Origin of the sequence: Mesorhizobium prunaredense (genome assembly GCF_900156895.1) — a bacterium.
GTDB classification, from domain to species: domain Bacteria; phylum Pseudomonadota; class Alphaproteobacteria; order Rhizobiales; family Rhizobiaceae; genus Mesorhizobium; species Mesorhizobium prunaredense.
In genome coordinates this window covers 169,950-222,172 of the sequence record NZ_FTPD01000015.1, presented here as the reverse complement: position 1 = coordinate 222,172, position 52,223 = coordinate 169,950, and the positions used below count along the sequence as shown (strand labels likewise).

Here is a 52,223-nt window from a genome sequence, read left to right as displayed (position 1 = left end):
GCCCGCATCGAAAAACCTTCACCGATTGCGACGTAGAACGCTCCATCGCGGTATAATCCGAGCCGATGCCCGGCCGGCTCCGTTGCGCCAGAACTGGCCATTCAGTTGACACCCGCCAACGGCGGGAGTTGACCTCTTAGCGGAAGTTAGAACCACTGCCCCTCAAGAATGCGCAAGCAGCCTTCTAGCCGTCAAAATTGACATGGCAACGCAACTCACCACGCTGGAGGAGCTGTCGGCGTTAGATGGGGTTGGTCAATCGAACCTTGTTCACTCGCCCATCGTCATTACAGCCTGGGCGTGATTTTATTCAAAGCGCGTGTCGATCCGCCGGGGGCTGGTTCGTCGACTTAATTAGCGAGACTGTTCAGCGGCCATCACGTCCGCGGCTCGCCTCAGGAGGAGTTCTCAAATGCGCTTCATGTCGTTCGTCACTTCCGCCCACGCTGGACCGCCGACGGCGGAACTCATCGAGGCGATGAACAAGCTCGCCGACCGAGAAATCAAGGCCGGCCGCATGGTCGACATGGGCGGGCTCACGCCGGTCGCGATGGGCGCACAAGTGCGCATCGCCGAGGGGAAGCTCAGCGTCATCGACGGTCCGTTCGTCGAGGCGAAGGAGGTCATCGGCGGCTACGCGATCATGGAGTTCCGGAACAAGGAAGAGGCCGTGGCGTCGGCGGTCGAGTTCATGCAGCTCCACAAGGATTTCATGCCGGATTGGGAGGGCACGTGCGAGGTCCGCGCGTTTGCCGGCCCTTGAGGCGACGTTCCTGCAGACGGCGTCGGCGGCCATGACGGTCGCCGACGCCCATCGCACGATCCTCGCCGTGTGGCGGATCGAGCAGCCCCGCCTGATCACCAGTCTGGCGAGGATGCTGCGCGATGTGCCGTTGGCCGAGGATTTGACGCAGGAAGCCCTGCTGGCCGCCCTTGAGCGGTGGCCCGCCACAGGCGTTCCGGAAAAACCCGGCGCCTGGCTGATGGCGACCGCCAAGCGCCGGGCCCTGGATCATCTGCGCCGCAGCCGGATGCTCGAGCGCAAGCACGACATTATCGCCTGGGACATGGAGGAGGAGCAGCAGGCCATGCCCGACCTCGACTCGGCCCTGGACGACGACATAGGCGATGAACTACTTCGACTCATCTTCACCGCCTGTCACCCGCGACTGTCGCGCGAGGCGCGCGCGGCGCTGGAACTGCGGATGATCTGCGGCCTGACAACCGAGGAGATCGCCAGGGCCTTCCTGTTGCCGGAGGCGACGATCGCCCAGCGCATCGTGCGCGCGAAGCGGACTCTTTCGGAATCGGGGCTGGCCTACGAGACCCCAAGCGGCGAGGAGCTCTCAAAGCGGCTCTCCTCGGTGCTGGAGGTCGTCTACCTCATCTTCAACGAAGGCTACACCGCGGCGCGCGGCGAGGACTGGCTGCGCCCCCAGCTCTGCAATGAAGCGCTTCGCATGGGCCGCGTGCTCACCTCCATCGTGCCGCACGAGCCCGAAGCCCATGGACTGCTCGCTCTGATGGAGCTGAACGCCTCGCGCACGGCGGCTCGTACTGACGCCGAGGGCGAGCCAATCCTCATGCTGGACCAGAACCGCGCACTCTGGGACCAGCTCCAGATCCGGCGCGGGATGCAGGCGCTCGGGCGAGCGCGCGATCTAGGCGGAGCGGGCGGCATTTACGCCCTACAGGCGGCGATTATCGCCTGCCACGCCCAGGCGAGGACGGCAAGTGATACCGACTGGTCGCGCATCGCCGGACTTTATGCGGAGCTGGCGGCTGTCGTGCGCTCGCCAATCATCGACCTCAACCGCGCGGTTGCCGTCGGCATGGCCGAGGGCCCAGAAGTGGCGCTGGTGATCGTGGACCGCCTTTCGCGCGAGCCGGCGCTCAAAGGCTATCACCTGCTGCCGAGCGTTCGCGGCGACCTGCTCCGCAAACTCGGCCGCTACGAGGAGGCGCGCGCCGCGTTCGAAGCAGCCGCGGCGCTGGCGGGCAACAGGCGGGAACATGCCCTGTTGAGGCGGCGCGCCGCCGAGGCGGCCGACGCAGCGATGTCATCATAATCCCTGATCAGACAAGGACATGATCGACCCCGGATCGACCGCTTCCGGGCTTTTGTCATTTTCCTGTGTAAGGTCTGACTTGGATATCGCGGAACGTCCGCTGTCCCACCCGGCCCGAACTTCCAAGGTGGAACGGCAGCCTAGGGTCAGAACCGCTGGTTGCGCTCAATGTCCGGTTTTTGGGAACGGATATAGGCTCCCGAAAGCTTCTGACATTCCGAGCCTCTAAGCCGCAAGTCCGCCCCCACGGCCCCATTGCAGTCATCCGCGAGTATGCATCTGGCTGACTGGTATTGGCGCTTAGCGGACCTTTTGGGCCGCGATCATGGCGCGCCGTTTAATTAGCCGGAATGTTAGGAAAATGTGAGCGCCTGGCGCGATCGCGGGACGGTTTCGGTCAAGCCGGCAAGGATCGCAGTCCGGTCGGAGGGCTCGTCTCAGGCACAGGCGCCGGGGCAAGCTGCTTGGCCATGTCGATCAGCGGCAGCCTGATGACCGCGCGAAGGCCGTTACTCCGGTTTTCCAGCACGATGTCGCCGCCATGATGGCGGGCGATGGCGCGGGCAATTGACAGGCCGAGCCCGACGCCACCGGTCTCCCGGTTGCGCGACTGCTCCAGGCGGAAGAAGGGCGCGAACACCTGTTCCATGTCGCCTGGCGGAATGCCGGGTCCGGCGTCCTCGACCACGATGTCCAGGCTGTCGTGACTCCTGACCAGGCTTACCTTGGCCCGCTCGCCGTAGCGGACGGCATTTTCGACGAGGTTGCGGATAGCCCGGCGCAGCGAGTCCGGCCGGCAGCGGTACAGCACCTTGGGCCCGTCGCTGACGGTGACGTTTTGGCCCAGCTCCTCGAGGTCGTCGCAGAGGCTGCCGACCAGCGCCGAAAGATCGACGGTTCGCGTCTCCTCCACCGCGGCGTCCTCGCGCGCGAAGGCGAGCGCTGCTTCCGTCATCGTCTGGATTTCCTCGATGGTCTTCAGCATCTTCTCCTGGAGATCGTGATCCTGGACGAACTCGGCGCGCAGCCGGAGCGAGGTCAGCGGCGTGCGCAGGTCGTGGCTGATCGCCGCCAGCATGCGCGTGCGATCCTCGACGAAGCGCTGCAGGCGCTCCTGCATGCGGTTGAACGCCTCGGCGGTCTGGCGGATGTCGTCCGGCCCTGATTCCGGCAGCCGCGGCACGGCCTCGCCGCGGCCGAACAGTTCTGCGGCATTGGCGAGCCGTCGCAGCGGACGCGCGATTGCCTGTGCCCCGAAAAGCGCTATGGCGGACAGGATGAGCGCGGTGAGCGCCAGCGATATCGCCGATTGCGCGGTCCAGAAGGCGCTCGGCATCACCTTGGCGTAGGCGGCATTCAGCCAGGTGCTGTCGTCAAGGCGGACGGAAAGCCCCATGCCGTTTGGGGCGCCGTCCAGATAAAGAAACTTGGCAGGTCGGGTGAACGGGCTGCCACTGCCGGACAGGTCCAGCATGCGCGGCGGCACCGAAGGATCGGCGGCAGCGACCGCGTTCGAGGCCTGCCCGTTCATGTAGGCGGCATATTTGGCGGCAATCCCGGGCAGCGGCTTGGCGAGTTGCGCGAGCGCCTCCTGTTGCCAGGCGAGGGGATTGCCCGGCCCGTCGTGCGAGGTCCAGAAGCGCGTATAGGCCGTGCCGCTGACGGTGAGGATGTCGGGTCGAAGCGAGGGCGGCGTCGTGTCCAGCAAGATGGCAAGCGAGGACGTGCGGCTGACGAACTCGCCCTTGGCTGCCGCCTGCAGGGCCTGTCCGCGCTCGTCCCACGAGATCAGGAAGGTGATCGCCTGCGACAGGGCGAGCGCAAGCAGCACCAGCATGAGGAAGCGGGCCGCCAGGCTGCGTCTCCACAACAGCATCATGCCTGGGCCACCTCGGCGGTGAAGCAGTAGCCGCCGCCCCAGTGCGTCTTGATCAGCATCGGATTCTTTGGGTCCGCCTCGATCTTCTTGCGCAGCCGGCTCACCTGGTTGTCGACGGCCCGGTCGAAACCGTCGGTCGAGCGCCCGGCGGTGAGGTCGAGCAACTGATCCCGGCTGAGCACGATCCCGACATGCTCGATAAAAGCGGTGAGAAGGCGGAATTCGGCCGTGCTGAGCGCGACCGCCACGCCGTCGAGCCCGACCAACTCGCGGCGGCCGACATTCAGGGTCCAGCGGTCGAAGCGCAGAGCGTTCGCCTTGAGCCGACCGCGCTGCGGCGGCAGGCTGTGAACGCGCCTGAGCACAGCCTTGATCCGCGCCAGCAATTCCCGCGGATTGAACGGCTTCGTCACGTAGTCGTCCGCCCCGATCTCGAGACCGACGATCCGGTCGACCTCCTCGGCCATGGCGGTAAGGAAGATGATTGGAACGTCGACCGTTCCGCGCACGTGCCGGCAGGCGGCAATGCCGTCCTCGCCAGGCATCATGACGTCGAGGACGATAAGATCGGGCAGGCTGCGGTCGAGCAGCCGCTTGAGCGCGGCCGTGCTGTCGGCGACGCTGACGCGATAACCCTGCTGGGTGAGGTATTTCCCCACGAGATCGCGGATGTCCCTGTGGTCGTCGACGACCGCGATGTGCTGCGCCACTTCCATGCAATGCTCCAAGTCGCCGCTGAATAGTCGGTCAGTATCGACGATATCTAGTTTGCGTCTACACGGATGATCACCTTCCGCGCCATGGCGGCAATCTCGCCCGACATCAACAAAGCGTGAGAAGTGTAACGAAATGTATCAGAGCGCGGTGCCCGCGACAACTTGCGATGAACTGCGGGTGTTCGGGACAAGGTTCTGCGACAGCTCCCGCCTAACTTGGCCTCGTCGCTAGCCGGGACGTCCGGTCTTTGTCGCCAGGGGCGGCATCCAGACTTCGGTCCTCGCCAGCCTTTGATCGAAAGGATTGCACAATGGCCAGATTGATCATCAACGGCACGCCACGTGACATCGAGGTCGATCCGGACACGCCGCTGCTGTGGGTGATCCGCGAGCAGATCGGGCTTACCGGAACGAAGTACGGTTGCGGCGTTGCCGCCTGCGGCGCCTGCACCATCCATATAGACGGCGTCGCCACGCGCTCCTGCGTGCTTCCGGTGAGCGCGGTCGAGCCCGACCAGCAAATCACCACCATCGAGGGGCTTTCGCCGGACAGCTCGCATCCGGTCCAGCAGGCCTGGCTGGCGCTCGATGTGCCGCAATGCGGTTACTGCCAGGCCGGCATGATCATGGCTGCGGCGGGTCTGCTCATGCAGAACCCGAACCCCGCGGACGAGGACATCAACGCCGAGATCACCAACATCTGCCGCTGCGGCACCTACAACCGGGTGCGCGCCGCGATCAAGCTGGCCGCCAAAGCCGGCGAAGCCACGCAACGCGGTTGAGGAGAACAGTCATGAACGCCATAATTTCCCTCTCCCGCCGCAGCTTCATCATCGGCGTGGCCGCCTCGGCCGGCGGCTTGTCCCTCGGATTCAACGTGCCGTTCATCAAGCCGGCACGTGCCGAGGGCAGCGAGGCAGCGCCGGAGATCAATGCCTGGGTGGTGATCAGGCCCGACGATACGGTGGTCATCCGCATCGCCCGCTCCGAGATGGGGCAGGGGACACTGACCGGCCTGGCGCAACTCGTCGCCGAGGAGCTGAATTGCGACTGGGCCAAGGTCACGACGGAATATCCGTCGCCGGCCCAGAACCTGGCGCGCGACCGCGTGTGGGGCAATTTCTCGACCGGCGGCAGCCGCGGCATCCGCGAGTCGCACGAGTATGTGCGCATTGGCGGCGCCGTTGCGCGCGAGATGCTGATTGCCGCCGCGGCCGCCGAATGGGGCGTGCCGGCCAGCGAATGCACCGCAAGGATGGGCATGGTCACGCATGCAGCATCAGATCGCGCCACCTTTTATGGACAGTTGGCTGCCGCCGCCGCGCGAATGACGCCGCCGGCCAATGTCACGCTCAAGGACCCGAAGGACTGGACCATAGCCGGCAAGCCGCTGCCACGGCTCGACACGGCCGACAAGCTCAACGGCAGCCAAGTCTACGGCGCCGATCTCAAGCTGCCGAACATGCTCAATGCGGCGATCCGGGCCTGCCCGTATTTCGGCGGCAAGGTGGAGAGTTTCGACGCGGCGGCGGTCGCGGCCATGCCGGGCGTGCGCACTGTCGTTCAGGTCGACGAGACCGCCGTTGCGATTGTCGCCGACACCTGGTGGCGGGCGAAGACCGCTCTCGATGCCTTGCCGATCGTCTGGGACGAAGGTCCCAACAGGCAGGTCACCAGCGCCTCGATCGCGGCGATGCTCGAAGAGGGGCTCGCCGCAAACGATGCCTTCATCGGCGCCAAGCAAGGTGACGCCGGTGCTGCCCTGTCCGCCGCCGGCCGGACGATCACGGCGACCTATGCCTTCCCCTACCAGAACCACGCGACCATGGAGCCGATGAACGCGACGGCGCTCTACACGCCGGAGCGCTGCGAGGTATGGGTGCCGACCCAGAATGGCGAGGCGAGCCTTGCTGCAGCGGCCGAGGCCGCCGGCCTGCCGGTGCAGCAATGCGAGGTGCACAAGATCCATCTCGGCGGCGGCTTCGGCCGGCGCGGCAACTTCCAGGACTATGTGCGCCAGGCGGTCAGCATTGCCAAGCAGGTGCCGGGAACGCCGGTAAAGCTCATGTGGTCGCGCGAAGAGGATATGCTGCACGGCGCCTATCACCCGACCACCCGATGCCGGCTGACGGGCGCGCTCGATGCGGACGGCAACCTGACCGCTCTGCACATGCGCATATCCGGCCAGTCGATCCTTGCTGCGGTGCGGCCGCAAGGCATGCAGAACGGCATGGACCCGGTGGTCTTCCAGGGCCTCGTCCTCAGCGGCACCGAAGGCACGCTGGGATATACGGTGGACAATCTGCTTGTCGACCATGCCATGCGCAACCCGCCGATCCCGCCAGGCTTCTGGCGCGGCGTCAACCTCAACCAGAACGCGCTCTACGTCGAGTGTTTCATGGACGAACTCGCCCATGCGGCCGGCGTCGACCCGCTCGCCTTCCGCCGCAAGCTGATGGCCAAACATCCGAAGCATCTCGCCGTGCTGGAGGCGGTTGCCGAACGGATCGGCTGGGACACCCCGCCCGCGGCCGGCGTTCACCGCGGCCTGGCGCAGATCATGGGTTTTGGCAGTTATGTGGCGGCGGCAGCGGAGGTTTCGGTCACCGATGGGCAGCTCAGGATCCATCGCATCGTGGCGGCCACCGATCCGGGTCATGTCGTCAACCCCGCACAGGTGGAGCGGCAGGTCGAGGGCTCCTTCGTCTATGGCCTTTCCGCCTGCATCTACGGCGAATGCACCGTCAACGGCGGCCGCATGGAGCAGGAAAACTTCGACAGCTACGAGGTCCTGCGCATGGCAGAAATGCCTGATGTGGAGACGATCATCCTGCCGTCCGGCGGCTTCTGGGGTGGGGTCGGCGAGCCGACCATCGCGGTCGCCGCGCCGGCCGTCCTCAATGCGATCTTCGCCGCCACCGGAAAACGCATCCGCACGCTGCCGCTGAAGAACCATGACCTCGCATGATATGAGGCGCGCGAAGAACAGGCGCGGCGGACGATCGCTCGCGCCTGTCCTGCTTGCGGCGCCTGGCCTGCTTGCGGCGCTTTTGGCCAGCGCGCCGGCATGGGCCGACGCGGCGCCCGGCGCCACGGCATGCACCGGCTGTCACGGGCCGGCGGCGCTCGGCTCAGCCATCCCCTCGCTCGACGGCCATGCGGCGGATGAGATCGTCACCCAGATGCACGCCTTCCGTTCCGGTGAGCGCAAGGCGACGGTCATGGATCGCATTGCCAGGGGATTTACCGAGGAGGAGACACGCGCCATCGCCGAATGGCTCGCCAAGCCGGAGGCGGCACGCCATGCCCAGCCGTAGAGCCCTGATCGGCGGCGTGGCGGCCAGCGTCGCCGTGGCCGTCCTTGCCGCGCCGCAGGTGCGCGCACAGACGCAGCCCGGCGTGATCGTCGTCGGCGGCGGCTTTGCCGGGGCAAGCTGCGCCCGCGCGCTGAAACGGCTGGATCGCGATCTTGCCGTGACGCTGATCGAGCCAGAGGCCGCCTATCTGGCCTGCCCGTTCAGCAATGCCGTGATTGCCGGGCTGCGCGGCATCGAGGCGCAGGCCTTCCGTTATGACAAGTTTGGCCGCTATGACCAGTTCGGCGACATCGCGCTGATCCGCAAGCGGGCTGTCGCCGTCGATGCCGAGCGCCGGCGCGTTCGGCTGGAGGATGGTACGGACATCGGCTACACCAGGCTGGTGCTGGCGCCCGGCGTCGACCTGCGCTTCGACGCCTTGCCGGGCTACGACGAGGCATCGGCGGCGACGATGCCGCATGCCTGGAAGGCGGGGGCGCAGACGCTGCTGCTGCGCGACCAGCTCGCGGCGATGCCGGACGGTGGGATCGTCATCCTCGCCGCGCCAGCTAATCCGTTCCGCTGCCCGCCCGGTCCCTACGAGCGGGCGAGCCTGATCGCGCATTATCTCAAGGCCAGCAAGCCCAGATCCAAGCTGATCATCCTCGACGCCAAGGACGCCTTTTCGAAGCAGCGGCTGTTCGAAGCGGCCTGGCAAGAGCTCTATCCCGGCTTGATCGAATGGGTGCCGCTGTCGTCGGGGGGCAGGGTGACGGAAGTCGACCCCGCGACAAGGACGCTGGTGACCGAGTTCGGCAATCACAAGGCCGATGTCGCCAACGTGATCCCGCCGCAGCGTGCGGGCGCGATTGCGCAGTCGGCCGGCGTTGCCGACCAGACGGGCTGGTGCCCGATCGACCCGGTCACCTTCGAGTCCCGCCTGCAGCCGGCGATCCACGTCATCGGCGACGCGGCGATCGGCGGGGCGATGCCGAAATCCGCCTTCAGCGCCAACGCCCAGGCAAAAGCTTGCGCCGCGGCGGTCGCCGCCCTGGTCAGGGAGCGGCCGCTGGCGCAGCCGAAACTCATCAACACCTGCTACAGCCTGGTCGCGCCCGGTTATGGCATTTCGATCGCCGGCGTCTACCAGCCGCGTGACGGGCTGCTTGCCGAGGTGGAGGGTGCGGGCGGCACCAGCCCGCTCGAAGCGCCGCTTTCGGTCCGCGAACTGGAAGCGGCCTATGCGCAGGACTGGTTCCGGACGATCACCAGTGAAGTGTTCGGATGATGAGGGTGGCATTTCTGGCTCTGATGGGATTGCAGCTTGGGGCCTCGCCCGGTGCCGGCGAGGAGAGGCGGTCTTATGTCGTGACCGGCGATGCGATCATGCAGCCCCTGGTCGGCGGCAAGGGTGATCCGGCGCGCGGCGCCGCGCTGATCGCGGACCGGCAGCGCAGCCTCTGCACGCTCTGCCACAGCGGGCCGTTTCCCGACGCGCATCTGCACGGCACGCTGGCGCCCGACCTGACCGGTGTCGGGGCAAGACTTTCGGAAGGCCAGATCCGGCTGCGCGTGGTCGACATGAAGTGGCTCGTGCCGAACACGATCATGCCTTCCTACTATCGGGTCGCGGATGAGCAAGGCCGGCGTGTCGCCACCGTCTGGCGCAGCAAGCCGATCCTGGGCGGCGCCGATATCGAGGATATCGTCGCCTATCTCACGACGCTGAAGGGGTGATCATGCACGAAGACCCGCTTCGAATTTATGCAGGCCTGGTCGGACGGCGGCAGTTTCTTCGGGCCGGCATGACCGCCCTGCTGGCGATCAGCCTGCCGCGCTGGGCCGTTGCCCGTCCGAGCCTCGAGGAAGCGATCCGGACCTTCACCGGGGGAGCCAACGTTCTCGACGGCCGCGTCCGGCTCGACCTGCCGCCTCTGGTCGAGAACGGCAACGCCGTCGGGATCGCAGTCGTCGCCGAGAGCCCAATGACCGAAGACGACCATGTCCGGCGCATCGCGGTCTTCAACGAGAAAAACCCGGAGGCGAATGTCGCGGTTTTCCACCTCGGGCCGCGCTCCGGCCGCGCCATGGTCTCGACGCGGATCAGGCTCGCGACCTCGCAGGTCGTTGTCGCCGTCGCCGAGATGAGCGACGGCAGCTTCTGGTCGAGCCGGGCGAGCGCCATCGTCACGCTGGCCGCCTGTATCGAGGACCTTTCATAATGGCGCGCGCGCTCGTCAATGTGCCGAAAGTGGCCCAGCAGGGCGAAGTCGTCGAGATCAAGGCGATGATCGCCCATCCCATGGAAACCGGCTATCGTATCGGCCCGAACGGCTCCAACATCCCCCGCGACATCATCCGCCGTTTCGCCTGCACCTACAACGGCGAGGCGGTGTTTTCGGCCGATCTCTTTCCAGCGGTGTCGGCCAACCCGTTCATTGCCTTTTCGCTGGTTGCCACGACGAGCGGCACGATCGACTTCACCTGGACCGACGATGCGGGGAAGACCCAAACGGCGTCGGCGACGATCACAGTGAACTGATGCATGCACTCTGGTGGCTTGCAGCCGTCGCTGTCGCCGCTATTTGCGGCATTGTCTCTGCCGCCGGCATCGAAGACGGCGAGAAGCGCTCCGGCTTCGACTTCATGACGCCGGAGACGCAGGCGCTGCAGGCCGACGACATGAGCAATCCCGGCATGCTGTGGGTGCTGCAGGGCGAGCAGCTCTGGCAGCAGGCGCAGGGCAGGGCGGATGTCGCCTGCTCCGGCTGCCATGACGATGCGCGCCAGACGATGCGCGGCGTTGCCGCGCGCTACCCAGCCTTTGATGCGGCGACGGGCCGGCCGATCGACCTTGCCGGGCGTATCAACTCCTGTCGAGCGGAGCGGCAGCAGGCCGAGCCGCTGGCGCCGGAGTCTGACGCTTTGCTCGCCCTGACGGCCTATGTGACGCATCAGTCGCGCGGCATGCCAATCACACCGGCGACCGACGCCCGGCTCGCGCGGTTTCGCGACAACGGCCGGGGTCTGTTCCAGAGCCGCATCGGACAGCTCGAGCTCTCCTGCGCCTCCTGCCACGACGACAATTGGGGCAAACGGCTCGGCGGCAGTGTCATCCCGCAGGCGCATCCGAGCGGCTATCCGCTCTACCGACTGGAGTGGCAGACGGTCGGTTCGCTGCAGCGGCGCCTGCGCAACTGCATGATCGGGGTCAGAGCCGAGCCGTTCGCATTCGGCGCGCCCGAACTCGTCGACCTGGAGCTCCATCTGACGGAGCAGGCCCGCGGCCTTCTGGTCGAGACGCCGGCCGTGCGGCCGTGATGCCGGGCTGTGGCCGGTCGTTTCCTGCCTAGAACAAAGCGGCTATCACCGCGATCAGGGCGACTGCAAGCGCGACAAGGCTTGGAACCATCACCGCAACGCCGGACACAGTCGCCAGCCCCGCAATCCAGTCAAATTTCCTGTCGGCAGTTTCGCCCATTGTCGCTTCCCTTCAAGATCAACGCCTATTCGGCGATGGCTGTTCCAGATCCGGCAACGGTGTGTCGGCCGCCTCGTTGAGAAGCACCCGCTCCGCTGCTCCGTCCAGGTCCTCGAGCTGGCCGCTTTTCATCGACCAAAGGAAGGCGAGAAGCCCAACCAGGCCCATGCCGAGTGCTACGGGGACCAGCCAAGCGAGCAGGCTCATGCAGCCTCCGCGAGACAGGTGGACGTCACGTCACCTTGTATTCCTTGCGGATCTTGGCTCGGACCCGAAAGACGAAGCGCATTGGCAACCACCAGGATGGATGATGTGGACATCGCCACAGCCGCGACCAGCGGCGTAACGTGGCCTGTAACCGCGAGCGGGAGGGCGAGCGCATTGTAAAGGATGGAGAGCCCAATGTTCTGGCTGATGAGCTGCCTGGCTTTGCGTGCAATGGTGATCGCTTTCGGAACGCTGTCCAGGCTGGAGCCCAGGAACACGAGATCGGCCGCGTTGCGCCCGACGTCCGCAGCTGAGGAGGGCGCCATCGACACGTGAGCTGTTCCCAATGCGGGCGCGTCGTTGAGGCCGTCACCGACCATCAGCACCTTGCGTCCCTCCGCGCGCAGGACTTCCAACCGCGCGACTTTGTCGCGAGGAAGCATCCCGGCAGTGGCTGCTGCTACGCCGAGCATGCCTCCCACCTTCCTTACCTCCGTTTCCACGTCTCCGGACAGGATCTCGACGCCGAGACCGAGACTGCGCAGGCGCTTTGTAGCGGCGGCGGCTCCGAGACGGAGGCTGTCGGAAATCCGGAACGCGCCGAGGACGCGGCCGTCAGCCGACAACCAGGCTTCGGCCGAGGCGGAACCGGCAGTGGAGCGGGCGTCGACCCAGGATCTGCGGCCGAGCCTGTAAACGCGGCCGCCGACCGTGCCTTCGATGCCGTTTCCGGGCTCCTCCCGAAGATGCTCGACGGCAGCCTGCCCGGCCGGACGCAGCGCGGCCACCGCTCGCGAGGCAGGATGCCGAGAGAACCGAGCAAGCGCGGAGGCCGCTTCGATCTCGTCGTCCGGCACGGTGTAAGACGCCACTTTTGTCAGACCTGAGGTGAGCGTACCCGTCTTGTCCAGTGCGACGTGATCGACTTCGGCCAACCGTTCCAAAGCCGCGCCGTCCTTGAGGGTCACACCGAGAGCGAAGAGACGCCGCGCAGCGACGGCCTGGACCATCGGCACGGCCAGGCCCAACGCGCATGGGCAGGTGATGATGAGGACGGCGATCGCCACCGTCAGTGATCGGTGCAGGTCTCCGGTGGCGATCATCCACCCTGCAAAGGTGGCGAAGGCAAGCAGATGGACCACCGGCGAATAAAGCGAGGCGGCCCGGTCGGCGATGCGCCGGTAACGCGCGCGGCCGCCTTCGGCAGCCTCCATCAACCTCATCATGTCAGCAAGGAAGGAATCTTTCTGAGGTCGGTCGACACGCAACGTCAGCGGCCCGTCGAGGTTGAGCGATCCCGACAGCACGCTGGCCCCCGGTCGGACCGACTCCGGGGCGGACTCGCCCGTCACAACAGACAGGTCGAGTGAGGCGTTTCCGGAAATTACGGTGCCATCGGCTGGCACGCGCTCTCCCGCGAGGACAAGGACGGTCTCGCCGCTGCGGATAGCGGATACGTCCCGATATTCGCGTCCACCATCCGACGTGAGCACCGTGGCGCCTCGCGGCATCATCCGCGCCAGCGACCTGACCGCTTCGCGAGCGCGTCCGCGCATCGCCTGGTCCACAGCGCGTCCAGCCAGCAGGAAGAACAGCAACGATGTCACCGCATCGAAGTAAGCATGGGCTCCGCCCGTCACCGTATCGTATGCGCTGAGGCCGAATGCGAGCAGCACGCCGACGCTGATCGGCACGTCCATGTTCGTCCGGCCGCCTCGCAGGGCGCTCCACGCGGAAGCGAAGAAAATCCGGCCCGAATAGGCCAGCGTCGGCAACGCGAGGGCCGTGGAGATCAGGTGGAATGCGTGCCTCGTGCCGGCGTCCGCTCCCGACCAGACCGAGACGGAAAGAAGCATGATATTCATGGCGGCGAAGCCGGCAACGGCCGTGGCGCGCAGCAAGCGGCCCATCTCCGGATCGCCGTCTCCATTCTGAGGCTCGGCGAGTGTTGCTTCGTAACCGGCTTTTCGAAGCGTTTCGATCATCGGCGGCACGGCGCCGTCCCGCCGCCACTTCACTACGACACGTTTTGCAGTCAGGTTCACCCGCGCGGAAACGATGCCCTCGACTTGGCTGAGCAAGCCTTCGATCGCGCCGATGCAGCCTGCGCAATGCACCTGCGGGACGGAAAAGTCCGTCTGAATTGTACCATCGCCGAGATCTCGGCTCGCAAAGACCACCTCTTGCGGGACGATCTCGCGCCGCCCGGGCCCAATCATCAGGGCCGCCTCGGTTCCCGGCGCGCAGCAACTCATCGATCAGGCCTCCGGCGGGGCCACTGCCCGGTAGGCGTGCCATGTCGCGTGTCCGAGCAGCGGGAAGATGACGATCATGCCGATAAGGCCGGTGGCGACGCAGATGCCGAAAAGCACGAGCACCATGGCGCCCCAGGCGATCATCGGCGGCAGATTGTTCCACACCAGCTTCATGCTCGTGGCCATCGCGGTCAGAGCATCGACGCGCCGGTCAAGCAGCATCGGCACCGAAAAGACGCTGATCGCGAATGCAAAAGATGCGAACAGACCGCCGATCGCCGTTCCTATGATCAACATCGCCCATCCGTATGGCGTGCCAATCAGTATCCCGATCACATTGTCGAGGCCCGGAAATGCCGTCACGCCGAAAAACAGGGCCCACAGGAGAACCGCCGCCCGCATCCAGAGCAGCATCAGGAGACAGAGAAGCAGGCCCGTGAAGAAGATCTGCGCGCCAGCCCTAGGGCGCACACGATGCATTGCGGCAAGTCCGATTTCGCGGCCTTCGCCGATCGCGCGGCTCTTCTCGTAAAGCCCGATCGCCAGGAACGGCGCGACGATCAGGAAGCCGGCAAGCGATGGGAACAGGATATAGTCGCGACCGAACTCGATGAGGGTCCACACGAACGCCACCGAAAGCACGAAAACGCCGACACCGTAAGCAAGGCTGGAGGCGGGGTGGGTCCAGAAATCGCGCCAGCCCGCAGCGAGCCAACGCAATCCTTCCAGGACGGGAAGGTGGCGTTGAAGCTTGGGATCCCGGGTTTCCCCGATGCCGGATGTCTCGCTCAGCAGCCAGTAGGATTCGTCGGCCTCGCCCATGACTTTCTCCTTCAGCAGGCTGACTTGGCGGCGCGATAACCGCCGCCGTCGCCGGTATCCTTCACGTGCGCCACGCAGTCCGGCTGCGATTGGAACGCCACGTAGACAAGATGCGCGTTGGCGCCCGCAAAGAGCAGTAGCCCCGCCGGGACGAGCAACCAGAGGATCCATCCGCAGGGAAAGCGAGTACTTCTGCGGGTGGTCATGGCTGGCGCGTCCCCAGATCATGGACAAAAAGCGCAAGTGTCCGAATTTCCGCGGTGGTCAGCCGCTCGTCCCAGGTCGGCATGTGGCCCTGCCGGCCGCCGTGGATGGAGGCGATGATGGTGTCCATGCTTCCGCCGTAGACCCAGTACGCATCGGTCAGGTTCGGCGCTCCGACCTCGCGATTGCCTTGCGCGTTCTCGCCATGACAGGCCGCGCATGTCGTCACGAAGACTTCCTTCCCGGCGTTGATGCGGTCGAGGTTCTGCGGTGTCGAGGTGTCGGGATTTGTGAGCGAGTAGACATAGGCGGCAACGTCGCGTACCTGGTTCCGGTCGAGCATATCGTCGCGGCCGAAAGCAGGCATCTGCCCGACACGGCTTTCGGGATGGACGGTGTTGATGCCGACGCGCATCGTCTGCTCGATCAACTGGGGGCCGCCGCCCCACAGCCAGTCGTCGTCCGTCAGGTCGGGATAGTTCGCGCCGCCCTTGCCGTCGCGTCCGTGGCAGGCGGCGCAGTTGTCGCCGAACAGCTGCCGCCCGGTGTGACGGACGGTCTGCATCAAAGCTTCGTCCGCCATGATGGCGTCGTAGGGTTCGGATTCGAGCCGGGCCGTCCAGGCGGCGCGCTCGCGCTGACCTTCAATCACGCGTGCTTCAACCGTCGTCTGCTGATCAACGCCCAGAAGCCCTTTCGTGTAGGTCGTTCCCAAAGGCCATGCCGGCACAAGGAACCACCATGCGAGCGCCCAGATATGCGTGACGATCAGGAACATCAGGACCCCGCGCGGGACCGGCGTGTCCAATTCCTTGATGCCGTTCCACTCGTGGCCAGTCGTTTCGCGGCCGGTAGCGGGATCGCGTTCGCTTACCTCCATGGCTTGTCGTCCCGATCGAGGATGCTGGTCTTGGCCCTGTTGAAACGTTTCCGGTTGGACGGCCAGAAGGCGTAGACAACGACACAGAGGAAGAAGCCCATCAGGTAGAAAAGGCCCCAGCTCTTGGAGAGGGCAACGAGCGTGTCGTGGTCGAAATCCATCATGGGTCTTCCCGTCAGCTTTCCGGGTCCGGCTTCTTTTCCGGCGCCGCCGTATCCTCGTACGCGGCTCCCGTCAGTCTGCCCAGCACCTGCAGGTAAGCCACTAACGCGTCCATCTCGGTGACGTGTGTGGTGACGCCATCGAATGCGCTCACCAGGGTTTTGTCACCATACCGCTCGGTCACCCCGCTTGAGAAATCAGTGTCGGGGGTCGCCTGCCCGTAGGCGTCGCGGGCAGCGTTTTCCACCATCGCGTCCGTATAGGGTACGCCGAGTGCGCGCTGGGCCGCCAGATGCTGCGGCAGGTCGTCCGTCTTCAGCGTCGTACGGGCAAGCCAGGTATAGGCGGGCATGTTCGATTCCGGCACGACGTCACGTGGATTGGTCAGGTGTGCCACGTGCCAAAAATCCGAATATTTGCCGCCGACGCGGGCGAGGTCGGGACCGGTGCGCTTCGACCCCCAGAGCATCGGCCGGTCGTATTGGGATTCCACGGCGAGCGAATACGGACCGTAGCGCTCGACCTCGTCGCGCAGGGTTCGGATCATCTGACTGTGACAGGCGTAACAGCCTTCGCGGACATAGATGTTGCGGCCCGCGAGCTCCAGCGGGGTGTAAACCCGCATGTCGGGCGCGTGCTCGATGGTTTCGTCGATGGTGAACAGCGGCGCTATCTCGACGATGCCGCCAACGCTCGCCGCGGCGATGATCGCGATGACGAAGCCGATGGCCGAGCGCTCGAGCTTGCGGTGGAACAGTTCAGGCATCCGTCATTCTCCCGGCACTGCGGCGGGGACGACGGGCGCGTCGGTCTCTCGCACCGCGAGCGGCGCGGAGCGGACCGTCATCCAGATATTGTAGCAGCCAACCACCGCGCCCAGCAGGAACAGCAGTCCGCCGAAGGCGCGGGCGATATAGTATGGATACATTGCCACCAATGAATCGACGAACGAATAGGCGAGAGCGCCTTCCTCGGTATAGGTTCGCCACATCAGCCCCTGGATGATGCCGGAATTCCACATCGCGAAGACGTAGATCAGCGTTCCGGCGATCGCGAGCCAGAAATGGACCTCGACGAGCGCGGCCGAATACATCCGCTCGCGCTTCCAGAGCGCCGGGACGAGCGTGTAGACGGAGCCGAAGGTGATGAGCGCGACCCAGCCCAGCGCCCCTGCGTGGACGTGGCCGACAGTCCAATCGGTGTAGTGGCTGAGCGAGTTGACGGGCCGGATCGCCATGAACGACCCTTCGAAGGTCGAGAGTCCGTAGAAGACCACCGCGGCCATCATGAAGCGTAGCGTCGCGTCGTCGCGCACTCGGTGCCAAGCACCGTTGAGGGTAAGTAGCGCGTTGCCGGCCGAAGCCCAGGATGGCACCAGCAGCATGACCGAGAATGTCATGCCGAGCGTCTGAACCCAGTGCGGCAGCGCGGTGTAGTGCAGGTGGTGGGAACCCGCCCACATGTAGAAGAAGGTGATGCCCCAGAAGCTCAGGATCGAGAGACGGTAAGAAAAGATCGGCCGCTGCGCCCGAACCGGCAGGTAGTAGTAGAGCATGCCGAGAAAACCGGCGGTGAGGAAGAACGCAACCGCGTTGTGGCCATACCACCACTGCACCATCGCGTCCTGCACGCCCGGCCAGATCGTGTAGCTCTTGGCGTGCCCCCAGGACACTGGCAGAGCGAGGTTGTTGACGATGTGCAGGATGGCCACGACCAGGATAAAGGCCATGAAGTACCAGTTGGCGACGTAGATGTGCGGCTCTTTCCGACGCGCGATCGTGGCGATGTAAAGAATGAAGTAGGTCACCCAGACGATCACCAGCCACAAGTCGGCGTACCACTCGGCTTCCGCGTACTCCTTCGACTGGGTGGTACCGAGCAGATATCCGGAAATGGCCAGAACACAGAACAGGTTGAAGCCGAGAAGCACGAACCAAGGACTTATCTGCCCGGCCAGCCGCGCCCGAGACGTGCGCTGCACGACGTGGAAAGAGGTCGCAATCAGCGCGTTGCCGCCGAACCCGAAGATGACGCCGGACGTATGCGTTGGCCGCAGCCGCCCGAAGCTGGACCAGGCCGCATCGAAGGCGAGGTCTGGCCAGGCGAGCTGCGCGGCCACCCACACGCCCATGAACATCCCGAAGACAGCCCAGGCCATCGACAGCACGATCCCGACCTTGATGGGATCGTCGTAGTACGAGACTGCGCGGTCTTCGGTCGGTTCGGGGCCGTAGAGCGACGACATGATGAGGTAGATTACGACGCCCGCGAAAAGCATGACGATGACGCCGTGCACCCCGAGAGTATCCGAGCGTCCGAGGGCTGCCATGGCGAGTCCCGCGAGCGCTACTGCCACCGCGATGAGCAAGGCGTACTGCCGTTCAGAGGACGTGAGGTTCGATATCATGCATTCCCTCCAGGTACGGCATTCGCTCAGGCAACTTCCCCAGAAACTCTACGCGTTTCAAGCAACTTAGTCAGTTCGAATCTGTTTCCGGCTATGTCAGCCAGAGTATAGCCATCGAAGACAGCGAGAAACGCCTCCAGCGCCTTGACGACGACGCCCTCGAGCCGGCAGGCAGGAGATATGACGCAAAGGCCGCCATCCCTGCGCATACACTCCATCAGAGCGAAGTCGTCTTCCATGTGCCGCACTACCTCACCCAAGTTGATGTCCTCCGGCCGCCGGGCGAGCGCTATGCCGCCGGTGCGCCCCCGAGCCGTGGTGAGGTAACCCAGTCGCCCGAGCCTGAAAGCCACTTTCAGGAGGTGATTGCGTGATATCCCGTATGCCGCGGCCACGTCGGTCACTCGGCACGGTCTTCCCTGGTGGACCGCCAGGTAGATCAGCATCCTGAGCGCATAGTCCGTCTGAAAGGTGAGACGCATCCCGCGGATTCCTGGTTCTCATCGGAGAAAGAACCCATCCTAGACGAAAATGCGACGTCAGCGCGAGCATGCCCGCCCAAAACGCCGCTACGAAAGCCGTCGTCTCGGGAAAAGTCTGCCCTTCCAAGTTTATCATCCCGCCGCCCCCGCGGTCGGGGGCTCAAGCCGGAAAAACATGGCGACCTTCAAGCTCCGCGCGATCCTTTCGGCGCGGTCGACGAACACTTCGGCTACCTCAGGCGGGCATCGCTCTTCGACGGTCTTGCGGAAATGACCGAGCCATACGTCGAAATCCTCCTCGCGCACCTGCTTCAGCTTGATGTGCGCAGGCACGGGGCGGCCGCTGTACGCGCCATTCTTCAGAATGACCGAACACCAGAAGTCGGTCATCTTCTCCAGATGCGGTTCCCAGTCGCCGTGGATTTCCGCAGCGAAGACGGGTCCGAGGCGAGCATCCGACCTGACGCGGACGTAGAAATCGCGGACAAGCGCGCCGATGAACACGCGGTCGACCAACGGGTGGGACAGCGGCATTTCTGCCTGCGGACGGGCGCGATCGTAAACAGCAGAAATCATCGCAGCACACAAAGTGGTATCGTGTCTGCTACTTTTAGGTGCCAGACTTCCGCACGGCAAGCGCGCAGTTCGTCCCAGCCCTCTCGTTCCGCCATTTGTTTGCGCCTGCGCAAAGTTCCGGGCGAGGCGGACGGTTTAGATGGTCTTCTTTGGAGACGACTATCGTGAACCAACTCGAAACCATCGATCCCGATATGACGGTCGACGAGATCATGCGGAGATGGCCGGCAACCATAAGGGTCATGATCCGCAACAGAATGCTCTGCATCGGCTGTCCGATCGGAATCTTCCATACGGTCGCCGACGCATGCCACGCCCATCGGGTCGACCTGGAATCCTTCTCCCAGGAACTTCTCAAGGCGGTAAGCAGCGATCCGCTTGCGAACGCGCCGTCGGTCTTCCTCGGTGACGGCGTCGCGGCGCTTTGAACCGCATGCGCCGCATGCGGCACGCTCCATCCGGAGAGGCAGTTGGCAAAATAGCGGATCTGTCACCGAGATCATTGGAATTCCAAACGTTTGGCTGATGTCGATTACCGCTCGCTGCTGAATGCGTCTTGATCCAGATCAAAGTTTGCGGGACGCGACCGGAGTTGGCCATCATTCACCTGGCCCTTTTCGTAGAGTCGGCTTCCGACGCGACTCGACGGTGGGAACTTATCGGAACCCCCGATTGCTCCCCATTCTACAAAGCTCGTATTGAACGCGTCCGTTTATGGCTGCGACGTGACGGCGGCGCTATGCAGCCGGCCCCTTGCGCCTGTGCTCAGACACCAGCATGAGCGCATGCGGGTCAGTCACGGTGACCTTCTGGCGCCCGCTCCTTACTATACCCTGGTCTTCCCAGGCGCTGAGCAGCCTGCTGACCGTATGGAGCGTCGTTCCGGTCATCTCCGCGATGTCCTGACGAGTGATTGGAAAGTCGATCTCGATCCCCTCTGGCGTCTTTCGTCCGGACTGGCTGACGATACGAAGCAACGCGTGGGCGATGCGCTGCTCGACCTGCTGGGTCGACATCTCCATGACTTGCGCCTGGGTTTCCTGGAGGCGGGAACCGATCGTGCGGTAGGCACTGGCCCCGAACGCCGGGAAACGCGATTGCAGTTCTGCCCACGCGGAATTGGGCCAGGCGAGGACGACGCAATCAACCGCCGCGACCGCGGACGCCGGATAGGTCGTCCTGCCCATTGCAATGGCGATGCCGAAGAGTTCACCCTCAGTGATGTATCGCGCGATCACCTGATGTCCTTCGGGCGAAGTGCGGACGACGCGGATATGGCCCGACAGGAGCAGGAAGAAGGAGGTGGCCTCCTCCTCTTGTCCGAACACCTCCGAATCCTTGGGAAAGCGGGAGGACCGCGCCCGCGAGAGAATAGCATCGAGGTCTTTGCCGTCGAGGCCGGCAAACGCGGGCAATCCCGAAATCAGGGACCTGTCGAGAGGCATTGTCTTCGCTTCCAGTCTGGGGCGCTCCTGTGGGGCGCTGCTCCTGTTCGATTTCTAGCGGCTATTTGCGCCAGCGCAAACTGCCTGTTGGCGTCACGCGCTATCAAGCCATCAACGGCATTGGAGCCGCATACCAGGAAAGGACCAAGAAAATGAAGAAGCTCATCGCAGCACTGGCGCTAGGCGCGGCCGTCGCGACCGTGGGCGCGGCTGGCGCGGCCGAAATCGAGGTCACGATGCTGAACAAGGGCGAGAAGGGTGCGATGGTGTTCCAACCCGACTTCGTCAGCGCCGCCCCCGGCGACACCATTCGCTAAGTGCCGACCGACAAGGGCCACAACGTGGAAACGATCAAAGGCATGCTCCCGGAAGGCGCCGAGGCCTTCAAGAGCAAGTTCAACGAGGTCTTCACGGTAACGCTCGATAAGGAAGGCGTCTACGGCGTCAAGTGTGCGCCGCACTACGGAATGGGCAATCGCCCTGATCGAGGTGGGCCAGCCGGTCAACCTCGACGCAGCGAAGGCCGTCAAGCAGACGGGCAAGGCCAAAGCCGTGTTCGCCGAACTCTTCGGCCAGGCCGTGGCGGCCAAGTAGCGCGGGGCCAACAGACGCGAAATGGCGCGGACGGCGGGGGCCGCGTCAAGGAGGCGGAAGTGACGGACCGAGCGGACAGGCAGGCTTGGCGCCAAGGCGCGCCGACCACGATCCCGCGTTCTGGGAGGAAACGTCGCGGCGATATGACCGCTGCCACCCGGGCCACAGCTTCGCCGACCTCGTCCGCCGGTCTTCCTTTTCCAAGGAGGACCGGCGGCTCTTGGAGAACTGGCTGCCGGAGGCCGCGCCAGGCGTCGTTCCTGATTCCTTGCGAAGGCCTGCCCAATCATCCGCGAAGCTTCACATCCAGGAAGTTGGGCCACCTTCCTAGCGCAGGTTACAAGCGCGGTCAGCGCCGCACGTGATCCAGAGAGAGCCGTTCACGCGGGCCGTGACGGGACTGCTATTGAGTTGAACGCTTCCCATTTTGGTTTCGTGGCAGCTGCCGCGCCGGATGACGCTGCTTGTCTTGATCTGACAGTGGGTCTGGCGCCAACCGCACCGGGCGGCCGTCAGGAAGGCGTTCGCCCTGCTGGTCGAGTAGCTCCTGTGACGCTCGACGTCGACGCGCATCCGCCGCTCTGCCTCATTTCTCATGGGCCTCGCGCCCGGACATCCGCTCGACATGGATTCGAAAGAAGACGTGCGAAGGATGGTCGACGAGCGGTGCAATGACGGGCTTCAGCGCGCCGGGTTCCCACCAGTTGGCGTGCTGGCTGAGCAGAGACCAGGCCCGGTCGCGCTCTCGTTTGATGTCAATGCGGTCGGGCAACTCCTCGAAGCGGCCTTCGGCGACGACGCTCTTCCAAGAACGGGCCTCACCTTTTTCCTCGACCAGAAGCGCCACTTGAGGGTTGCCCCGCATGGTGTCCAGCTTTCGGCCCGGCATAGTGAAGGAATAGGTGCATCTATCGTCGTAGGCGTAGTAGATTGGCACAAGGTAGGGCTGGTTACCGGACGAGCAGGCGAGCCGGGCGAGCCGATTCTCAGAAATCAGGGCGGTGCATTGGGCGAGGGATAGTTGTCGAATTATCATGGCGGAACTCCTCATCGAAGTCTCACAATGCGCGCGTCGCACACAATCGTCGTTGTCTCAGATCAATGTCCCTCGGTGACAACTCCCGACCAAACGTCGCTTCGAAGTGTCAACCAGCGTGGCTGCCCGGTAGTGTCAAAGATCGAATTTCCGTTACGGCTGGGAAGCAAATCGCCCGCGATGTCACCAACCGCCGAAAGTGTAAGGGGCGCAACGGGCTGATGGGCTCTCGCTCATCGGGCCTCTTGTCTTGAAGGAGAAGCGCCAGGATGAGCACCGACCGGGATACCGTGCGGTCCTATGATGCGGTCGCGGCGGAGTACGCTGCCGAGGCCGCGGCGATGCCCGAATGGGTCGCGACCGAGATCGATGCGTTCGTGACCGGGCTGGGTGGCTCGGGCAGGGTGCTGGAGATCGGAAGCGGTGGCGGGCGAGATGCACTTGAGCTTGAGAAGCGGGGGATCAGCGTCCGGCGCACCGACATTTCGAAGGGTTTCGTCGAACTGCTTCGCGAGAGCGGCTTCGAGGCCGACCTGTTGGACCCGCTGACCGAAGACCTGGCCGACCCGCAGCGTCCCGGCACGCCGTACGACGGGATCTGGGCCTGTGCCTGCCTGATCCATGTCGCGCGCGAGGATTTCGGCACGGTGCTTGGACGGCTTGCCGAGGCGACCCGGCCCGGTGGCCGACTGCACGCCTCGGTTAGAGAGGGCGATGGCAAGGATGTGTCCACACAAGGCAGCGCTGCAGCGCCTCGGCGCTACGTCGAGACGTACTGGCGCGAGTCTGCCCTGCGGTCTGCAGTCACAGACGCCGGCTGGATCGTCAGCGAGGTACGTCGGTGCATCGGAAAGCCGGATGATCGGTGGCTGAGCGTTCGGGCCAGGCGCGCGTGACGCACACAGAGTTCCAGGCCCGGATGGAGGCGGTGTACCACGCCCGCATATGGCACCAAGCGGCGTAGATCGAACTTCCGGTTCGGTCAACTCACGACATCGGCCCTTGGAGGTTGAGCTTACGCTATCCTTCTTCCTGCGCCACAAGGGGACCGACTGCTTCCGGCCCAAAACTGGAACAGCTATATAAAGCTCCATCGAGTGGAAAGCCGAAATTGACCGACCCATCGGATTGCGCCTGAGGGCTGCCATTGCGTGTCGGATGAATCGACGTCCGGTTTCGTTCGGGGAAGCTGCTCCAAGGCATCCCGCTCTGCCGACCAGTGCTCCACTGTAGCCAGGCCGCGACGCGACGAAAAATTGCTCTCCTCAGCGAATTCGCCAATCGCCGTTGGAAGGTGTAGGGTTGGACATCAGCCGTCGTTTTTACGGATTCGGCTGACAGTGAGAGGCACTTGCTCTTACCCGCAAACGGGACAAGAGCGATGCCCCAATCAAGCCTTCGCAATGAACTTTTGAAAAGCCTCTCGCAAGAGGATTTCGAGCTTTTGAAGCCCTCTCTTCGACACGTCGAACTCGCGATCAAAACAAGCTTGGAGGAGGCTAGAGAGCCAATCCAAGACGTTTATTTTCCGGAGTGGGGAATTGCATCCGTCGTCGCGACCATGAGCGGAAATCGGCAGATAGAGGTGGGTATCATTGGCCGCGATGGAATGACCGGAATGACCGTCGTGCTCGGCGACAGCACTCCGCCCAATGAGACCTACATTCAAGTCGCAAGCGCAGGTTCCAAAATGCCTGCCGACAATCTTCGATCAGCAATGTCGAAGAGCCCTACACTCCGATCGTCGCTGCTTCGCTATGCGAACTCATTCTTGGCCCAAGCTTCCCGGACGGCGCTGGTCAATGGGTACTCGAAAATCGAAGAGCGGTTGGCACGATGGTTGCTGATGGTCCATGACCGGGTTGACGGAAACAAGCTCCAACTCACGCATGAATTCCTCGCGACAATGCTTGGCGCTCGCCGGCCGGGGGTCACCCTCGCCCTCAACATGCTCGAATACCGGGGTCTCATTCACGCCAAACGTGCGGAGATCACGATCGTTGATCGCGCCGGGCTGATGAAGCTAACGGGCGGGGCCTATGGACCGGAGGAAGCACGATACCTGGGCGCGCCATCTGCCTAGCAAATGTTCGATCGCGAACAGAGCCTTTAATTTCTGTTTGGCGGTGCCATAAATTGATGTGAAGGCTCGGATTCAGGAGGTCATCTTGATGATCCGCACATCGCAAATCGTTCGCACCCTCGAAAGCGTTGCCGAAGCCTACGTCGCCTTCAGAGGCAAATCGCAGTTCGTATCAACCACCCTCGGCATCCGAGCTATCCGAACGTTGCTGCCTAAGTGCGCGGCTTCGGATAGGGAAATCGCGGACCTCGTCGCCGCCGCGTCAATTCGACGTAATATTTCCGTTGCCTTCGATGGTATCACAAGTACATCGAAAATCGAGACCGCAAACGACGGATCGTTTGCGCGTGTCTCGGAAAGCAGTTTGCAATGACTTCGCTCAGGCAAAAGTACGTCTCGCCGCAAATTCGACGAACCATTACTCAGTACCTGATCGACAACTCGGAGTTTCAAACCGTTTCCACTCTCGACGCTATCCACGTCGTCAGAAAGCGCGTCCCGCAATGCGAGTTGTCCGATCACGAGCTTGGCGACCTGATTGCGAAAAGTGCGATCGATGTCGGATTTGATGTGAGTTTCGACGGCGACGGAAGCCACTTATAGTTTGAGCGTTTCACGGGCAAGTTAGCTTACCGGCCCCCCAAGCCCCCGGTGAGCGGAAAAGCGGACCCTGCGGGGTCCGCTTTTCTTATGTGTATCCTGAAATACGCAGACCGCCTCGCAACGGCCGTGAACCTGCTGGATTCGAAGCTCAAAGCCGGCGAGTTCAAGCTCATCTTGCCCTGTCGCCCGCAAGCGACCGGAAGATTTGCGATCAGCGCAGGCTTGAAAGAGAGGACGGAAGCCTCGCTCGAGGGCGCCAGACCACAACGCCCCCGCGTCTCCGCAAGGCCGACCGCGGCAATGTCCGTCACGACACAGAAGCTTTGGGCAACCAAGGCTCACGGCGTGGAACGATGCTTCGCCGATGCCGCAGGGCCGCTCACGTGGCGTTCGAAAAGGAAATCCTCGTTCCGCTTCTGGCGCTGGTCCATCCGTTCAGCCACAACGCTTCCTGAGCCGCTCGAGATCGGGCACATCGACCTGGGTCACTGCGCTGATTGCAATGACTTTCTCCGCGCGGAGCCTGGACAACTGCCGCGAGACGGTCTCGATCGTCAGCCCGAGGAAATCGGCAACGTCACCGCGCGTGAGAGGCAGAATAAACTTGCGGCCCTTCTGTTCGCTGTCCGCCGAAGGATCGAGGTGCGTGGCGATGAGATAAAGGAAGCTGGCGACCTTCTCGGCAGCTGTCTTCCGCCCCAGCGTGACCATCCATTCGCGGGCTTCATCGAGTTCCCTGAGCGTCTGCTCCATTAACCGACGCTCCAGCTTGGGGTTCTCCGCGATCAACCGTTCCAGACCACTCTTCGACAAGCGGCAGAGATCGACGTCGGACGCAGCTTCGGCAGTTACGGCACTGTCAGGCGCGAAAAGTCGCCCGAGGAAATCCGGGGCGAACTGCAGCCCGACGATCTGCTGGCGGCCGTCTTCCAGCACCTTGGTCAGCTTGACGACGCCCCGCATTACATTCGCATAGGACTCGACTGGCATGCCCTCCGCGGCGAGTTCCTTTCCGGCAGAATGCCGGGCCAGGCGCGTGTGACGAGAAAGCGCAACAAGCTCGGCCGAATCGAGCACGCCGCACATTCCCTTGTGCCGGGCCTCGCAGCTCCGGCAAAGCACAGGAATGTCGGAGTTGTGTATGTCCTTGCGGTTCGTGTCCATGGCGCTGTCGTGAATATCGGACACTCCGGCGCCGAATGCCAGCGTGGCGAACAAGGTCCGCATATTGCCGCAGACGTAGCCGATCCAGAGCCGCCCGTTTGATCCATGTCAAGAGAGCTCCGGCCGTTGCCGGATAACGCTGGCGCAAGGAGCCCGCAATGGATCAAGCACCCATCGAACGGCATTCGGCGCCCCGCGCTACACGAGCTATCCGAGGCGCCTGGTTCTTCTGGGCAATTGACAGAGGGTTCGATCGAAGCGGAGATAGGCGCTGCCAACGCAACCCCGACGTAACACGGACCTGATCCAGGAACTGAAAGGAAAGAGTCGGGATTTGGGAGGATAGCATGGGTGAGGTTCTACCCGGTCATCATGCCGATCGCATACAGGCCGCAATCATTTCGGATGCCGCGGCGAAGTCGGCGCTGGTCGCTTCATGGCGACGCTCGTCCAATTTGCATAAGCTCGATCCAACCGATCCCAAACCGCCGCGATACCTGACCGAGGCCGAATTTATCGACGCCAGGCAACGGATCGAACCGCTGATCCGAGCTGCCCAATCAAGCCTCGACAGACTCTACCTGGCGGTGGGAGGTGTTGGATGCTGCGTGCTTCTCGCCGACCGTGAGGGCGTGCCGATCGAACGACGTGGTGCACCCGCGGATGACGAGACGTTTCACTCCTGGGGGTTGTGGACAGGCTCAGTCTGGAACGAGGAGAGCGAGGGCACCAACGGCATCGGCACCTGTCTTGTCGAGCAGCGCGTGCTGACGATCCATCGCGACCAGCATTTTCACACGCGCAACACAGCCCTGAGCTGCATCACCGCGCCCATCTACGATCACGAGGGAGACCTCGTCGCCGCCCTCGACGTGTCTTCCTGCCGGGCAGATCTAACCGAAGCTTTCGCCAATCTTATTTCGGTGGCTGTGGTCGACGCCGCACGACGCATCGAGGCGGAGAACTTCAAGATGGCATTCCCGAAGGCGCGCATTCTGCTCGCGCCAATGACCGACAAAGGTTCGGGCGGACTGGTCGCGGTCGATGCGGACGACCTTGTGGTCGGCGCGACCCGCTTAGCGCGATTGGCGTTGGGAATCACGCAAAAAAGCCTGCGGAAGCCGATCCCCGCGGCCGATCTGCTTGGCGGGGCGAGGAATGTCACCGAAGTCCTCGCCGAGGCGGAGCGCGGGGCTCTGCAACGGGTGCTGGCCCGGACCGATGGAAATGTCTCGGCCGCGGCCGCGGCGCTTGGGATCAGCCGTGCGACGCTCCACCGGAAGCTCAACCGCCTCGATCTGCATAGATCGCACTGATCTTTTCGAATCCCGGCATGACTGTCGCAGTTTTGCGACACGTCCTGCGGGTCCACTGTTCTCACCATCGTGACAGCGAGCGGGCAGATGCGGCAAGTCTTTCCGCCGAAGCGCCGCATCCCGCGGCGTTGTTTCGGGAGGTTGATCATGAACAAGGTTGAATTCTCACGCTCCGTCAAGGCGCCCTTCGACAAGCGTTACGGCAATTTCATTGGCGGCAAATGGACCGAGCCACTTTCAGGCAAGTATTTCGAGAACTTCTCGCCGGTAAACGGTCAGCTTCTCTGCGAAGTCGCCCGTTCCGACGCCAAGGACATCGAGGCCGCACTCGACGCGGCCCATGCCGCCAAGGACGCATGGGGCCGCACCAGCCCGGCCGAGCGCGCTTTGATTCTCAATCGCATTGCTGATCGCATGGAGGAGAACCTCGATCTCCTCGCGCGCGCCGAGACCTGGGACAACGGCAAGCCGATCCGTGAGACGACCGCCGCCGACCTGCCGCTGGCCATCGATCACTTCCGCTACTTCGCCGGCGCGATCCGCGCCCAGGAGGGCAGCCTCTCCGAGATCGACCACGACACCGTTGCCTATCACTTCCACGAGCCGTTGGGCGTCGTCGGACAGATCATCCCGTGGAACTTCCCGCTGCTCATGGCGGTATGGAAACTGGCCCCCGCGATCGCGGCCGGCAACTGCGTGGTTCTGAAACCCGCAGAGCAGACCCCGGCGGCGATCATGCTCTGGGCGGACCTCATCGGCGACCTGCTGCCGCCGGGCGTGCTCAACATCGTCAACGGCTTCGGCCTAGAGGCAGGCAAGCCGCTCGCCTCCTCGAACCGGATCGCCAAGATCGCCTTCACCGGCGAGACGACCACTGGCCGGCTGATCATGCAGTACGCCAGCCAGAACCTGATCCCGGTAACGCTCGAACTCGGCGGCAAGTCGCCCAACATCTTCTTCCAGGACGTCACCGCCGAGGACGACGATTTCTTCGACAAGGCGATCGAGGGTTTCGTCATGTTCGCACTCAACCAGGGCGAGGTTTGTACCTGCCCGAGCCGGGCGTTGATCCACGAAAAGATCTACGACCGCTTCATGGAGCGGGCGCTGAAGCGCGTCGAGGCGATCGTCCAGGGCGATCCGCTGGATCCGGCGACGATGATCGGCGCGCAGGCCTCGTCCGAGCAGCTCGAGAAGATCCTGTCCTACATCGACATCGGCAAGCAGGAAGGCGCCGAAGTGCTCACCGGCGGCGCGCGCAACGAGCTGCCGGGCGATCTCGCCGGCGGCTATTACGTCAAGCCGACGGTGTTCAAGGGTCACAACAAGATGCGCATCTTCCAGGAGGAGATCTTCGGGCCGGTGGTTTCGGTGACAACCTTCAAGGACGACGACGAGGCGTTGTCGATCGCCAACGACACGCTCTACGGCCTCGGCGCCGGCATCTGGAGCCGCGACGCCAACCGGCTCTACCGCTTCGGCCGGGCGATCCAGGCGGGCCGCGTCTGGACCAACTGCTACCACGCCTACCCGGCGCACGCGGCGTTTGGCGGCTACAAGCAGTCCGGCATCGGCCGCGAGACCCACAAGATGATGCTCGACCACTACCAGCAGACCAAGAACATGCTGGTCAGCTACAGCCCGAAGAAGCTCGGCTTCTTCTGATCCAGGTGATGGGGCGGGTCCGCCCGCCCCATCGACGACAACCGACAGGAGGAATTCGACATGGCCAAGACCATGAAGGCCCGCGCCAGGCTCGAGGACATCAACGACGTCTCCGAGCGCATGCGCAAGGGGCAGATCGAGGGCCGAATTGTCCTCGATCTGGCGGCCTGAGCCATGGTGGTCGAGGTCGGCGGCAAGGTGAGCGCCACGCCGGCGGCGCTGGAGCTCCTGGCGAAGATCATCGCCGAGCATGGACCGGTGCTGTTCCACCAGTCGGGCGGCTGCTGCGACGGTTCCTCGCCAATGTGCTACCCCCAGGGTGATTTCGCACTGGGGGACAGCGACGTATTGCTCGGCGAGATCGGCGGCGCACCGTTTTACATCGGCGCGGCGCAATACGACGCGTGGAAGCACACCGACCTCGTCATCGATGTTGTGCCCGGACGCGGTGGCATGTTCTCACTCGATAACGGCCGCGAGACACGGTTCCTGACGCGGTCCACCGTGTGCCAGGTGGGAATCTGATTTCGAGTACCAGCGGACGTCTATCTGGCGCGCCTCAATATTCCGCGCAGGTGGTCAACGATTCGGAGGCGTCAAACGATCTCTGGATGGCGGCAGCCCCCTCGCGCCCTCAAGCTGGTTCATGCCTGCGCCGTTGCTTCACGAAATCGACAGCGGTAGTCGCACCGCCCCGTCGCGAAACGATCGTATGAACGCGTTGATCTTCGCATCGATCCGGCGAACCCGATTTTGAGGGGCTCACTACCAGCGTAGAACACGAGTATTGTTAATCGGGTCTGCTATACGCGCCGATATGCGTCTGGGCTGCCCGACGCGTCCAGGCGAGTTGGACAGCTTTCGCTGTCGGCCAAGGCAAGATCGTGAGCGCGTAGGGTTCAGCCCGTTGGGCGACAAGGTTCGTTCAGATCGCGTTGCGCAACGCGGAACCCGCACCTCTGCCGCTTGACAGCGTGCTTGCATTCAGCTCCAGGCGTGGCTGGCCAATCCGTAGACCCAGGGCTCGTTGCTTTCGCGGTTCAGGAAGCGGCGGCCTTTGGACATCGTCGTCACGGTCTCGGCAATGCCGAGGCCGCTCTGCTGAAGAAACTCGGCAAACACGCCATCCTTCTCGCGCGTATCGACGCGGGCGAATCGACCTGCCAGCTTGTTCAGATGGACGGCTGTGAGATGGACCGCGTCCTGGTCGTTTCGGGCTATTGTGGGACCAATCACATGGCCGCGCCCGAACTCGCGGCACATGGAATAGCCAACGACCTCGCCGCCACGGCTCAACGTAGCTGTCGAGGCATCCTCCGAGAGCAACGCAAGCAGCCTTGCACGGTTTGTCCCGAATGCGCGCGCGTCCAGTTCGGTGATCTCGCGAAGTCTGCCGCTGGGCAGCTCACTTAGCTCACCATCCAGAGCTGGCATTGGCGGGAGTTTTTGTGGGATCTCGCCCTGGCGCATGTAGACGATCGCCTCGCTCGTGAAGCCCAGTGAAATATACAGAGGATAGGCGGCATGGGTGGCATTCAGCGCCAGATTGCGATCCCCGCACTGCTCGAGGACCTGGTCCATGAGCCATCGGCCACCTCCCTGCGCCTGTGCGCGAGGCGTCGTGATCACCAGGCCAATCGTGGCAAAATCATCCCCTTGGGGAAACCACATCGCGCTTCCGAAGACGCGCCCAATTCCGTCAACGGCGACGATGCCGTGGCCGGCGCGGCGCAACAAATCCCAGTCCTTGGGGCGATGCGGCCAGCGGACCGAAATCGATAGTGCATGCAGCAGATCAACATCGACATCATTGATGTCGCGCGCGACCAGTTCAAAGGATTTCAGGCGTACTGATCTCTGCATCTCAGTCGATCCGCTCCTTCAACGAAAGCCCCAAGTCCTTCAACGGATGCCAAAAGGCACGCGGTGTTAATCCTGGCGCCGATAGCCATGTTTGCGACAGGCTTCATTTGCCGCAGCATTACAGGGGAACGCCAGCAGGTTTCGCTGGTTCGATGCGTTTTTTCGCAATCTTCAGCCAAAGCACGACGCGATTCGGCAGGGAACACTGCTGCGCAGGGATAGGCTGGTCGCACCGGTGATAGTGTGCAAGCTGAGCGGACCGCCATGAACGTGGAAGAAATCCTCGCGACCCTGATTGCATTTCCCTCCGTTGTGGGCACGCCAAACGGCGAGATCGTCGATTGGATCGCCGACTACTGTCAGGCAGCTGGAGCCGAGGTGACGGTTCTGCCCGGTCCCGAGGGCGACCGGTCCAACCTGTTCGTCACGGTCGGCCCGCGTGCCGGTCGGGGCTACATCATCTCCGGACATATGGACGTCGTGCCGGCCGGCGAGCCGGAATGGAGCTCGGATCCGTTCGTCCTGCGTCGCGAGGGCGGCAGGCTTTACGGCCGTGGCACCACCGACATGAAGGGCTTTCTCGCCTGCGCATTGGCCGCGCTCCCAGGACTTGCGGCAATGAACCTGCGGCAGCCGGTCCATCTCGCATTCTCCTACGACGAAGAGGCGGGGTGCCGTGGCGCGCCGCATCTCTTGGCTGCGTTGCCGACGCTATGCGAGAGGCCGCTTGGCGCGATTATCGGCGAGCCGAGCCGGATGCAGCCTGTGCGCGCGCACAAGGGGAAGGCCGCCGCGCGGCTCGAGGTGATCGGGCGATCCGGCCATTCGTCACGCCCCGATCTCGGCCTCAATGCCGTGCACGCCATGGCCGGCGTCATCACGCACGCCGTGGCCTACGGCCAATCGCTCGCCGGCGGCCCTCTCGATCAAAATTTCGAGCCCCCATATTCTTCCTTGCAGGTGGGCGTCATCGCCGGTGGACAGGCGGTCAACATCATCGCTGGCCACTGCACAGCCGATATCGAAGTGCGTGCCGTGCCGGGCGTTTCCCCAGCAGCCCTGCTCGAGCCAGTCAAAGCCCGGCTTTTCGATCTGCGCGACGGCGGCTTCGAGGTGGCTTGGCACGAGTTGAGTTCCTATCCCGCCCTTGCGCCCGCGGATGGGAGCAAGCTAGCGGCCGTTCTGACCGAGTTGACGGGGCAGGAGCCGCTCACGGCGGTCAGTTACGGCACGGAGGCCGGGCTTTATCAGCAGGCCGGTATCGATGCGATCATTTGCGGCCCTGGCGAAATTTCCCGCGCGCATCGACCCAATGAATACATCGAGATCGGTGAACTTGCTGCCTGCCAGCGCATGATCGAGGATCTCGGCGCGCGTCTCGCGGCCTGAGGGATGGCAGGTTCCATGGCATTTCTTTTCAATTCCGATGCGGCGCGTGCTGCGGTGTTCCGCGAAATCTTCGCGCGCGAACTCCCGGATTTGGAATTCTTCCATTCCGGCGAGGAGATCGAGCCGGAGAAGGTGCGCTATCTCATCACCTGGACGGTGCCGGACGACATCTCGCGCTACCGCAATCTGGAAGTGCTGTTTTCGATCGGAGCCGGCGTCGACCAGTTCAAGCAGGACGTGGTGCCAAGCCATGTGAAGCTTGTGCGCATGGTCGAGGACGGCATCATCCGCATGATGCAGGAATACGTCGCGCTTGGCGTGTTGGCGCTCCACCGGGAGATGCCCGCCTATCTCGAGCAGCAGAAAAGGTGCCTCTGGCAACCGATTGCCGCTCGACAGGCGGCCGAGCGCCGGGTCGGTCTTCTTGGTCTTGGCATGCTGGCGCAGGCGGCAATCGAGCGCCTGAAGCCGTTCCAGTTTCCGCTTGCCGGGTGGAGCCGCAGCGAAAAGCGGATAGAGGGCGTCGCCTGTTTTCACGGCGTCGATCAGTTGCCCCGCTTTCTGAAGCAGACGGACATTCTCGTCTGCCTGCTGCCGCTGACGCCGGAAACCAGCGGCATTCTCGATGCAAAACTCTTCTCCTTGCTACCAGCCGGGGCGCGGCTGCTGCATGTCGGCAGGGGTCCGCAACTCGACCAGGCTGCGCTGATCGACGCGCTCGACACCGGTCACGTAGCTGCGGCGATGCTTGATGTCACTGATCCAGAACCGCTCCCGGAAGACCATCCGCTGTGGTCGCATCCGAAGGTGATGATAACGCCGCACATTGCCTCGGTGACACAACCGCATACGGCGGCGCAAGCCGCCGTGGACAACGTCCGGCGCCACCGCGCCGGCGAAGAACTGATCGGCCTCGTCGATCGGACACTCGGCTACTAACCAGGAAACCCAACATGTCACTGCTGACCACGATCGACACAAATCCCGCCTTCACGCCCAAGGAGGCATTGCCGCTGCCGGAGCGGCTCATTTCCGGCACTCCATCCTTCAAGACCTGGGCGCAGGACGCCTCGAAAGGTGAGAAGGTTCTGACCGGCGTCTGGGAGGCGACCCCCGGCGAGACGCATTCGATCAAGGGCACCACCTACGAGTTCTGCCACATCATTTCGGGTCTCGTCGAAATCGAGGAGAAGGGCGGTGAGACCAAGACTTACCGCGCCGGCGACAGTTTCGTGATGAAGCCCGGTTTCGTCGGCGTCTGGCGCACGATTGAGACCGTGCGCAAGATCTACGTCTGCGTTTACGACTGAGTTCAGTGCTCAAGCTCCGGCCGAGTAGAGTGCGCGGCGGTTCCAGAACAATCGACTTTCCAAGTTCGGCCCGACGCGATTCGACGCTGTCGGGCCGCTCATCCTCGACGAAAAATGCGGCGCGCCATCCACTATTGTTCCGCTGGTGCGAATGAGGACCTCGATCAATGAAGACCTATGACATAGCGCTCATCCCCGGCGACGGCATCGGCAAGGACGTGACCGGGGCGGCATGGCAGGTGATGCAGGCCGCGGCCAAACGGGGCGGTTTCGCCCTTGATGGCACACGCTTCCCATGGTCGTGCGCCTACTACCTGGAAACCGGCGCAATGATGCCGCCAGACGGCATCGAGACCCTTCGAAAATTCAACGCGATCTATCTCGGCGCTGTCGGCTGGCCAGCGGAAGTGCCCGACTCAGTATCGCTTCACGGACTGCTTCTGCCGATCCGGAAAGGGTTCACGCAGTACGCCAACATACGGCCGCACAGGCTGTTGCCGGGCGTTCAGGGACCCCTCCGCTCCGATGGTTTCGACATCCTGTGCATACGCGAGAATACGGAAGGCGAATATTCCGGCGCCGGCGGGCGCGTTCATTCCGGCACGGCCAATGAGGTCGCGGTGGAGACATCAATCTTCACGCGCGCGGGTGTCGAACGGATCATCCGGTTCGGTTTCGAACAAGCGCGGGCGCGCCGCAAGAAGCTCGCATCCGTCACCAAATCCAACGCACAGAAACATTCCATGGTTTTCTGGGATGAGGTCACGCGCGAGGTGGCGAAGGACTATGCCGATGTCGAGGTCTCGCACTACCACATCGACGCCATTGCTGCCCGCATGGTGCTGGCGCCGGAAAGCCTCGACGTGATCGTCGCCTCAAACCTTTTTGGCGATATCCTGACGGATATTGGAGCGGCCATTCAGGGCGGGCTGGGTTACGCCGCCTCTGCCAATATCAATCCCGATCGCAGCGCGCCTTCCATGTTCGAGCCGGTCCATGGATCGGCGCCCGACATCGCCCATCTCGGCGTCGCCAATCCGATCGCCGCGATCTGGTCCGGTGCGATGATGCTCGAGCATCTGGGCGAGGGGCATGCTGCGGCACAAGTGATGTCGGCAATCGAGTCCATAACCGCGCGGGGCATCGGCACGATCGCAGGCAAGGACCGGACTGAAACAATCACGCAAGCCGTGCTTGCGGCATTGAGCTGAAAGGGCAGAGGAAAGACCATGAATGCGATAACGAAGATTGGCACGTTTGACGATGCGGATCTGTTCCGCCAGCAGGCGTTGATTGGCGGTGTGTGGCGGGAAGCGGATACAAAGGTCGTCGTCGATGTCACCAACCCTGCCACCCTGAATGTTCTTGGCAGCGTTCCCGATATGGGCGGCGACGAGACCAGGGCCGCGATCGGTGCTGCGGCCGAGGCATTCAAAAGCTGGAAGAAGACGACCCATGCCGAGCGTGCGAGACTGCTGGAGCGCTGGCACGACCTCATTCGCCAGCACGAACAGGATTTGGCGCTTCTGCTGACGCTGGAGCAGGGTAAGCCGCTTGCCGAGGCGTCGGCGGAAATCCGCTACGGCGCATCCTTCGTGAAATGGTTTGCGGAGGAGGCGCGCCGCATCGGTGGCTCGACCATTCCGTCACCCACCGCCGATCGCCGCATTCTGGTTCTCAAGGAAGCAGTCGGCGTCTGTGCCATCATCACGCCGTGGAATTTCCCCAATGCGATGATCACGCGCAAGGTGGCGCCCGCCCTTGCCGCCGGCTGCACGGTGGTGATCAAGCCGTCGGAGTTCACGCCCTTTTCGGCGCTGGCGCTCGGCGTCCTGGCGGAGCGGGCGGGCATCCCTGCCGGCGTGATCAACATCGTGACCGGCATGCCGGGAGAGATCGGCAAAGAGCTGATGGCCAACGAGACGGTGCGCAAGATCTCGTTCACCGGTTCGACCCGCGTCGGTGCGCTGCTCATGCGTGGCGCGGCCGATAGCATCAAGCGGCTGAGCCTGGAGCTTGGCGGCAACGCGCCCTTTATCGTCTTTGACGACGCCGATCTGGATAACGCAGTTGAAGGGGTGATCGTATCCAAGTTCCGCAATGGCGGTCAAACCTGCGTTTGCGCGAACCGGATTCTCGTGCAGGAAGGCGTTTACGACGCTTTCGCCGAAAAGCTGAGCCAGCGCGTCACCCGGATGAAGGTTGGCGCGGGGACCGACGAGGGCACTGAGATCGGCCCGATGATCAACGCGGCCGCGATCGACAAGATCGAGCGTCACATCGCGGATGCGAAGACGAAAGGCGCGCAGATCCTCGCCCAAAGCGAGGCAGTGCCCGACGGCAGGCAATATGCACGGCCCGTCGTCCTGGGGGAGGCTACTACCGAGATGCTCCTGGCATCGGAAGAGACCTTCGGTCCGGTGGCGCCGCTTTTTCGCTTCGAGACGGAGGAAGAGGCTATCACGATCGCGAACGGTACGCCGTTCGGCCTTGCCGCCTACTTCTACACCGACAACCTCAAACGGTCGTGGCGTGTCGCCGAGGCGCTGGAGTTCGGCATGGTCGGGCTCAACACAGGCCTGATTTCGACCGAGGTCGCGCCATTCGGCGGTGTCAAGCAGTCGGGGCTGGGGCGCGAAGGATCGCAGCTCGGGATCGAAGAATATCTCGAGGTCAAGACGCTTCATGTCGGCGGGTTGAACCAGTAGGCTTTGCCGGAGTCGCAACAGCGGCACCAGAATGAGAAAGGGGCGGTCGAAACCGCCCTTTCTCATTGTGCGCCAGGCATGGCGCGTGGTGCGCAAGCACCGTTTGGTCGGGATGGTATCCGGTCGATGACTTGGAGGTGAAAGTCCTCTGCGGGCCCTGGTGATGGGAACCGCTAGCCGAACAGCAAGGGCGTCGTCGCGAGGCGGGGTCTGAAGGAAGCTGCGGCCTGACGAACAGCAAGCGCATATGAGGCGGCCGCATCCGGGCGAGGGGGCAATGAAGCCCGAGGCCCAACATCACCCGGAGGGTGCGGCCGTAGATGCGACAGGTATATGGCACGAAGGTCACGCGTCTTACCCTGGGAGGTCTGCCGGCCTGCCCCTGGAGACAGGTGTGCTACCGCCGCCGAGAGGCGCCGGGATGGGTCGGCAGGAGTCAGCAGAGGCCGTAGTAGCCGGACCAACCGGTGAAGGGCTGAACGTGTCGATGGAGGTCGGACTTCATTTCCGACCGCCTTGGGCAGATACCTCGCGAGAGGGCCTTAGCCGGAAGTAGCCGGCGGAACCCGCAAGATAAGGCTGGGCGCCAATAGGGCGGCGGGCATTGAGGACCTCAAGCCGAGCGCGACACGAACCGCCGTGTACGGAACCGTACGCACGGTGGTGTGGGAGGAGGAACGCCGAAAGGCTCCCTCCTACCCGATTCGATATTCGATGCCGCCATGCCGGAGGCCCGCCGGCCTCATGCAACTTCCCGAACGGGCTCCAGGCCGACCGCGGCGGCCAGCCCGCCGATATCCTTGATCTCGGTATATTCGTAGAAGGGGTTCGCAGGCTCGTGGCCGCGGTTCACCCAGACCTTGCTCTTGATGCCGAGATCGTAGGCGGTCATCAAATCGTAGCGGAAGGAGGAGGAGACATGAGTGATGTCCTCGGGGCCGCAGCCGAGTTTGTCGAGCATATATTCAAAGCCCTTCATCAGCGGCTTATAGGCGCCAACCTCTTCGGCGGTGATGACGGTGTGAAAGGGCGCGCCGAGCTTTTCCACATTCGACATGATCAGGCTGTTCATGGAGTTGGACAGGATCACCAGTGGGATTTCCTTGGCCACTCTGGACAGGCCAGCCGGGACGTCGGGGTGCGGACCCCAGGTCGGCACTTCGTCATAAATGCGTTGGGCGTCTTCGGGTTTGAACTGGATGCCGATGCGCTTGCAGCTGCGTTCGATGGAATTCTGCACCACCTCGAGGAAGGGCTTCCATGGCCCCAGCACCTCGTCAAGGCGATAGCCCCTAAAAGCCTCCACGAAGCCGGCCATTGCCTCAGGGGAGAGGCGCTCGCCGTAGACGCGCCGCGCCGCGCCGGCCATATCGAAATTGGTGAGCGTGCCGTAGCAGTCGAAGGTGATGTATTTCGGTCTGAACGTCGACATGGCGACAATCCTCCTGGTTTTCTCGGCACAGCGTGCCTGTACCACAATGACCATAATCGGAGATCCGGAAGACTAACGGCCGCATTCGCGGCGACCTGAAGCAGATCGTTTCGTATTGCATCGCCGGTTTGGCAGAGAGTTGCGCCAGGTGTCCTTTCGAGCTTTGGCAGCGGCGCGGCCTGTCGGCCTTGCTTCGGCAGAAGATGCGGCACCAGCGGCGAAGGATAGTGAAAACGCGTCGCGCTTGGCTGCTGGTTGGAAGGAAGTGCTGTCTTTGGTGGTCTACCGTTAGCACCTGAAGACGAAGGCTGGAAATTCATCATGACCACACAACAGATCATCCTTGAAGAGATGACACCGGGGCACCTGGAAGGCGCTGTCGAGTTGTCTCGCCAAGTCAAATGGCCGCATCGTCGCGAGGATTGGGAACTGGCCCAGTCGGTCAGCCGGGGGATCGTCGCCCTGGAAGAAGAACGCGTGGTGGCGACCATCATGATGACCCCCTACGGCGACAATGCTGCCGCCATCAACATGGTGATCGTCGATGCGGCGATGCGCGGCCGCGGGCTCGGCCGAAAGATGATGGAAGAGGCGCTGGCCCAGGCGGGTGAGCGCACCTGTTGCCTGACGGCGACACAGGAAGGCCTGCCGCTCTATGAGAAGCTGGGCTTCGTCACGACTGGCGAGATCGTGCAGCATCAGGGCGAGGCGTTGGCAGTTTCGGCGCCGGCCGGTGTATCTTGGGCAGAGAGCGGCGATCTTGCCCGCCTCGAGGTGCTGGATCGCGAGGCATTTGGCCATGACCGATCGGCGCTGATGAAACGGGTTTTCGAGCGCGCGAAGCTCGCTGTCATTCGAGATGACGGCGATATCCAGGCCTTTTCCGCCATCCGGCCATTCGGCCGGGGGCTGGTCATCGGCCCGGTGGTGGCGAGAAACGGTACCGAGGCCAAGGCACTGATCGACTTTCTGCTCGCCCATCATCAGGGCAAGTTCGTCCGTGTCGATACCGACGTCTCAACGGATCTTGCTGGATGGCTCACCGGGCGTGGGCTCGCGCATGTCGGCGGTGGGATCACGATGCGACGCTCCATGGCCACGCACCAGGAAAGCAAGCCCGCGCATCACCGCACATATGCGTTGGTCAGTCAGGCGCTTGGTTAAAACAGGCACTCGGTTGAATCGGAGGAAGAAATGCTGGCAAATTCACTGATCGAACTCGATCGCGCACATCTGGTTCACCCGTTTTCATGCTATCGGAGCCACGAGGAGACGGGCGTGCGGGTGCTCAAATCCGCCAAGGGCGCAACGGTGACCGATGCAAGCGGGAAAACCCTGCTGGACGGATTCGCCGGTCTATGGTGTGTAAACCTCGGCTATGGCCAGGAAAGTATCGTTGAAGCAGCCGCAAAGCAGCTGAGAGAGCTTCCCTATGCGACGGGATATTTCGGGCTGGGATCCGAGCCTGCCATTCGCCTTGCTGCCAGGCTTGCCGAACTTGCGCCCGGCGATTTGAACCATGTCTATTTCACGCTTGGCGGCTCCGACGCAATCGACAGCACGATCCGCTTCATCCGCTATTTCTACCATGCCAAGGGCACGCCGCAGAAGGACCAGTTCATCTCGGTCGAGCATGGCTACCATGGCTCCTCGACGGCAGGGTCAGGCCTGACCGCGATCCCGGCTTTCCATGCGGGTTTCGGGGTGCCTTACGACTGGCAGCACAAGATTCCCTCGCACTACGCCTATCGCAATCCGGTCGGTTCCGACCCGCAGGCGATCATCGATGCATCGGTCGCGGCCCTGCGCGCCAAAATCGCGGAACTCGGTGCTGGCCGCGTTGCGGCCTTCTACGCCGAACCCATCCAGGGTTCGGGCGGTGTCCTCGTTCCACCGACAGGTTGGCTGAAGGCTTTGCACGCCGTGTGCAAGGAACATGACATCCTGTTCGTCGTCGACGAAGTCATCACTGCCTTTGGCCGTACCGGCCCTCTCTTCGCCTGTGAGGAAGACGATGTCGTGCCGGATCTCATGACCACGGCGAAGGGACTGACCTCGGGCTACGTGCCGATGGGCGCCGTCTTCATCTCGGACCGCGTGTACAATACGATCGCGGACGGAGCCGGCAAAGCGCCTGTCGGCCATGGCTATACGTATTCGGCCCATCCCGTGAGCGCGGCAGTCGGGCTCGAATGCCTGCGTCTCTACGAAGACAGCTTGCTCGAGAACGGGCGCAAGGCCGGCAAGCGCCTGATGGAAGGCCTTCGCTCGCTCGCCGACCACCCGCTGGTTGGCGACGTTCGCGGCCGCGGCATGCTGGCAGCAATCGAGTTGGTCACCGACAAGGAGCGCAAGACGCCACTGCCGGCGGCGGCCGATCCGGGACGCCGCATCTTCGAGCGCGCGTGGGCGAACGGCCTTGTCATCCGCGCCTTCAACAGCGGCATCCTCGGCTTTGCGCCGCCGCTCTGCTGCACCGAGGACGATATTGATGGAATCCTCGAACGTACCCGGATGACGTTGGATCAAACCCTCGAAGACAACGACGTGCGGTCAGCGATGAAGGGATGATCATTGTCATCGCAAGAGGGAGCGCTGGCGTGCGGCTCTCCAGGTCCAAGACCGCGGAGCGCCTCACCTGTCGAAAATGATGTCGAGAGGCAAATGGGATTTGACGATCGGTGACTTCAGCACGACGAAGCTGAAATATTTGTCGATTCCGATATCCAATTCGATCATGCGCTCCATGATCGTCTGGTACTCGCTGATGCCCCCTGTGACAAACTTCACAAGATAGTCGTAACCGCCTGAAACCAGATGGCATTCGATAACAGAATCGACCTTCTGAATTGCGGTGAGAAATCTGGCGAAGTCGTTCTGTTGATGGTGCTTGAGCGTGACTTCGGTGAAGATCGTCAGAGTCTGCCCGAGCTTGGACACATCGATCTGGGCGGAATAGCCGGTGATGAAGCCTTCCGCCTGAAGCTTCTTCACCCGCATCAGGCAAGGGCTCGGTGAAAGGTTCACCAGGTCGGCAAGCTCGACATTCGTGACCCGCCCATTCTTTTGCAGTTGGGATAAGATCTTGATGTCGATCTTGTCGAGCTTCATTGGATACCTGTCAAACGTTCGAACCGCGGATCGTCCGGCAGACGGCGTCCGTCACCTCCTGCGTGGTCGCTGTCCCTCCCACGTCCGGCGTCAGCACGCCCTCACTCGTCACCGTTTCCACAGCGCTCATCAACCGGGCGGCCGCTGCGCTCTCGCCCAGATGTTCGAGCATCTGGGCGGCGGTCCAGAAGGTGGCGATCGGGTTGGCAATACCCTTGCCGGCGATGTCGAATGCCGAGCCGTGAATTGGCTCGAACATCGAGGGATAGCGCCGCTCGGGATCAATGTTGGGGGTCGGTGCAACGCCGAGACTGCCCGCGAGCGCGCCTGCAAGGTCTGACAATATGTCGGCGTGAAGATTGGTGGCGACGATCGTATCCAGGCTCCGAGGTTTCAACGTCATACGCACTGTCATGGCATCGACCAGCATCTTGTCCCACGCGACGTCCGGGAATTCCGGCGCCACCTCGGCTGCGATTTCGTCCCACATTACCATGCCGTGACGCTGCGCGTTGGATTTTGTAACAACTGTCAGGAGCCTTCGCGGGCGTGACTGCGCCAGCCGGAATGCATAGCGCATGATGCGGGTGACGCCGACGCGCGTGAAGATCGCGACCTCGGTTCCGACCTCCTCGGGGAGGCCGCGATGGGCTCGGCCGCCGTGGCCCGAATACTCGCCCTCGGAATTCTCCCGCACGATCACCCAATCCAGATCGCCAGGGCCAACGCCCGCCAGCGGCGAAACAATACCGGGCAATATCCTTGTCGGCCGCACGTTCGCGTATTGATCAAAGCCTTGGCAGATCGGCAGCCGGAGGCCCCAGAGCGTGATGTCGTCGGGCACGTCGGGAGCGCCTACCGCGCCGAAGAAGATAGCGTCGAAGCGCTTCAGTTGCGCCACCCCATCTTCGGGCATCATCCGACCATGCGCCTTGTAGTAGTCTGAGCCCCAGTCGAAGTGCTGGACGCGCAGTTTGAAATCTCCGCAGCGCTGCTGCAGCGCCTCAAGCGCCTGGAGACCGGCGGCAATGACCTCTGGGCCGATGCCGTCGGCAGGAATGGCGGCAATCTCATATTCGCGCATCGTCACTTTCCCTGTTTTCAGTGCTGGCCAGCTCGCGGCCTCGATCTCGTGTGCGACCGATTGTACCTTGGCAAATTGGTCTAGTCAGAATTCAGCGACCTTGCCCCACGCAGCTGTCTTCAGACGCTCCGGCCGATAGGGACGCGGATCGACGATCGGCTCGCTGCCGGTAATGATATCGGCGATCATATGCCCAGCGCCGGGCCCGATCCCGAAGCCGTGACCGCTAAATCCCGCGGCGAGAAGGAAGCCCGGAATCCCCTCCACTTCACCGATTGCCGGGACGCCATCGGGCGTGCTGTCGACATAGCCCGCCCAAGCATGAGAAATCGCGACGCGCTGGAGTTCGGGCAGCAATTCGCAGGCTCTTTGATATGTCAGGCGAATCTGCCTCATGTCAGGCTTCGGATCGAGAATCCGATTCCGTTCCATTGGTGTCACGTCGTCAACTGCCCATTTCCTCAGGCTTTCATGACCTTGACGCCAGCCCTCGAACGCTCCCGGTGCCAGACTGCGCCAGCGGCGGGCGAACATCGGCACGAACTCGCGGCTGAACCTGAGCTGCTGCGGCGTTGGATCGACTCGCGCCCGCCCGCTGATCGCCAGCGCGTATCCACCGTTGCCGCGCCGCGTCAGCGAGACGCGCGCGGTATGCAGGGCATCCGGCAGGCCATTTGCGCCCGGCGCTACGGCTAGAATGGACTGACGCACGGCAGCTTGCGGGAAACGAATACCAAGCTGGTTGCAGAAGGAAGAAGCCCACGCGCCTCCGGCCATGACCACGGTCGTTGTCCGGATGGTTCCGGCTTCTGTAACGACGCCGCTGACCCGGCCGGCGCTCAGCTCCAGCCCGCGCGCCGCGCAATTCTGATGTACGGTGCCGCCGGCCGCCATGATGCCGCGCGCGGCAACCGGCACCGCCTTTGAAGGATCCGCCGTTCCGTCAGTTGGCGAGAACACGCCGCCTTTCCATTTGCGGCCGGTCGCCTTGCCCCGTTCGGTGGCTTCTTCCGCGCTCAGCACATGCGTCGTGACGCCAACCGTCCTTGCGAAATCGCGCCACTTTGCCCAGCCTGCCAACTCGTTTTCGTCCTGCGAGAGATAGAGCAGGCCGCAGCGGCGGAAGCCGGTGTCCTCGCCGGTCTCCTGCGCCACTTTTTCCCATAGATCGAGGCTCTTGGTTGCCATCGGCAACTCGCGTGCGTCACGGTTCTGCTGACGGCACCAGCCCCAGTTGCGGCTGGACTGTTCGGCGGCAACGCGCCCCTTCTCCAGCAGGGCAACGCTGACGCCCCGTCGCGCCAGATAATAGGCCGTGAACACGCCCACCACGCCGCCGCCGATGACGACGACGTCCGCCTCGCGAGGCAGGGATGGGCTGGAATCGATGTGAATGAGCGGTGCGGGCATGGATGGGACTCCGGTAATTTGAAGCATCCTAACCTGCGGCCCGCAGAGGCAGGCTGCGGAGTTCATGCCTGGACGGAATTTCCTGCGGTTTGCAGGCCATAGAACAGGCAATTGTTGCCGAAAAAGCGCTCGCTGGCGCCCAACCTCGCCGGGGCAAGCAGGAGTACGCTTCATCCAGTCGCGTGATCTGCGGCATGGGCTTTTCGGGACGCGGCGCGCAGTGACGCAAGGCCTGTCGCGCACAAATTAGCGGAAGAAGGACCTGGTTGTCTGATCCCGGTTTCTGCGCCGGAGCGGGAGCAGAGTGAAATGCCGAACCTGACGTTCTTTTCAGAAGTTCCTGCCGCCCGAGGGCCAAATTTCGACGACTATGCGGATACAGAACAGTCAAACTGGCTGAAAGAACGGAGCAACCCTTCCTTATAGCGGGCAAGCTCCAAGGGAACAGTATCCGGTACACGGACCGAATTTCATCAAGGGAGCCGCCAGGATGAGCAGAATCAGTCTCTCGCAGCCTCAGCGCTCGATGCGCCGAGATGGCCAGACGACGGACGCTATAGTGAGGCGCTTCTGCTCAAAGCGCGATGATAAGGTCCGCAACAGCGTGGACCCACTCGGTTCAAACGGGAGATGATCGCAATGGTCGCAACCATCCAGCCTGTAGCCCCCCACGATGTGGCGCTTTCGGTGCGCGACCTCACGGTGAATTTGCCAAAAGGCATGGAACGGACCCATGCCGTCGAGAACATCTCCTTTGATCTGAAACGCGGCCAGATTCTGTGCGTCATTGGCGAGTCTGGATCCGGCAAGTCGGTCACCGCCAACGCCATCATGGGGCTACTGCCCAATGTGATCCGCGTCTCCTCGGGCGCCATCCATCTCGATGGGATGAACATCATAGGCATGCCGCAGGACAAGCTGCGCAGCCTGCGCGGCCGAGTGGTGTCGATGATCTTCCAGGATCCGCTGTCGGCGCTCAATCCGTTGATGACCGTGGGTGCACAGATCGACGAGGTCATGGCGGCGCATGGCGTCGGCACTCCGAAATCCCGTCGCGGCCGCGCTATCGAACTGCTGACTGAGGTGGGACTGCCGGACCCGGCACTCATGTACCACCAGTATCCGTTCCGCCTCTCCGGCGGGCAGCGGCAGCGGGTGATGATCGCCATGGCGCTGGCGCTCGAGCCGACGATCCTGATCGCGGATGAACCGACGACCGCGCTCGACGTGACCACCCAGGCGCAGATTCTGGAGCTGATCCGCGAGATTCAGCGACGCAAGGGAATGAGCGTCATGTTCATCACCCATGACTTCGGGGTGGTGGCCGAGATCGCAGACAGTGTCGTGGTGATGGAGAAGGGCCACATCGTCGAGCAGGGTAGCGCTCAACAGGTCCTGAAGTCGCCTGGCCATCCCTACACAAGGCGCCTTATCGCAGCCGTCCCGCACCTGACCGGTGAGGACCGCGTTCCTCTGGAGACGGCGGACAAAGCGCCGATCCTGAAGGTCGAAGGCCTGATGAAGACCTACCGCAGCGGCAGTTCCCTGTTCAGCGCGCAGCGCGTCGTGCCCGCGGTCAACGAGGTCTCGTTCGATCTGGCGCCCGGGCGCACGCTGGGCGTTGTGGGCGAAAGCGGTTCCGGCAAATCGTCGCTTGGTCGGCTTTTGATCAAGCTGCTGGACAGCGACGGCGGCGGGATTCTGTTCGAGGGCCGCGACATCGCCAAGCTTTCCGAAGCCGAATTCCGCCCGCTGCGGCCGCGGGTCCAGATGATCTTCCAGGATCCCTTCGCCTCGCTCAACCCGCGCTCGACGATCGGCCACATCCTGACCGTTGGCCCAGTCGCGCATGGGACGCCCTATGCCCAGGCGCGTGAAGAGGCGAAGGCGCTACTGGCCCATGTCGGGCTCGATGCCGGCGCCTTTGATCGCTTTCCGCATGAATTCTCCGGTGGGCAGCGCCAGCGCATCGGCATCGCTCGGGCACTGATGTTCAAGCCGAAGCTGCTGATCGCCGACGAAGCGGTGTCGGCGCTCGACGTGTCGATCCAGGCCCAGATCCTGCAGCTGCTCGACCAGATCCAGCGGGAAACCGGCGTGTCGATGATCTTCATCACCCACGACCTGCGCGTCGCCAGCCAGATCTGCGACGAAATCGCGGTGATGCAGAAAGGGCGGATCGTCGAACGCGGTCCTCCCTCGCAAATCTTCCTCGACCCGCAATCAGCCTACACACGTGAGCTGGTGGCGGCGATTCCTGGAGAGCAGCCGGGATCTACCCGTCCGGTTGCAGCAAATGGGTAAGAGCCACGGCGGATACCGCCAGAACAAGGGGAATTCCAATGACTGAACGCTCAAACACCAAATCAAACTACTCGCGACGCGATGCACTGCGGTTGATGGCGATAGGCGGGGCTGCAGGCCTCATTGCGCCCAATCTGTTGGGCAAACCCGCCTTCGCCCAGAAGCCTCCAGCGAGCCCAACCGGCCGCGTCGTCGTCGGATTTTCGCAGGAACCCACCGTCTTCAATCCACTGATGCCGCATACCGAGTGCGACGACGCTGTGCATTTCTCGGTGTTTGATGCACTCGTTCGCATGGACCCTAAGGGTGTTCTTCAGCCCAATCTCGTTGTCGAAGTGCCCAGCCAGAAAAACGGCGGCATTTCAGAGGACGGGCTTGTGTGGCGCATTCGCCTGCGTGACGATGTCCGCTGGCACGACGGCAAGCCGTTCACGGCCGAAGACGTCAAATTCACTCTCGAGCTCATCACCAATCCGAAATTCCGCGCGTGGCGCACGGCGGGCCATTCGCTGGTGCGCGATATCAAGGTGGTCTCGCCGACCGAGCTCACCTGGCGGATGGAGGAGGCTTTCGCCCCCTATTTGTCGTTTCTCGCCGAAACCTTCATGGTTCCCAAGCACATCCTCGAAAAAGAGGCCGACCCCAACGCCGCCGCCTTCAATCAGGCGCCTGTCGGCACTGGCGCATTCAAATGGGCGAAGCGCACTGCCGGCGACCATATCGAACTCGTCGCGAACGCGGATTATGCCGGGGAGGGTCCCTATTTGGAGCGGCTCGTCTTCAAATACATCCCCGACATGACAGTGCTCTATACCCAGTTCAAGAGCGGCGACATCGATCTTGTCGACCAGGCATTCATAACCGCCGACCACTACGCGGAAGCCAGCCAACTGTCGGATCGGGTGGTCATGTTGGAGCGCGGGTCATCGGTCGAGTCGATCTATCTCAATCTTGAGAAGCCGCAATTCAAGGATCCGGCGGTCCGCCAGGCGCTCTACGCCGCAATCGACAGGAAAGCGATCCTCGAAGCACTTTATTACGGGGTCCACACCCCTACCGAGACGTTCATGCCGCAGAATTCCTACTACTACAATCCGAACCTGCCGGCGCAGGAGTTCAACATCGAGCGCGCGGGCCAGATCCTCGACGAGGCCGGCTGGGTGCCCGGAGCCGATGGAATACGGGCGAAGGACGGGGTGCGTCTGTCGTTCGCCAACTCCACCACTTCCGGCAACCACCTGCGCGAGCAGACGCAGCAGTTCCTGCAGCAGACATTCGCCGAGATCGGAGTCGAGATGACCATCTCGAACCTGCCGGCCGCCGTCATGTGGGGCGATTTCTGGCTCAAATCGCAGTTCGAGTCAGCCATCTCCGGTGTAACCAATCTCATCGCGGGCGACCCCGACGTTTTCAACCGCCTGCATACCAAGGCGATCGTCGCCAAGGGCGGAAAGGGCTCGAACACAGGCCAATACTCCAACCCGGAGGTCGATGCGCTGCTCGAGAAGGGCGCCCGCACCTTCGATCGGGAACAGCGGCGCGCCATCTATCTGCGCGTGCAGGAAATCGTCCGTCAGGATCTGCCGTTCCTGCCTCTGTTTGCCTACACCAACGTGTTCGGCTGCAAGGAAGGGCTGGAGGGTTTCGAGGCAAATTCCAACACCCGCGTCGCATCCTGGCATGCCGCCGGATGGTATTGGAAGGCCTGACATCCATACGCCGCCGCCGCCTCGCGGCGGCGGCCAGTCATCAGCGCTGTCTTGAAAGAGGAGAGATGAATGCGCGGCTTCCTGCTCAACCGGCTCTCACAGAGCCTCATCCTGCTCCTGATCGTCTCGGTCATCGGGTTTTTCGTCCTGAACCTGCTGCCGGGGGGTCCGCTGGCGCAATTCGGGCTCGATCCCGGCATGACGCAGGACGATCTCGAGCGCCTGAAAGAGCAATTGGGGCTGAACCGTCCGCTTTTTATCCAATATCTCGACTGGGCCTGGCGGCTTCTCCAGGGCGACTGGGGCCACTCCTTCCGCGATGGCGCGCCTGTGCTGGCAGTGATTGGCCGGCACGTCCTTGCGACGCTGCTGCTGATGGGTACGTCCACCGCCATCGCAATCGCCATCGGCACCTGGATCGGCATTCGTGGCGCCACGCACCGCTATTCGCTGTTCGACTATATGGCGACGGTCGGAGCCATGGTCGCGCTGTCGATCCCGACCTTCTGGTTCGGGCTCGTCGGCATCTACATCTTCTCCTTGCAGCTGGGCTGGCTGCCTGCAGGCAACATGTACACGATCGGCGACGGCTCGGTCCTGAACTACCTGCATCACCTGATCATGCCAAGCATCGTGCTGTCGCTGGTGCATGTCGCGATCTGGAGCCGATACATGCGATCGGCGACGCTCGACGCCATCAGCCAGGATTTTGTCAAGACCGCCCGCGCCAAGGGCCTGAGCGAGCGCCGAGTCATAATGAAGCACGTCGTCGGCAATGCGCTTTTGCCGATGATCACACTGGCTGGGGTGCAGCTTCCCAGCATCCTGACCGGCGCGCTGGTGACGGAGACAGTGTTTACCTGGCCGGGCATGGGTCGACTGTTCCTGGACAGCCTCGGCTACAGCGACTACCCGGTCGTGATGGGACTGCTGATGTTCTCGGCCATTCTCGTCATTCTGGGCAACCTGATCGCAGATATTGCCGTGGCGATCGTCGACCCGCGCATTCGTCTGGGTTGAGCGCCTAACCTCACGCCCTACAGGAGGCACCCGAAATGACCGCTCTCGCCGCAAATGCAGGACCAGGCCGCTGGTGGCGCAGCCGCACCGTGCGCCGTTTCACGAGCCATCATCTGGCGTTGCTGGGGGTGGCGATGATCACCCTTCTCACGCTGGCATGCGTCTTCGGCCCTCATCTCCTGCCCTATGATTCCCTCTACATCGATTTGCGCGCCCGCTTTTCACCGCCGCTGACCGGCGACCACTATCTCGGGACCGACCCTTTGGGGCGGGACGTGGCGGCGCGACTGTTCATGGCGGGGAGGACTTCACTGCTGGTGGCCTTCTTCGCCATGCTGCTGTCGACGCTGATCGGAACGCTCGTCGGCGTGATCGCGGGCTACCGCGGCGGCTGGATCGGCGCAGCGCTGATGCGCACGGTCGACGGCTTCCTGTCATTCCCCTCCATCTTCCTGCTGCTGGCCTTGGCCGCGGCACTGAAGCCGAGCCCGGCTATGGTCACCGTCATCGTCGCTGTCACCAGCTGGATGGAGGTAGCCCGGATTGTCGAGGCCGAGGTGCGGTCATTGCGCGAGCGCGAGTTTGTGCTGGCCGGGCGCATGCTGGGGCTTAGCGGTGCGCATATCATGTTCCGCGAGATCCTGCCCAACGCCATGGGCCCGATCATCGTGGCCGCGACGCTGACAGTTGCGCACGCTATTCTCCTGGAAGCCTATATCAGTTTCCTGGGTTATGGCATTCAGCCGCCGCTGCCCAGCTGGGGCAACATGCTCGAGGGCGCCCAGCAGTATCTGGACAGTGCGCCCTGGCTGGCGATCATTCCCGGGGCCGCCATCACCATCGCCGTGACAAGCTTTAATTTCATCGGCGACGGGTTGCGCGATGCGCTCGACGTGCGGGACGACCGTGTCTGATCTCGCCGGCAAAAGCGGTCCGCTCCCGATCCCGAAAACCCAGCGAGAAGTGACTCTGATGCACGAGCCGAAAGTCGCCAACAAGAGCACACCCTACTGGTGGGAAGCGGCGCCCGTCATGCCGCTGCCGCCGCAGCCCCTGGCCAGGACGGTCGATGTGGCAATCGTCGGCGCCGGTTATGCGGGGCTTTCGGCCGGGCTTGTGCTGGCGCGCGAGGGGCGCTCGGTTGCAGCTTTTGATACGATGAATCCGGGCGAGGGGGCCTCGTCGCGCAATGGCGGAATTACCAGCGGCAGCATCCGGCTGGACTACGCCACGATCACCCGGCGCTTCGGCGAAGAAAAAGCCATGGCGATCGAGGCCGAGGGCAAGGTCGCGCGCGAATTCCTTTACGACTTCATCAAGTCGGAAAAGCTCGACTGCGACTTTCAACTGGTTGGCCTGTTCAAGGGCGCCATCGGATATGAACAGTACGAGAAGATGGCCCGCGGCGCCGAGGCGTTGGCGAGGAAACTGGGGATCGAATCCTACGCTGTTCCTTATGCAAAGCAGCGCAACTACGTCGGCACCGACTTCTATCGCGGCGGCATGGTCCGGATGGACATCGGTGGGCTGCACCCGGCCAAATTCCACGCGGAGCTCCTGCGGGTGGCGCTCGCTTCGGGACTGGCGGTGCATTCGAACACGCCCGTGACCTCAATTGAAAGGGATAGCTCCGGGTTCCGCGTCGCGACTTCGGCCGGAACGGTGCAGGCGCGCCAGGTGCTGGTCTGCACAAATGGCTACACGGATGGCGCCAGTCCCTTCCTGCGCCGTCGGCTGGTGCCGGTTCGCAGCCGGATCATTGCCACCGAGGAACTCGCGCCTGAGCTGATGGCGCGCCTGATGCCGAAGCGGATGATGATGGGCGAGGGCCGCGAGCTTGGCTTCTATTACCGCCCTTCGCCGGACGGCAGACGCATTCTGCTCGGCGGGCGCGACAGCTCGCGTGCCGGCGATCCGGCAGCCCCGACGCTCCGTCTGCGCAACGGGCTGGGCGAAATTTTCCCAGAACTGGAGAACGTTCGTCTTTCGCATAGCTGGTTCGGCAATGTTGCGATGCACCGCGACATGCTGCCCAGGATCTTCGAGAAGGATGCCGTGGTCTATGCCACCGGCTTCTGCGGTTCGGGCGTGGTCTGGGCGCCATGGGTCGGCACGCGTGCGGCTCACAAGCTGATGGGACATAGCGATCGGGCGCGCACCGCATTCGATTTCCGACCGCCTGCGGCCATCCCGCTCTATCGTGGCAATCCGTGGTTCCTGCCGGCCGTTATCAAGGGCTACGCCCTGCAGGACCGTATCGCCTGGTGGCGCGCCAGCCGCTGACAGGCGGAAGGGTGGCGGTCACTCGACCCTTGCCGAACAATTGCGGCGACAAGGAACAGCATCACATGCACTACATCTCCACGCGCGGCCATCCCGAACGCAGGAAGTTCTGCGAGGTTCTGCTTGAAGGCCTTGCCCCGGATGGCGGCCTCTATGTGCCCGAGGTCTATCCTCGGCTGGATGATGCCACGCTGGAACGGTGGCGGGGCTTGTCCTACCCAGTGCTCGCCTTTGAAATCCTGTCGCTCTACATCGACGATATTCCGCCCGCTGACCTGAAGGCCATTTGTGCAAAGACCTACAGGCCCGAGGTTTTTGGGACCGCCAGGATCGCGCCCGTGCGAACGCTTGAGACGGGTCTCCATGTGGCGGAACTGTCGAACGGTCCCACCCTGGCGTTCAAGGACATGGCGATGCAGTTGCTCGGCAATCTGCTCGAGTATGAACTGGCGCGGCGGGGTGAGGAGCTGAATATCCTCGGGGCAACCAGTGGCGACACGGGCAGCGCGGCGGAATATGCCATGCGCGGCAAGGAGGGCATCCGCGTCTTCATGATGTCGCCCCACGGACGCATGAGCGCCTTTCAGCAAGCCCAGATGTTCAGCCTGCAGGACGACAACATTCACAACATTGCCATCGAAGGGGTGTTCGACGATTGCCAAGACATCGTGAAAGCCGTGTCCGGCGATGCTGACTTCAAGAGGCGCCACCGGATCGGCGCCGTCAATTCGATCAACTGGGCCCGGCTGGTCGCTCAGGTGGTGTATTACTTCTCTGCCTATTTTCAGGTGACTGAAGAGAATTCGTCAGAGGTCGACTTCGCCGTTCCCTCGGGCAATTTCGGCAACGTCTGCGCCGGTCATGTTGCGCGCATGATGGGCCTTCCCATATCCCGTCTCGTCATTGCGACCAACGAGAACGACGTGCTCGATGAGTTTTTCCGCACCGGGGTGTATCGCGTGCGGGGCCGGGCGGATACCCATGAAACCTCGAGCCCATCCATGGACATTTCCAAGGCCTCCAATCTCGAGCGTTTCGTGTTCGACTTGCTCGGTCGCGACGCCAGCAGGACGAGATCGCTGTTCTACGATCAACTGCGCGAAAGCGGGTCGTTCGATCTCAGCGGGGATCCCGCCTTCGGGAAGGCGGCGGACCATTTTGGTTTCCGCAGCGGGAAGAGCACCCACGCCGACCGGTTGAAGATGATCCGTGACGCGTGGCACCGCTTCAACGCGCTGATCGATCCACACACTGCAGA

At 63.1% G+C, this 52,223-nt stretch carries 52 protein-coding genes and 1 pseudogene (1 of these 53 only partly in view); 32 read left to right on the top strand and 21 right to left on the bottom strand.

Annotation, left to right across the window (positions count from 1 at the left end; genetic code table 11):
• The first annotated feature begins 412 nt into the window (after positions 1 to 412).
• Together BQ8794_RS14015 and BQ8794_RS14010 are read left to right on the top strand one after the other, a co-directional pair.
• Positions 413 to 763, top strand: a complete 351-nt coding sequence (locus BQ8794_RS14015) for a YciI family protein (protein ID WP_023797731.1) — start codon at positions 413 to 415, stop codon at positions 761 to 763.
• 31 nt (positions 764 to 794) lie between these two features.
• Positions 795 to 2,069, top strand: a complete 1,275-nt coding sequence (locus BQ8794_RS14010; protein ID WP_077378433.1) for an RNA polymerase sigma factor — start codon at positions 795 to 797, stop codon at positions 2,067 to 2,069.
• A 397-nt stretch (positions 2,070 to 2,466) separates the two neighbouring features.
• Here the strand turns inward: BQ8794_RS14010 and BQ8794_RS14005 are convergent, their stop codons facing one another.
• Complete coding sequence (locus BQ8794_RS14005; RefSeq protein ID WP_077378344.1) at positions 2,467 to 3,948, bottom strand: ATP-binding protein; 1,482 nt, start codon at positions 3,946 to 3,948, stop codon at positions 2,467 to 2,469.
• Complete coding sequence (locus BQ8794_RS14000) at positions 3,945 to 4,664, bottom strand: response regulator (RefSeq protein WP_077378341.1); 720 nt, start codon at positions 4,662 to 4,664, stop codon at positions 3,945 to 3,947. The genes BQ8794_RS14005 and BQ8794_RS14000 overlap by 4 nt, the downstream gene beginning before the upstream one ends.
• Before the next feature lie 311 nt (positions 4,665 to 4,975).
• Here BQ8794_RS14000 and BQ8794_RS13995 point away from each other — a divergent pair, with 311 nt between their 5' ends.
• Genes BQ8794_RS13995 through soxA form a run of 8 tightly spaced genes read left to right on the top strand, consistent with a single transcriptional unit; the run spans position 4,976 to position 11,281 of the window.
• Complete coding sequence (locus BQ8794_RS13995) at positions 4,976 to 5,446, top strand: (2Fe-2S)-binding protein (protein ID WP_023798506.1); 471 nt, start codon at positions 4,976 to 4,978, stop codon at positions 5,444 to 5,446.
• A gap of 11 nt (positions 5,447 to 5,457) precedes the next feature.
• Positions 5,458 to 7,632, top strand: coding sequence for a xanthine dehydrogenase family protein molybdopterin-binding subunit (locus tag BQ8794_RS13990; RefSeq protein ID WP_077378338.1), 2,175 nt, complete (start codon positions 5,458 to 5,460; stop codon positions 7,630 to 7,632).
• Positions 7,619 to 7,981, top strand: a complete 363-nt coding sequence (locus BQ8794_RS13985; RefSeq protein ID WP_244554944.1) for a c-type cytochrome — start codon at positions 7,619 to 7,621, stop codon at positions 7,979 to 7,981. The genes BQ8794_RS13990 and BQ8794_RS13985 overlap by 14 nt, the downstream gene beginning before the upstream one ends.
• Positions 7,968 to 9,248: an NAD(P)/FAD-dependent oxidoreductase gene (locus BQ8794_RS13980; protein ID WP_174654434.1), complete on the top strand. Its 1,281-nt coding sequence runs from the start codon at positions 7,968 to 7,970 to the stop codon at positions 9,246 to 9,248. The genes BQ8794_RS13985 and BQ8794_RS13980 overlap by 14 nt, the downstream gene beginning before the upstream one ends.
• Positions 9,248 to 9,697, top strand: a complete 450-nt coding sequence (soxX, locus tag BQ8794_RS13975; RefSeq protein WP_077378332.1) for a sulfur oxidation c-type cytochrome SoxX — start codon at positions 9,248 to 9,250, stop codon at positions 9,695 to 9,697. The genes BQ8794_RS13980 and soxX overlap by 1 nt, the downstream gene beginning before the upstream one ends.
• 2 nt (positions 9,698 to 9,699) lie before the next feature.
• Positions 9,700 to 10,182 (top strand): SoxY-related AACIE arm protein, encoded by a 483-nt coding sequence (locus tag BQ8794_RS13970; protein ID WP_077378329.1) that lies wholly within the window; start codon positions 9,700 to 9,702, stop codon positions 10,180 to 10,182.
• Positions 10,182 to 10,502, top strand: coding sequence for a thiosulfate oxidation carrier complex protein SoxZ (soxZ, locus tag BQ8794_RS13965; RefSeq protein WP_077378326.1), 321 nt, complete (start codon positions 10,182 to 10,184; stop codon positions 10,500 to 10,502). Before BQ8794_RS13970 ends, soxZ begins: the two co-directional genes overlap by 1 nt.
• Positions 10,502 to 11,281, top strand: coding sequence for a sulfur oxidation c-type cytochrome SoxA (gene soxA, locus BQ8794_RS13960; RefSeq protein WP_077378323.1), 780 nt, complete (start codon positions 10,502 to 10,504; stop codon positions 11,279 to 11,281). Before soxZ ends, soxA begins: the two co-directional genes overlap by 1 nt.
• A 28-nt stretch (positions 11,282 to 11,309) precedes the next feature.
• On the opposite strand, the gene BQ8794_RS37010 is transcribed toward soxA, so the two are convergent.
• The 11 genes from BQ8794_RS37010 to BQ8794_RS13910 form a co-directional block, all read right to left on the bottom strand.
• On the bottom strand, positions 11,310 to 11,441 hold the full coding sequence (locus BQ8794_RS37010; RefSeq protein WP_023798499.1) for a hypothetical protein: 132 nt from the start codon (positions 11,439 to 11,441) through the stop codon (positions 11,310 to 11,312).
• Positions 11,442 to 11,459: 18 nt separating this feature from the next.
• Positions 11,460 to 11,648 (bottom strand): cbb3-type cytochrome oxidase assembly protein CcoS, encoded by a 189-nt coding sequence (gene ccoS, locus BQ8794_RS13955; RefSeq protein WP_077378321.1) that lies wholly within the window; start codon positions 11,646 to 11,648, stop codon positions 11,460 to 11,462.
• Positions 11,645 to 13,903 (bottom strand): heavy metal translocating P-type ATPase, encoded by a 2,259-nt coding sequence (locus BQ8794_RS13950; RefSeq protein WP_077378318.1) that lies wholly within the window; start codon positions 13,901 to 13,903, stop codon positions 11,645 to 11,647. Before BQ8794_RS13950 ends, ccoS begins: the two co-directional genes overlap by 4 nt.
• Before the next feature lie 3 nt (positions 13,904 to 13,906).
• Positions 13,907 to 14,725 carry a DUF2189 domain-containing protein gene (locus BQ8794_RS13945; RefSeq protein WP_077378315.1) on the bottom strand — a complete coding sequence of 273 codons (819 nt, stop codon included), beginning with the start codon at positions 14,723 to 14,725 and terminating at the stop codon, positions 13,907 to 13,909.
• An 11-nt stretch (positions 14,726 to 14,736) separates the two neighbouring features.
• Complete coding sequence (locus tag BQ8794_RS13940) at positions 14,737 to 14,931, bottom strand: hypothetical protein (protein ID WP_077378312.1); 195 nt, start codon at positions 14,929 to 14,931, stop codon at positions 14,737 to 14,739.
• On the bottom strand, positions 14,928 to 15,809 hold the full coding sequence (ccoP, locus tag BQ8794_RS13935) for a cytochrome-c oxidase, cbb3-type subunit III (RefSeq protein WP_077378309.1): 882 nt from the start codon (positions 15,807 to 15,809) through the stop codon (positions 14,928 to 14,930). Before ccoP ends, BQ8794_RS13940 begins: the two co-directional genes overlap by 4 nt.
• Entirely contained in the window at positions 15,800 to 15,970 is a 171-nt protein-coding gene (locus BQ8794_RS13930; protein ID WP_077378427.1) for a cbb3-type cytochrome c oxidase subunit 3, read from the bottom strand. The genes ccoP and BQ8794_RS13930 overlap by 10 nt, the downstream gene beginning before the upstream one ends.
• A gap of 14 nt (positions 15,971 to 15,984) precedes the next feature.
• Complete coding sequence (gene ccoO, locus BQ8794_RS13925; RefSeq protein WP_077378306.1) at positions 15,985 to 16,737, bottom strand: cytochrome-c oxidase, cbb3-type subunit II; 753 nt, start codon at positions 16,735 to 16,737, stop codon at positions 15,985 to 15,987.
• A 3-nt stretch (positions 16,738 to 16,740) separates the two neighbouring features.
• Positions 16,741 to 18,378 carry a cytochrome-c oxidase, cbb3-type subunit I gene (gene ccoN / locus BQ8794_RS13920; RefSeq protein WP_077378302.1) on the bottom strand — a complete coding sequence of 546 codons (1,638 nt, stop codon included), beginning with the start codon at positions 18,376 to 18,378 and terminating at the stop codon, positions 16,741 to 16,743.
• Positions 18,379 to 18,404: 26 nt separating this feature from the next.
• Positions 18,405 to 18,860 (bottom strand): Rrf2 family transcriptional regulator, encoded by a 456-nt coding sequence (locus tag BQ8794_RS13915; RefSeq protein WP_077378299.1) that lies wholly within the window; start codon positions 18,858 to 18,860, stop codon positions 18,405 to 18,407.
• Between the two features lie 132 nt (positions 18,861 to 18,992).
• Entirely contained in the window at positions 18,993 to 19,394 is a 402-nt protein-coding gene (locus BQ8794_RS13910) for a group III truncated hemoglobin (protein WP_244554942.1), read from the bottom strand.
• A gap of 206 nt (positions 19,395 to 19,600) precedes the next feature.
• On the opposite strand from BQ8794_RS13910, the gene BQ8794_RS13905 reads away from it, so the two are divergent.
• Positions 19,601 to 19,864, top strand: coding sequence for a DUF1858 domain-containing protein (locus BQ8794_RS13905; protein ID WP_342188133.1), 264 nt, complete (start codon positions 19,601 to 19,603; stop codon positions 19,862 to 19,864).
• 309 nt (positions 19,865 to 20,173) lie between these two features.
• Here the strand turns inward: BQ8794_RS13905 and BQ8794_RS13900 are convergent, their stop codons facing one another.
• Positions 20,174 to 20,881 carry a Crp/Fnr family transcriptional regulator gene (locus tag BQ8794_RS13900; RefSeq protein ID WP_077378293.1) on the bottom strand — a complete coding sequence of 236 codons (708 nt, stop codon included), beginning with the start codon at positions 20,879 to 20,881 and terminating at the stop codon, positions 20,174 to 20,176.
• Between the two features lie 152 nt (positions 20,882 to 21,033).
• On the opposite strand from BQ8794_RS13900, the pseudogene BQ8794_RS34660 reads away from it, so the two are divergent.
• Positions 21,034 to 21,475: pseudogene (locus BQ8794_RS34660) on the top strand (pseudoazurin).
• A gap of 586 nt (positions 21,476 to 22,061) precedes the next feature.
• Here the strand turns inward: BQ8794_RS34660 and BQ8794_RS13880 are convergent.
• Positions 22,062 to 22,511, bottom strand: a complete 450-nt coding sequence (locus tag BQ8794_RS13880; protein WP_077378420.1) for a pyridoxamine 5'-phosphate oxidase family protein — start codon at positions 22,509 to 22,511, stop codon at positions 22,062 to 22,064.
• A gap of 269 nt (positions 22,512 to 22,780) precedes the next feature.
• Between BQ8794_RS13880 and BQ8794_RS13875 the strand changes: the two genes are divergently transcribed.
• The 4 genes from BQ8794_RS13875 to BQ8794_RS13860 all read left to right on the top strand — a co-directional run bounded on the left by BQ8794_RS13875 (position 22,781) and on the right by BQ8794_RS13860 (position 25,197).
• Entirely contained in the window at positions 22,781 to 23,407 is a 627-nt protein-coding gene (locus BQ8794_RS13875) for a class I SAM-dependent methyltransferase (RefSeq protein ID WP_077378284.1), read from the top strand.
• 485 nt (positions 23,408 to 23,892) lie between these two features.
• Complete coding sequence (locus tag BQ8794_RS13870; protein WP_077378281.1) at positions 23,893 to 24,594, top strand: Crp/Fnr family transcriptional regulator; 702 nt, start codon at positions 23,893 to 23,895, stop codon at positions 24,592 to 24,594.
• An 88-nt stretch (positions 24,595 to 24,682) separates the two neighbouring features.
• On the top strand, positions 24,683 to 24,967 hold the full coding sequence (locus BQ8794_RS13865) for a hypothetical protein (protein ID WP_077378417.1): 285 nt from the start codon (positions 24,683 to 24,685) through the stop codon (positions 24,965 to 24,967).
• Entirely contained in the window at positions 24,964 to 25,197 is a 234-nt protein-coding gene (locus BQ8794_RS13860; protein ID WP_077378278.1) for a hypothetical protein, read from the top strand. The genes BQ8794_RS13865 and BQ8794_RS13860 overlap by 4 nt, the downstream gene beginning before the upstream one ends.
• Before the next feature lie 435 nt (positions 25,198 to 25,632).
• Here BQ8794_RS13860 and BQ8794_RS13850 read toward each other — a convergent pair whose 3' ends face one another.
• Positions 25,633 to 26,361, bottom strand: coding sequence for a Crp/Fnr family transcriptional regulator (locus BQ8794_RS13850; protein WP_244554951.1), 729 nt, complete (start codon positions 26,359 to 26,361; stop codon positions 25,633 to 25,635).
• Positions 26,362 to 26,708: 347 nt separating this feature from the next.
• On the opposite strand from BQ8794_RS13850, the gene BQ8794_RS13845 reads away from it, so the two are divergent.
• From BQ8794_RS13845 to BQ8794_RS13835, 3 genes are all read left to right on the top strand, one after another.
• Positions 26,709 to 27,677, top strand: coding sequence for a GAF domain-containing protein (locus BQ8794_RS13845; RefSeq protein WP_077378272.1), 969 nt, complete (start codon positions 26,709 to 26,711; stop codon positions 27,675 to 27,677).
• 147 nt (positions 27,678 to 27,824) lie between these two features.
• Entirely contained in the window at positions 27,825 to 29,342 is a 1,518-nt protein-coding gene (gene adh / locus BQ8794_RS13840) for an aldehyde dehydrogenase (RefSeq protein ID WP_077378269.1), read from the top strand.
• Positions 29,343 to 29,516: 174 nt separating this feature from the next.
• Positions 29,517 to 29,867, top strand: coding sequence for a DUF779 domain-containing protein (locus BQ8794_RS13835; RefSeq protein ID WP_077378266.1), 351 nt, complete (start codon positions 29,517 to 29,519; stop codon positions 29,865 to 29,867).
• A gap of 459 nt (positions 29,868 to 30,326) precedes the next feature.
• On the opposite strand, the gene BQ8794_RS13830 is transcribed toward BQ8794_RS13835, so the two are convergent.
• Entirely contained in the window at positions 30,327 to 31,205 is an 879-nt protein-coding gene (locus BQ8794_RS13830; protein ID WP_077378263.1) for a GNAT family N-acetyltransferase, read from the bottom strand.
• A 264-nt stretch (positions 31,206 to 31,469) separates the two neighbouring features.
• Here BQ8794_RS13830 and argE point away from each other — a divergent pair, with 264 nt between their 5' ends.
• The 5 genes from argE to BQ8794_RS13805 all read left to right on the top strand — a co-directional run bounded on the left by argE (position 31,470) and on the right by BQ8794_RS13805 (position 36,612).
• Entirely contained in the window at positions 31,470 to 32,594 is a 1,125-nt protein-coding gene (gene argE / locus BQ8794_RS13825) for an acetylornithine deacetylase (protein WP_077378261.1), read from the top strand.
• Between the two features lie 15 nt (positions 32,595 to 32,609).
• Positions 32,610 to 33,533 (top strand): 2-hydroxyacid dehydrogenase, encoded by a 924-nt coding sequence (locus BQ8794_RS13820; protein ID WP_077378411.1) that lies wholly within the window; start codon positions 32,610 to 32,612, stop codon positions 33,531 to 33,533.
• A gap of 14 nt (positions 33,534 to 33,547) precedes the next feature.
• A complete protein-coding gene (locus BQ8794_RS13815; RefSeq protein ID WP_029352600.1) occupies positions 33,548 to 33,904 on the top strand; it encodes a cupin domain-containing protein in 357 nt (118 codons plus the stop codon).
• A 167-nt stretch (positions 33,905 to 34,071) separates the two neighbouring features.
• Positions 34,072 to 35,115, top strand: a complete 1,044-nt coding sequence (locus BQ8794_RS13810) for a tartrate dehydrogenase (protein WP_077378258.1) — start codon at positions 34,072 to 34,074, stop codon at positions 35,113 to 35,115.
• An 18-nt stretch (positions 35,116 to 35,133) separates the two neighbouring features.
• Positions 35,134 to 36,612 carry an NAD-dependent succinate-semialdehyde dehydrogenase gene (locus tag BQ8794_RS13805; protein WP_077378254.1) on the top strand — a complete coding sequence of 493 codons (1,479 nt, stop codon included), beginning with the start codon at positions 35,134 to 35,136 and terminating at the stop codon, positions 36,610 to 36,612.
• A gap of 742 nt (positions 36,613 to 37,354) precedes the next feature.
• Here BQ8794_RS13805 and BQ8794_RS13800 read toward each other — a convergent pair.
• A complete protein-coding gene (locus tag BQ8794_RS13800) occupies positions 37,355 to 38,044 on the bottom strand; it encodes a haloacid dehalogenase type II (protein WP_077378251.1) in 690 nt (229 codons plus the stop codon).
• 321 nt (positions 38,045 to 38,365) lie between these two features.
• Here BQ8794_RS13800 and BQ8794_RS13790 point away from each other — a divergent pair, with 321 nt between their 5' ends.
• Positions 38,366 to 39,208 (top strand): GNAT family N-acetyltransferase, encoded by an 843-nt coding sequence (locus BQ8794_RS13790; protein ID WP_077378248.1) that lies wholly within the window; start codon positions 38,366 to 38,368, stop codon positions 39,206 to 39,208.
• A gap of 30 nt (positions 39,209 to 39,238) precedes the next feature.
• A complete protein-coding gene (locus BQ8794_RS13785) occupies positions 39,239 to 40,615 on the top strand; it encodes an aspartate aminotransferase family protein (RefSeq protein WP_077378245.1) in 1,377 nt (458 codons plus the stop codon).
• Between the two features lie 63 nt (positions 40,616 to 40,678).
• Here the strand turns inward: BQ8794_RS13785 and BQ8794_RS13780 are convergent, their stop codons facing one another.
• The 3 genes from BQ8794_RS13780 to BQ8794_RS13770 all read right to left on the bottom strand — a co-directional run bounded on the left by BQ8794_RS13780 (position 40,679) and on the right by BQ8794_RS13770 (position 43,649).
• Positions 40,679 to 41,155 carry an Lrp/AsnC family transcriptional regulator gene (locus tag BQ8794_RS13780; protein WP_077378242.1) on the bottom strand — a complete coding sequence of 159 codons (477 nt, stop codon included), beginning with the start codon at positions 41,153 to 41,155 and terminating at the stop codon, positions 40,679 to 40,681.
• A 10-nt stretch (positions 41,156 to 41,165) separates the two neighbouring features.
• Complete coding sequence (locus tag BQ8794_RS13775) at positions 41,166 to 42,239, bottom strand: tartrate dehydrogenase (protein ID WP_077378239.1); 1,074 nt, start codon at positions 42,237 to 42,239, stop codon at positions 41,166 to 41,168.
• An 84-nt stretch (positions 42,240 to 42,323) separates the two neighbouring features.
• Positions 42,324 to 43,649 carry an NAD(P)/FAD-dependent oxidoreductase gene (locus BQ8794_RS13770; RefSeq protein WP_077378236.1) on the bottom strand — a complete coding sequence of 442 codons (1,326 nt, stop codon included), beginning with the start codon at positions 43,647 to 43,649 and terminating at the stop codon, positions 42,324 to 42,326.
• Positions 43,650 to 44,288: 639 nt separating this feature from the next.
• Here BQ8794_RS13770 and BQ8794_RS13765 point away from each other — a divergent pair.
• The 6 genes from BQ8794_RS13765 to thrC all read left to right on the top strand — a co-directional run.
• On the top strand, positions 44,289 to 45,953 hold the full coding sequence (locus tag BQ8794_RS13765; RefSeq protein WP_077378409.1) for an ABC transporter ATP-binding protein: 1,665 nt from the start codon (positions 44,289 to 44,291) through the stop codon (positions 45,951 to 45,953).
• 38 nt (positions 45,954 to 45,991) lie between these two features.
• On the top strand, positions 45,992 to 47,662 hold the full coding sequence (locus BQ8794_RS13760) for a peptide ABC transporter substrate-binding protein (protein WP_077378233.1): 1,671 nt from the start codon (positions 45,992 to 45,994) through the stop codon (positions 47,660 to 47,662).
• Between the two features lie 69 nt (positions 47,663 to 47,731).
• A complete protein-coding gene (locus BQ8794_RS13755; RefSeq protein ID WP_077378230.1) occupies positions 47,732 to 48,682 on the top strand; it encodes an ABC transporter permease in 951 nt (316 codons plus the stop codon).
• Between the two features lie 35 nt (positions 48,683 to 48,717).
• Positions 48,718 to 49,596, top strand: coding sequence for an ABC transporter permease (locus BQ8794_RS13750; protein ID WP_077378227.1), 879 nt, complete (start codon positions 48,718 to 48,720; stop codon positions 49,594 to 49,596).
• A 58-nt stretch (positions 49,597 to 49,654) separates the two neighbouring features.
• Positions 49,655 to 50,965, top strand: coding sequence for an NAD(P)/FAD-dependent oxidoreductase (locus tag BQ8794_RS13745; protein WP_077378406.1), 1,311 nt, complete (start codon positions 49,655 to 49,657; stop codon positions 50,963 to 50,965).
• Positions 50,947 to 52,223 carry the 5' portion of a threonine synthase gene (gene thrC, locus BQ8794_RS13740; RefSeq protein ID WP_244554941.1) on the top strand. 235 nt of this gene lie beyond the right edge of the window, so only the first 1,277 of its 1,512 coding nucleotides appear in the window; the start codon lies at positions 50,947 to 50,949; the stop codon falls past the right edge of the window. Before BQ8794_RS13745 ends, thrC begins: the two co-directional genes overlap by 19 nt.

What these genes read in the sequence shown, in the direction of transcription:
- BQ8794_RS14015 (WP_023797731.1), top strand. Translation starts at nt 413, where the DNA reads ATGCGCTTCATGTCGTTCGTCACTTCCGCCCACGCTGGACCGCCGACG.
- BQ8794_RS14010 (WP_077378433.1), top strand. Translation starts at nt 795, where the DNA reads ATGACGGTCGCCGACGCCCATCGCACGATCCTCGCCGTGTGGCGGATC.
- BQ8794_RS14005 (WP_077378344.1), bottom strand. Translation starts at nt 3,948, where the DNA reads ATGATGCTGTTGTGGAGACGCAGCCTGGCGGCCCGCTTCCTCATGCTG.
- BQ8794_RS14000 (WP_077378341.1), bottom strand. Translation starts at nt 4,664, where the DNA reads ATGGAAGTGGCGCAGCACATCGCGGTCGTCGACGACCACAGGGACATC.
- BQ8794_RS13995 (WP_023798506.1), top strand. Translation starts at nt 4,976, where the DNA reads ATGGCCAGATTGATCATCAACGGCACGCCACGTGACATCGAGGTCGAT.
- BQ8794_RS13990 (WP_077378338.1), top strand. Translation starts at nt 5,458, where the DNA reads ATGAACGCCATAATTTCCCTCTCCCGCCGCAGCTTCATCATCGGCGTG.
- BQ8794_RS13985 (WP_244554944.1), top strand. Translation starts at nt 7,619, where the DNA reads ATGACCTCGCATGATATGAGGCGCGCGAAGAACAGGCGCGGCGGACGA.
- BQ8794_RS13980 (WP_174654434.1), top strand. Translation starts at nt 7,968, where the DNA reads ATGCCCAGCCGTAGAGCCCTGATCGGCGGCGTGGCGGCCAGCGTCGCC.
- soxX (WP_077378332.1), top strand. Translation starts at nt 9,248, where the DNA reads ATGAGGGTGGCATTTCTGGCTCTGATGGGATTGCAGCTTGGGGCCTCG.
- BQ8794_RS13970 (WP_077378329.1), top strand. Translation starts at nt 9,700, where the DNA reads ATGCACGAAGACCCGCTTCGAATTTATGCAGGCCTGGTCGGACGGCGG.
- soxZ (WP_077378326.1), top strand. Translation starts at nt 10,182, where the DNA reads ATGGCGCGCGCGCTCGTCAATGTGCCGAAAGTGGCCCAGCAGGGCGAA.
- soxA (WP_077378323.1), top strand. Translation starts at nt 10,502, where the DNA reads ATGCATGCACTCTGGTGGCTTGCAGCCGTCGCTGTCGCCGCTATTTGC.
- BQ8794_RS37010 (WP_023798499.1), bottom strand. Translation starts at nt 11,441, where the DNA reads ATGGGCGAAACTGCCGACAGGAAATTTGACTGGATTGCGGGGCTGGCG.
- ccoS (WP_077378321.1), bottom strand. Translation starts at nt 11,648, where the DNA reads ATGAGCCTGCTCGCTTGGCTGGTCCCCGTAGCACTCGGCATGGGCCTG.
- BQ8794_RS13950 (WP_077378318.1), bottom strand. Translation starts at nt 13,903, where the DNA reads ATGAGTTGCTGCGCGCCGGGAACCGAGGCGGCCCTGATGATTGGGCCC.
- BQ8794_RS13945 (WP_077378315.1), bottom strand. Translation starts at nt 14,725, where the DNA reads ATGGGCGAGGCCGACGAATCCTACTGGCTGCTGAGCGAGACATCCGGC.
- BQ8794_RS13940 (WP_077378312.1), bottom strand. Translation starts at nt 14,931, where the DNA reads ATGACCACCCGCAGAAGTACTCGCTTTCCCTGCGGATGGATCCTCTGG.
- ccoP (WP_077378309.1), bottom strand. Translation starts at nt 15,809, where the DNA reads ATGGAGGTAAGCGAACGCGATCCCGCTACCGGCCGCGAAACGACTGGC.
- BQ8794_RS13930 (WP_077378427.1), bottom strand. Translation starts at nt 15,970, where the DNA reads ATGGATTTCGACCACGACACGCTCGTTGCCCTCTCCAAGAGCTGGGGC.
- ccoO (WP_077378306.1), bottom strand. Translation starts at nt 16,737, where the DNA reads ATGCCTGAACTGTTCCACCGCAAGCTCGAGCGCTCGGCCATCGGCTTC.
- ccoN (WP_077378302.1), bottom strand. Translation starts at nt 18,378, where the DNA reads ATGATATCGAACCTCACGTCCTCTGAACGGCAGTACGCCTTGCTCATC.
- BQ8794_RS13915 (WP_077378299.1), bottom strand. Translation starts at nt 18,860, where the DNA reads ATGCGTCTCACCTTTCAGACGGACTATGCGCTCAGGATGCTGATCTAC.
- BQ8794_RS13910 (WP_244554942.1), bottom strand. Translation starts at nt 19,394, where the DNA reads ATGCCGCTGTCCCACCCGTTGGTCGACCGCGTGTTCATCGGCGCGCTT.
- BQ8794_RS13900 (WP_077378293.1), bottom strand. Translation starts at nt 20,881, where the DNA reads ATGCCTCTCGACAGGTCCCTGATTTCGGGATTGCCCGCGTTTGCCGGC.
- BQ8794_RS13880 (WP_077378420.1), bottom strand. Translation starts at nt 22,511, where the DNA reads ATGATAATTCGACAACTATCCCTCGCCCAATGCACCGCCCTGATTTCT.
- BQ8794_RS13875 (WP_077378284.1), top strand. Translation starts at nt 22,781, where the DNA reads ATGAGCACCGACCGGGATACCGTGCGGTCCTATGATGCGGTCGCGGCG.
- BQ8794_RS13870 (WP_077378281.1), top strand. Translation starts at nt 23,893, where the DNA reads ATGCCCCAATCAAGCCTTCGCAATGAACTTTTGAAAAGCCTCTCGCAA.
- BQ8794_RS13865 (WP_077378417.1), top strand. Translation starts at nt 24,683, where the DNA reads ATGATCCGCACATCGCAAATCGTTCGCACCCTCGAAAGCGTTGCCGAA.
- BQ8794_RS13860 (WP_077378278.1), top strand. Translation starts at nt 24,964, where the DNA reads ATGACTTCGCTCAGGCAAAAGTACGTCTCGCCGCAAATTCGACGAACC.
- BQ8794_RS13850 (WP_244554951.1), bottom strand. Translation starts at nt 26,361, where the DNA reads ATGGACACGAACCGCAAGGACATACACAACTCCGACATTCCTGTGCTT.
- BQ8794_RS13845 (WP_077378272.1), top strand. Translation starts at nt 26,709, where the DNA reads ATGGGTGAGGTTCTACCCGGTCATCATGCCGATCGCATACAGGCCGCA.
- adh (WP_077378269.1), top strand. Translation starts at nt 27,825, where the DNA reads ATGAACAAGGTTGAATTCTCACGCTCCGTCAAGGCGCCCTTCGACAAG.
- BQ8794_RS13835 (WP_077378266.1), top strand. Translation starts at nt 29,517, where the DNA reads ATGGTGGTCGAGGTCGGCGGCAAGGTGAGCGCCACGCCGGCGGCGCTG.
- BQ8794_RS13830 (WP_077378263.1), bottom strand. Translation starts at nt 31,205, where the DNA reads ATGCAGAGATCAGTACGCCTGAAATCCTTTGAACTGGTCGCGCGCGAC.
- argE (WP_077378261.1), top strand. Translation starts at nt 31,470, where the DNA reads ATGAACGTGGAAGAAATCCTCGCGACCCTGATTGCATTTCCCTCCGTT.
- BQ8794_RS13820 (WP_077378411.1), top strand. Translation starts at nt 32,610, where the DNA reads ATGGCATTTCTTTTCAATTCCGATGCGGCGCGTGCTGCGGTGTTCCGC.
- BQ8794_RS13815 (WP_029352600.1), top strand. Translation starts at nt 33,548, where the DNA reads ATGTCACTGCTGACCACGATCGACACAAATCCCGCCTTCACGCCCAAG.
- BQ8794_RS13810 (WP_077378258.1), top strand. Translation starts at nt 34,072, where the DNA reads ATGAAGACCTATGACATAGCGCTCATCCCCGGCGACGGCATCGGCAAG.
- BQ8794_RS13805 (WP_077378254.1), top strand. Translation starts at nt 35,134, where the DNA reads ATGAATGCGATAACGAAGATTGGCACGTTTGACGATGCGGATCTGTTC.
- BQ8794_RS13800 (WP_077378251.1), bottom strand. Translation starts at nt 38,044, where the DNA reads ATGTCGACGTTCAGACCGAAATACATCACCTTCGACTGCTACGGCACG.
- BQ8794_RS13790 (WP_077378248.1), top strand. Translation starts at nt 38,366, where the DNA reads ATGACCACACAACAGATCATCCTTGAAGAGATGACACCGGGGCACCTG.
- BQ8794_RS13785 (WP_077378245.1), top strand. Translation starts at nt 39,239, where the DNA reads ATGCTGGCAAATTCACTGATCGAACTCGATCGCGCACATCTGGTTCAC.
- BQ8794_RS13780 (WP_077378242.1), bottom strand. Translation starts at nt 41,155, where the DNA reads ATGAAGCTCGACAAGATCGACATCAAGATCTTATCCCAACTGCAAAAG.
- BQ8794_RS13775 (WP_077378239.1), bottom strand. Translation starts at nt 42,239, where the DNA reads ATGCGCGAATATGAGATTGCCGCCATTCCTGCCGACGGCATCGGCCCA.
- BQ8794_RS13770 (WP_077378236.1), bottom strand. Translation starts at nt 43,649, where the DNA reads ATGCCCGCACCGCTCATTCACATCGATTCCAGCCCATCCCTGCCTCGC.
- BQ8794_RS13765 (WP_077378409.1), top strand. Translation starts at nt 44,289, where the DNA reads ATGGTCGCAACCATCCAGCCTGTAGCCCCCCACGATGTGGCGCTTTCG.
- BQ8794_RS13760 (WP_077378233.1), top strand. Translation starts at nt 45,992, where the DNA reads ATGACTGAACGCTCAAACACCAAATCAAACTACTCGCGACGCGATGCA.
- BQ8794_RS13755 (WP_077378230.1), top strand. Translation starts at nt 47,732, where the DNA reads ATGCGCGGCTTCCTGCTCAACCGGCTCTCACAGAGCCTCATCCTGCTC.
- BQ8794_RS13750 (WP_077378227.1), top strand. Translation starts at nt 48,718, where the DNA reads ATGACCGCTCTCGCCGCAAATGCAGGACCAGGCCGCTGGTGGCGCAGC.
- BQ8794_RS13745 (WP_077378406.1), top strand. Translation starts at nt 49,655, where the DNA reads ATGCACGAGCCGAAAGTCGCCAACAAGAGCACACCCTACTGGTGGGAA.